Raw genomic sequence first — 57671 nt, 5'->3', positions numbered from 1 at the left:
GCCCGCGGTGGGACGCCTCGGCGACCTGGTAGGCGCGGCCCAGCAGGGCGACGTCCACCCCGCCATGCGGCTGCTGCAGCCGCATGGCACGCACCACCGGCTCCAGGGCGTCGGCGAGTTGCGAGCGTCCGCCCGCAAGCAGCGCCGCTATCCCCGCCCGCCCCAGCCCCGTCCTGCGGAACCCGGGCAGCGCACGCCCGAACGGGCGATCCGCGGGCCGGTCCGGGGACCGATCCCCGGGGCGGACGGCGACAGGGTCGGGCACGCCATCGCCCGGAAGGCCGTCCGAAAGCCCGTCCGGACTCTCGCCCGGGCGATCGGCGGGATGACCAGGAGCCCGATCTGCAGAGACGGTTCTGCGCCCCTCCAACGGGACGCCAGGTACGGCGTGGAGATCACCGGCATTCATGCGCACCTCCGGCAGCGATCACCGGAGCAGGCCGCAGCTCCGATGGTCCATGCTAGCGAGTGCAACACACACCGCGACGCCTCGTGTTCCCAACGTCACCTTGATCACCCGTTCGGGGGATTTGAACCGATTCCCACGGGGCATGCATAAAAGTTTCGATTTTTCGGCACGTGAAGCAACCGACAGCCGCCGGACCAGACCGCCCTACGCGTCGAGCCAGGAGGCGTCGAGCTCGCCCTCCGCGAGGACGACGGCTGGGCCGGTCATCTCGACCTCGCCGTCGGGCCGCTCGGTGATCACCAGGCGTCCGCCCGGCACGTCCACGGTGTACGTGACCGGCTCACCGGTCACCGCCGGGTCGACGCCGTCGCGCCGCGCGGTGGCGACCATGACGGCGCACGCGCCCGTCCCGCAGGAGCGGGTCTCCCTCGACCCGCGCTCGTGCACCCGCAGCGCGACGTGGCGCGGCGCGCGGTCCACGACGAACTCGACGTTCACGCCCTCGGGATAGGCGGCGGCCGGGGTCACCTCGGGTGCGTCGTAGAGGCTGCCCGCGTCGGCGAGGTCCTCGACGAAGGCGACCGCGTGCGGGTTGCCCATGTTCACGTTCCGCGCGGGCCAGCGGTGCGTGCCGACGGCCACCTCGATCCCCGTCTCCGGCCCGGGCAGTGCGGCCTTGCCCATCCGCACGGTGACGTCCCCGCTCTCGGCGACGTGCACCCGCTTGATCCCGCCACGGGTCGCCACGGCGAGGTCCCCCTGCGCGCAGAGCCCGGCCAGCACGAGGTAGCGCGCGAAGACGCGGACGCCGTTCCCGCACATCTCGGCGATGCTGCCGTCGGAGTTCCGGTAGTCCATGAACCACTCGGCGTCAGCGGCGTAGCGCTCCGCCTCGGGGTGCGCGGCGGACCGCACGACGCGCAGCACGCCGTCCGCGCCGATCCCCGCCCGCCGATCGCACAACCGCGCCACCTGCGGGGCAGTGAGCGCAAGCAGGCCGTCGGGGTCGGGGAGGATGACGAAGTCGTTCTCGGTCCCGTGGCCCTTGAGAAAGCGGATGCCCTTCACCGTGTCGTTCACGGCATCCATGGTACGGGCCTGAAGATCCAGCACCGCAGGCGAGACGTTGCACTACCCGCCGGCCTTGGTGCCTACCCGTGCAGGTGCGCCACGCGCCAGAGGCCCAGTGCCAGGAGGACGAGCGCGGTGGCCGTGTAGGCGAGCAACGGGCGCCAGCCCGCCTTGCGGCCGGAGCCCTGGCGCGGGAGGCCCGGCCAGCTGTAGCCCGCGCGACGCGCGGCCATCGCGCCCCACCCCGCGGACGCCGCGGTCAGCAGCAGACCGAGCATGCCGACCAGGCTGCCGCCGGAGTCGCCCGTACCACCGCCGCCCTCGAAGGCGAGCGGGAAGGCGAACATCAGTGAGCCCAGTATCGCCAGCGCCACGATCGGGAAGATCTGCCAGACCCGGAGCCGGCCCGCCGGGCGCAGCTCGCGACGGTGCAGCGCCTCCTCGTCCTGCTCGGGCAGGAACGGAAGAGGCGTCAGTTCCCGTGCGGAAAACTCACCTGCGGACACCGCGTCGTGATCCTCGGGCTCGAAGGGATCGTCGGGGAGTCGGTGCGTGTCGGGGCCGGTATCCATGGACACGCGGCCTCCCCTGCGCTTGTCGCCGGGGAGTTGCGCTCCACCGGACCACCGATGCTCTCGATGCTCGATGATGGCACGACGACCGCCTGCGGCGACGCCCGGCAAGGGCCTTCGCGGTGATCCGTGGCCATGACGTGATCAGGTCGTGACCGGGTGTCTCGGACATGGCTACAGACGTGCGAAAACCGCCTGAAAAGCGCCGCTCCGGTCACTCGACAACGCCCGCGCACCACCCGGCGCACGCGCCGCACACACCCGGCGCACGGCTCCCACCGAGGTCCGACGCCACCTTCCGGCGTCGTCGTTCGGCAACCGTTCAACACCCGTTCGGGGGCCATTCGGCAACCACCCTCAGAGCAGCGCGAGTGCCTGTTCCAGGAGGTCGTCCAGCGGCGCGGCGGTGTCGCGGTCGAGCCAGTTCACGCGTGGATCCCGTCGGAACCACGACTCCTGACGCCGTGCGAAGCGCCGGGTCGCCCGGACCGTCTCCGCACGGGCCGCGGCCTCCCCGTACTCGCCGTCGATCTGGGCCAACGCCTGCTGGTAGCCGAGCGCGCGCGAGGCAGTGCGGCCGTCCCGGAGGCCCTGCCGGGCCAGCGTCCCGACCTCGTCCAACAGCCCGTCCTGCCACATCCGGTCGACCCGGAGCGCGATCCGCTCGTCCAACTCGGGGCGCGGCAGCCGGACGCCGATCTGCACGGCGTCGTAGACGGACTCGTGGCCGGGCAGATTGGCAGTGAAGGGCAGACCGGTGATCTCGACGACCTCCAGGGCCCGGACGATCCGGCGGCCGTTGCTCGGCAGGATCACCCGCGCGGCCTCCGGGTCGACGGCGGCGAGGCGGGCGTGCAACACGCCCGGACCCTCCGTCGTAAGCTCCGCCTCCAGGCGGGCGCGGACCTCCGGGTCGGTGCCCGGGAAGTCGAGTTCGTCGATGGCGGCGCGCACGTACAGGCCGGAGCCGCCGACCAGGACGGGCGTGCGGCCCTGGGCGAGCAGCTCGTCGATGGAGGCGCGGGCGAGCCGCTGGTACTCGGCGACGCTCGCGGCCTCGGTGACGTCCCAGATGTCCAGCAGGTGGTGCGGCACGCCCTCGCGCTCGGCCATGGTGAGCTTCGCGGTGCCGATGTCCATGCCCCGGTAGAGCTGCATGGAGTCGGTGTTCACCACCTCGCCGCCCAGCTTGTGGGCGAGGGCGACGCCGAGGTCGGACTTTCCGACGGCCGTCGCACCGACGACCGCGATGACGCGCGGAGCCGCGACAGGAGAAGGGGACGAAGGACTGGTCACCCCCCTAGTCTGGCAAATCCCCGCACCGGAAATACCATATGGACATGGATGGGCTGTATGCCCGATTTGGCGACCCGGGTCAGGCGGCCCGGCACACGAAACGGAGCGGTCATGGGCCTCACGGATTCCCTGAAGGGCGCGCTGGACCAGGCCTCCAAGAAGGCCACTGAGTACGCGGGCAGCCACAAGTCGCAGATCGGTGCAGGCCTCGACAAGGTCGGCGACATGGCCGACAAGGCAACCAAGGGCAAGTACCACTCCCAGATCCACCAGGGCAGGGACAAGGCCAAGGACGCCGTCAACAAGTTCGGCGGCGCGAAGGACACCATCCCGGGGGAGGCCACGGAGAAGCCCGCCGAACCCGGACAGACGGGCCGGCCCGGCGACACCGGCTCAGCCGGCCAGACCAGCGAGACTGGCGAGACCGGGGGGACCAACCCCTGATCACCGGAGAGAAGCCCTGATCAACTGAGACGCGGGAGGCGACCTCAGACCCAGGAAGCGACGAAGTAGCCGACGCCGTACGGCGCGTCGTCGAAGAGCAGTCGGGCGGCGGAGATGGCAGAGCCCTCCGCCGCACCGCTCAGCACCTGCCAGGGCGCACGCCCGGACACCATCAGCTCGAAGGCCAGCTCGGAGTCGAGCGACGGCAGTTCGCCCTCGGCCAGCCCCGCGGCGACGGCCTTGTCGAAGGGCTCGGCCCGCTCGTCCAGGTAGCCGGGGGCCTTGAGGGTCCGGCGGGCACTGCCTTCGCCCAGGACCAGCACACCCACCCGTTCGGCGGAACGGGCCAGCTCCAGGCCGTTCTCGCGGCAGAGCGTCTGCTCCAGATAGTCGGGGACGGCGAGCCCGAAGGCGGGACCGTCCCAACCGGCCCGTTCCAGCAGCCAGGCACCCACGGCGAGCGACGCCGGGAGCGTCTCGGACGCCTCGCCCTCGCCCAGGCCCATCGTGACGTCCACACCGAAGCTCCGGAAGCCGCCGACTCCACCGTGATCGAACATTCGGTGCTCGGCGCCCGGCCCCACCACCCAGATCCGCGACGGCGCTGCCGCGAGCAGCGCGGTCAGTGCCTCGTCGCAGGCGGCCCGCAGGCCGTCCAGCTCCGGCGCGGCCCCCACAGCGACCTCAGGCACGAGCAACGGCGGGCAGGGGCAGACGGCAGCGGCAACCAACATGCCTCAAGACCCTACCCGCAGAAGTTGCACAGGCCGGGGGCGGGGATCTGCGGGTATCTGCAGGCGAGGAACCAGGCAGCTGCTCAGGGGCACGGGGCTCAGGTGGTGCCCCGCCCCTCTCAGCGGGCGGTCAGCAGGCGCAGCCCTTGGCCTCCGCCACCGGGAGCGGCGCGGGAGCGCCGATCGTCGGGAGGCCCAGCATCACGCCGACGGGCTTCGCCGCCTCCGCGGGAGCCGCCTGGCGGCGCTCCCACGCGTCACCGGCGCGGGTGCGGCGGACGGCGAGGGCCGGACCCTCGGCCAACAGGTGGTGGGGCGCGGCGTAGGTGATCTCGACGGTGACGACGTCGCCGGGTCGCACAGCGAGCCCGGCGTCGGACAGCACAGTGCCGGGACGGACCGGCTCCTCGGGACGCGTGCTGTGCTGGTCGTTGGTCCCTCGCAAGCTCGGGACGAAGTGCACCAGCCGGTTGTCGGGCGCACGCCCGGACAGGCGCGCGGTGGCCCCGTCCTTGCGGCCCTCGCCCTCGGCGACCAGGACCTCCAGCGTCCGGCCGACCTGCTTCTTGTTCTCCTCCCAGGAGATCTGCTCCTGCAGCTCGACCAGCCGCTCGTAGCGGGCCTGGACGACGGCCTTGGGAACCTGGTTCTCCATCTCCGCCGCCGGAGTCCCCGGGCGCTTGGAGTACTGGAAGGTGAAGGCCTGCGCGAAGCGGGCCTGGCGGACGACCTCCAGCGTCTGCTCGAAGTCCTCCTCGGTCTCGCCGGGGAAGCCGACGATGATGTCGGTGGTGATCGCCGCGTCCGGCATGGCGGCCCGCACCCGCTCGATGATGCCGAGGTAGCGCTCCTGCCGGTACGAGCGGCGCATCGCGCGCAGCACGTCGTCGGACCCGGACTGCAGCGGCATGTGCAGCTGGTGCATCACGTTCGGCGTCTCGGCCATGGCGGCGATGACGTCGTCGGTGAAGTCCTTCGGGTGCGGGGAGGTGAAACGGACCCGCTCCAGGCCCTCGATCTCGCCGCAGGCGCGCAGCAGCTTGCCGAAGGCCTGGCGGTCGCCGATATCGGAGCCGTAGGCGTTCACGTTCTGGCCGAGCAGGGTGACCTCGACGACGCCCTCGTTCACCAGCGCCTCGACCTCGCCCAGGATCTCGCCGCTGCGGCGGTCCTTCTCCTTGCCGCGCAGGGCCGGGACGATGCAGAAGGTGCAGGTGTTGTTGCAGCCGACCGAGATCGAGACCCACGCGGCGTAGGCGGACTCGCGTCGGGTGGGCAGCGTGGAGGGGAAGACCTCCAGCGACTCCAGGATCTCGACCTGGGCCTCCTCCTGGACCCGCGCGCGCTCCAGCAGCGCGGGGAGGTGGCCGATGTTGTGGGTACCGAAGACGACGTCGACCCAGGGCGCCTTCTTGACGATGGTCTCCCGGTCCTTCTGCGCCAGGCAACCGCCGACGGCGATCTGCATGCCCGGACGCCCGGACTTCACCGAGGCGAGCCGGCCCAGGTTGCCGTAGAGGCGGTTGTCCGCGTTCTCGCGCACGGCACAGGTGTTGAACACGACCACGTCCGCGTCGCCGCCCTCGGCGGCCCGGACGTAACCGGCGTCCTCCAGCAGACCGGAGAGGCGCTCGGAGTCGTGGACGTTCATCTGGCATCCGTAGGTGCGGATGTCGTACGTCTTGGAAGTGTCAGCGGAAGCTTCTGCGGTACCCACGCACCCAAGGGTACGGGCAGTGGAAACCCGCCAGATCCGGGCGGGATCCGCGCTCGGTCGGCGTTCGGCGCGCGTCCGGTCCGCACTCGGCACGCGTCCGAAGCGCGAACAGGCCCTTGGCCCGGGGGCTCGTGGCTGGCAGGATCCCGGCATGTCCCTGACCCTGCTGCGCCGACTGCGCCTCCCGCTGGCCGTGGTGGTCGTCTGCGCGGTCGGCCTCGGGCTGTGGCTGGGGGCCAGTGGAGGGCCCGGGTATCCGACCGGCACCTACCGGATGGCGACGGGTACGCAGTCCGGCGTCTACGCCCTCTACGGCACGCTGCTCGACTCCGCCGTCCACAAGGAACTGCCCGGTGTCGACCTGAAGCTGGACCCGACCGCGGGCGGGCCGGAGAACCTCTCCCGGATCATCTCCGGCCAGGACGACTTCGGCATCGCCACGGCCGACGCGGTGTCGAACTACTCGGGCCCCGGCAAGTCGCAGCTGCGCGCGCTGGGCGAACTCTACGACGACTACGTGCAGTTGGTCGTCCCGACAGACTCGCCGATCCACCGGGTGGCCGACCTGCGCGGTCACCGGGTCGGGACCGGTCAGGCGGACAGCGGCGTCGAGTTGATCGCCCGCCGGATCCTCGCGGTATCCGGACTCACGCCGGGACGCGACCTGACCTCCGTGCCGCTCGGTATCGAGGACGCGCCCGCCGCGCTGGAGCAGCACCGGATCGACGCGTTCTTCTGGTCCGGCGGTCTGCCGACCGGCGGCGTCACCGACCTGATGCGGCGGGACCACGTCCGCCTGGTGCCGCTGGGCGGCCTGGCCGCCCAGATGGACGCGCTCGCGCAGAAGCAGGACGGGGGCACGGACGACATCCAGATCTACCGCACCTCGACCATCCCGACCTCGGCCTATCCGGGCAGCCTGCCGGACACCCCGGTCTCCACCCTGGCGGTGGCCAACCTGATGGTCACCCGGGCCGACGTGCCCGACGCGCTGGTGGAACGAATCACCGAAGTGATCATGAACAGCCGCGACAGCATCGGCCAACAGGTCCACGCCGCCCAGCTGGTGGACATCCGCTCGGCCATCTACACCGACCCGCTGCCGCTGGCCGACGGCGCCCGCCGGTACTACGTCTCGGTCAAGCCCTGAGCGTCTGGGTCAGGCCCTGAGTGTCTCGGTCAGGCCCTGAGCGCTGAGCGGAATGCCGTCACAGTTCCTTGGCGAGGGCCTCGCCAAGGCCGGAGGGCAGGAAGTTGACGGAGGCCTCCAGCAGGACGGTCGCCTCGGTGCGCATCGCGCGCGCCAGTTCGGCGTCGACCGCGGCCTGGGCGAGCGGGCGCAGGCGGCGGACGGCCTCGGCGGCACGGGCCGCGTCCGCGTCGGTGAGCGGGGTCGCCCCGACGTAGCGGGAGAAGACCTCGACCGCGCTGAACTGGACGAAGCGGCGGGCGAGATGGCCGATGTCGCGGCGCAGCTCCTCCAGGTGCGCGACGCTCGCGGCGAGCGGCACGCCGAGGTCGTACAGCTGGGCCGCGACCTCCAGCTCGGCCGGGCTGGGCACGCGGTAGGCCTCGGCCGGACACCCCTCCACAGCATCGTCGTGACCGACTTCAGCGGCCGGATCCGCGCCCTGCTGCGCCCCCTGCTCCGCGTCCTGCTCCGGAACCAGCACGCCCAGGCGGAGGGCGGCGGCTATCGCCTCCGGGTCCTCGACGCCGCCGAAGCGGGCGCGCAGCTCGGCGCGGGTGATCCGGCCGGGCTTCTCGTCGGTCCAGGGCGCGGTCACCTCCGCCACCAGGCCGAGCACGCCCCCGAGGCCACTGCCGTCCTCCCAGGCATCGAGGAGTTCCTTGATCCCGGCCAGGGTGTGGCCGCGGTCGAGCAGCCCGGCGATCAGCTGCAGCCGCTCCAGGTGAGAGGCGTCGTAGACGTTCGCCCGGCCGCGTCGGTCGGCGCGGGGCAGCAGGCCGCGGTCCTGGTAGGCCCGGACGTTGCGCACCGTGGTGCCGGCCGCCTGGGCCAGGTCGTCGATCAGGTACTCGTCGCGCGACCGGGGCGCCTTGCCCATGGCGTCCATGGTGTCGATGGCGTCTTCCTCCACAGTGCCCGCAGCCTCTCTCCGGTGGTGAGCCGAGCTCAGCTCGCGCGCGCTTCCTTCACGTGATCTACGCGCTTGACCGACGGGATGCTACCCACCCGGACCTGGTCGACGAATTCGGCGACCCATCCGGCGACCTGTCCGGGCCGGGTGAGCGGCAGCCGGTCGCCCGGCCCGACCGCGTCGACCGTGCGGCGGTGCAGCACCGGGGTCCACCGATCGATGTCCTGGTAGAGCCGCGAGGAGAGGTACGGGTCGTGTTCGGGCAGGACCACCTGCACCGGGACGTGCGCGACGCGGTCCTCCAGGGGCTCCGGCGCCCGGGAGTACAGGTTCGCGCGGTAGAGCCAGGCGCCCTGCTCGGCGAGGGCCCACAGGTTGGCGGGCGTGGGGTGCCGCAGCCGGTCGCGGGCCCAGAGCGCGGCGTGGTCCAGGCAGGGGCCGGAGATGCTGGTGAAGGAGGCCAGTCCGCCCTGGAGCCGGGGCGAGGTGGCGAACTCCCAGCCCTGCGCCGAACCCCAGCCGTGGCCGATCAGGTGGACCGGTCCGTAGGGGGCGAGTTCGTCGAGGACGGTCAGGAAGTCCTCCTCCAGCCGCGCGAGCGCGTAGTGACGGCGTCTCGGCGGCGGCGCGGAGGAGCGACCGGCGCCCCGGGCGTCGTAGGCGACGACGTGGTAGTCGGCGGCGAGCCGCGCCATGACCGGTTCCCAGACCTCACGGCAGTCGGGGAACCCGTGCAGGAACCAGAGAGTCGGTCGGACCGGATCACCCGCCTCGACGACGGCCAGCTCCACGCCGTCGTCGGTGACGACGCGATGCTCCCGGGCGCCTTGGATCATGACCCTCCTCGTACGGGGCGGCGAGGCACGTTCCCAGCGATCTTTCTCAGCGGTCAATGTGTCAGTGCTTGATGGCGCGGTCAATGCTCCTGACGTGATCGGCGACCGGTGATCGGCGGTCAGTGGCCGGGACCGGGGCCGGGACCAGGACCGGCCTCCGCGCCCGGGAGGGTCAACATGACCGTCAGGCCGCGCGGGTGGTGCGGCTCGAAGCCCAATGCACCGCCGTTGGCGGCCAGCAGGGCGCGGGCGATCGAGAGGCCGAGGCCGGAGCCGTCGACGTTCTGGTGCCGTGGGCTGCGCCAGAACCGGTCGCCGATCCGGGCGAGCTCCTCCTCGTCCAGGCCCGGCCCGGAGTCGCTGACGCGCACCACCACGCCGTCCGGTCTGCCGGCAGCGGCCGTCCCGGCCCCGTCGAGCGCCGTGACCCGGACCCGGACCGCCTCGCCCCGCGGCGTGAACTTGAGCGCGTTGTCCAGCACCGCGTCCAGCGCGCTGCCCAGACCGACCGGATCGGCCAGCGCGGCAAGCGGCGCGAGCGGGGGCGTCCACTCCAGGCGCACGCCGCGCTCGTGCGCCAGCGCGTGCCAGCCTCCCACGCGCTCGGCCACCAGGGCGCAGACGTCCGTCGGTGCGACGACCGGGCCCGCGTTCTCGGCGCGGGCCAGGCCCAGCAGGTCGTCCAGCACCTGGGCCAGTCGGCGGCCCTCGACGCGGACCCCGGTCAGCTCGGCCTCGTGGCCCTCGGGCAGTTCCATGCCGAGCGCCTCGACCCGGAGCATCAGCGCGGCCAGCGGATTGCGCAGTTGGTGCGAGGCGTCCGCGACGAAGGCCCGCTGTTGGTCGAGCACCTCCTCGACGTGGTCCGCCATCTCGTTGAACGCCCGCGCCAGCCGCCGCAGTTCGGGCGGCCCTCCGGCGGGCGCGACGCGGGAGGCGAGACGCCCCGTGGCGATGTCGTGGGTGACCGTGTCCAGGTCGTGGACCGGTCGCAGCACCCAACGGGTCAGCGCGACGGCCGCGCCGACCGCGAAGAGGATGGCCAGCGCCTCGCCGCCGATCAGCCAGAGCCAGCCGGTGAGGATCCGCGCCCGCAGCGCGTCCGTCGGCGACTCGGTGACGATCACCGCCACCACGTCGCCGTCCCAGACCACCGGTGAGGCGATGACCAGTTGGGCGCCGGCGCCCTCCCAGGGCCACGCCTGGGCCGGGTCGTGGCTGCGGCGGCCGTCCAGCGCCTCGCGGAACGGGTCGGCGGAGAGGCCGGTCGCGGCGTTCTGCCAGGTGGTCGGATAGGCGTGCACGGCACGCCCGTTGAGGTCGAAGACCCCGGCCGCGACGCCGTAGACGTCGTGGTAGCGGCGCAGCTCGGAGTCGAGTTCGCGCTGCTGCTCCTCGGCGGTCGGGGTTCCGGCCTGGCCGAAGGGGTTCTGGGCCAGCGCGGCGAAGCGGGCGGCGTCGTCGATCCGGTCGACCACCACCAGTTGCTGCTCGCCCTGCGCCTCGCTCACCGCGAGCGGCACGCCGAGGGCGGCCAGCACCGCGACGAGCAGGGCGAGCAGGATGCCGAGCAGACGGGTACGCATGGAGCGGCTGCCGCCTCAGTCGCGGACGAGGTGCGTGGGCACGGCCAGCTTGTAGCCGATGCCGCGCACCGTCTCGATCAGCCCGGGCAGGCCGAGCTTGCGCCGCAGCGACGCGACATGGACCTCCAGCGACCTGGCGGTCCCGTCCCAACTGCTGTGCCACACCTCGCTGATGATCTGCTCACGCCGGAAGACGACACCGGGGCTCTGCGCGAGCAGCGTCAGCAGCTCGTACTCCTTGCGCGTGAGCGCGACGTCCTCGCCGCGCACCACCGCGCGCCGTGCGGCCTGGTCCAGCTCCAGGCCGAAGGCCCGGCGAAGCATCGCGATCGGGTCCTCGGCCGGGGACTGCGGCGTTGCGGACGCCGGACGGGCGGCGCTGTCGCGCCGCGCCACGGCGTGGATCCGGGCGAGCAACTCCCCCATGTCGTAGGGCTTGACGATGTAGTCGTCGGCACCGATGTTGAGGCCGTGGATCCGGTCCCTGACCTCGGACCGGGCGGTGACCATGATCACCGGGATGCCGCAGCGCCGCCGGATCTGGTCGCAGACCTCGAAGCCGTCGCGGTCGGGCAGCCCGAGGTCCAGCAGCACCACCCGGAACGGCGGACGACCGTCCGGCACCAGCGCGTCCAGCGCCTCGTTGCCCGAACGGGCATGGCGCACTTCAAAACCGTGCTTGCCGAGCACCGTGACCAGTGCGGCGGCCACGTGCTCGTCGTCCTCGACGAGGAGCAGGCGCATCGGGTCAATCCTCCGGATTCCGATTGTGGTCCATTTCTCGTTCACGTCTCGTGTGACGCATCCACTCCCAGATGACGGCCTCGGGTCAAGGGGCAGAGGCGGACGCGCGGAGACCGTTACCGAGCTGCGATGATCACGCCGGACCGGCGGCCGGAGCCGCACCGAGGCGAGGACCGGGGCCGGACCGGGGTCGGCATGGGGCCGGACCGGACCGGGTCGGCGCGGGGTCGGGACCGGGTCGGCGCGGGGGTCGAGCCGGGGCGGGACCAGGTCAGGGTGGGTCCAAGATCCTCAAATCCCCCTCAGATGTGCACTGGCGGTCCTCCGCCCACCGTAGAGTCGACCTGTCGGTCCGTACCCGGACGAGCCGGACACCCGCCGACGCCACCCTCGCAGCACGGCTCACCGCTCGACTGCGCCACCTGGACCAGCGAAGAAGGAGTCGGTCGACGATGGCCCCCGCCGCGGCGCAGCAGTCCGGGCTGCTGAGCGTGCGAGGCGTCAGCAAGCGCCACGGCATCGTCCAGGCGCTGGACGCGGTCGACCTGGATCTCCAGCCGGGCGAGGTGGTCGCGCTGGTCGGCCCGCCGGGCGCCGGGAAGACCACGCTGTGCCGGGCCATCCACGGGACCGAGCCCATCGACTCCGGGGTGATCCTGCTGGACGGCACGCCGCTGCCCGCACGTGGGAGTGCGCTCCGCGCGGTCCAGGCGGACATCGGACTGGTTCCCTTCCCCGACCCGTGGGTGCGCGGCCCGCGCCTCCTGCCGCGCTGCCCTCCGGCGCTTCGTCGCACCGTGCTGGGCGAGCTGACCCGGGCCCAGGTCCGCGCCCGCGGCGTCACCCCGCAGGAGGCGGAGCGCCGCGCCCTCGCCGAGTTGGACCGGGTGGGGGCCGCCGGCGCCGCCCCGCTGGTCCGGGCCGGGCTGAGCGAGAGCTGCCGCACCCGCGTCGCGCTGGCCCGGGCTCTGGCCCTCGACCCCAAGGTGTTGCTGGTCGACGAGCCGACCCCGGCCCTGCACGACCTGACCAGGGAGCTCACCCGCGAACTGGCGGACGACGGGCTGGCCCTGCTGATCGTCACCGAGGAGCCGGACCTCGCCCACGACACCGCCGACCGGGTCCTCTTCATGAACGCCGGACGCATCGTCGAGTCCGCTCCCCCGGCCGAGTTCTTCTCAGCCCCGCGCACCTCCCGCGCCCGCGACTTCGTCTCCCGCCTGCTGCGTCGCTGAGCCGTGCCGCCGAGCCGGCCGCCGAGGGGGCCGCTGAGCGGTGCCGCCGAGTGCTGGTGAGGGCCGCCGCGGCGGGTCGGCGGACGGGCCCAGGAATCGAACATCATCGCGCATGCGTGTGAAGTGAACCGGCGTACGCCCGACGCTGCTTGACGGGGTAGCAGCTGATCTGGTGCATTTCCTTCTATGACTGGCCCCGCCCATTCCGGATCCGACCCTGTGATCATCGCCGGTGCCGGTCCTGTCGGCCTCGCGATGGCGCTCGCCCTCGCCCGGCACCAGGTGCCGAGCATCGTCGTCGACGAGGGCAGCGGGGTCTGTCCGGAGGGGTCCAGGTCGACGGTGCTGCGGGCCGACACGGTCGGCTTCCTGCAACGGATCGGGTACACGCGGGTGGTCGCGGACGGGCGGGGCTGGACCGCCTGGCGGACGCTGCGCCGCAACCGCGAACTGCTGACCGTCCCGTTGCAGCAGGACGACGTGCTGCACCTGGCGCACCACCGGCTGCTGCGCGGCCTGCGCGACGCCGTCTCGGCCACCCCACTGGTGCAACTGATCACCGAGTCCGCCGTGTTGGAGCTGGAACACGACGCGGACTCGGTCAGCGTCCACACCGAGCAGACCTGGCTGCGCGGCAGCCACCTGGTCGGCTGCGACGGCCCCCGCTCGACGGTCCGCAAGCGGCTCGGACTGCGCTTCCCCGGCAGGGCCGCCGCCGACCACTACGCGCTGGCCACCGTCCGCGCCGACCTTCCGTTCCCGGGCGAGGCGCAGCTGCACCGCGATCCCCCGCGCGGCCCGGGTGGGCCGGGAGCACGCGAGGTGACCGCGCGCCCCCTCCCCGACGGGGTGTGGCGGCTCGACTGGCGGCTGCCGACCCGCGCCCCCGCGCTCACCCCCGACCAGCTGATCGAGCAGCTGCGCGCCAGCCTCTCGGCCTGGAACGGCGGCGCCGTGCCGTCCTACGAACTGATCTCCACCGCCGACTACGTGGTCCAGCAGCGCCTGTCGACCCGCTTCCAGGTCGGCCGGGTCTTCCTGGCCGGAGACGCCGCCCATGTGCTGGGCGCGCTGGGCATGCAGAATCTCGACGAGGGGCTGCGCGACGCCGACAACCTCGCGTGGAAGCTGGGCCTGGTCTGGCACGGCTGCGCGCCCGAGGAGTTGCTCACCAGCTACCAGCAGGAGCGGCGCGGGGCGGTGATCGCCCGGCTCCGCGCGGTCGACCAGGCCATGCCGCTGCTCCAGCCGAGCACGCCGCTGCTCGAAGCGCGACGCAGCCTCCTGTCCGGCTCGCTGCGCCGCAACGCGCCGCTGCTCTCCGACGGCACCCTCGGCACCGGTCGGCTCGGCGGCGCGCCCGCCTACCCGCAGCGCTCCCGTCCCGCGCTGACGCCCGCGCTCGCCCCGACCAGCCCTGGCGTGCTGGTCCCCGACTTCACGGTGGTCACCGCCGACGGCGCCAAGGACCGGCTGCGGGCGCGGCTCGGACGCGGCTTCCTGGTGGTGCTGGTGGCCCCCGGTACGGGGGTGTGGGCCAGCGAGCACTGGCTCGGCGCAGGTCTGATGCCGCAGCTGACCGAGGCGACCGAAGCCCTGCCGCTGCCGGCCGAACTGCTGGTCACCGAGGCCTATCCGGGCGCCGCTCCGCACACCGTGCTGCTGATCCGTCCGGACGGCCACCTGGTTGCCGCCCTGCACGGCTGCCGTCCCGAGGAGCTCTACGACCTGGCCGACCGCGCCCGCAGCGGCCCGGCCGACCTCCCCGCCCCGCACGGGGGCACGGCGGACGCCGACGACGCGGGTGAGTCCGGTGACCAGGGCGGCTCCGGTGGCGCGGGTGGAGCCGCGCGCGCTCCTGCGCGTGAGCGACTGAGCGCGGGTCGTCCTTGACCGTCGCTCAGCCCCGTGCTCTACTCGCGACATGAGGATCATGAGCGGGTGGGCTGTCCGCAGCGCACGACCGGACGACGTCCGGTGCCCCCGCCTGTCCTGTATCCCGGGCTGACCTGACGCCCGGCCGGAGAAGCACGCTCCCCCTCTCCCACCGTCGTCATGGACGGCCCTTCACAGAGCCCCGCGCACCCCGCGTGCCGCGACATGGCCTGATGTTTCGCTGAACGCACGGACGACGTGCTGTCGTCACTTCGCGTTGCTGTGCGTTCCCTCACGTCCGTCCGCACGTCCGGCAGGTCCGGCACGTCCAGCATGTCCGGCATATCCGGCAGGTCCGGCAGCGCAACGGCTCTGCTTCGCTGTGCCCACTGGCCCGTTGACCGGTTCGTTCACCACTGACGCCTTCGAGGACGCCACATGCACGACTCCCTCGCGCCCGTATCACCGCCCGTATCACCACCCGTGTCACCGCCTGCATCCCCGCCCGCGACGCTCCCGACCCTCACCGACCTGCTCGCCTTCGCGCGGACGGCCGCCGCCGATCCGGCCGTCACCGCCCGCCTGACGCTCCATCCGACCGAGCGGACCTGGGTCCGCCTGGACGGACCGGGCGGCAGCGAGGCGTGGGTCATCGGCTGGCCACCGGGGTCCGAGACCGGTTGGCACGACCACGGCGGCTCGAGCGGGGCCTTCGTCACCGCCAGCGGCCGACTCAGTGAACTCTCCCTGGTGATGCCGCTGCCGACCGTCGGCTGGCGCAGCCTGGAGCTGGAGGACGGCGTCGACCGACAGCGCACCCTGGGCCCCGGGGCCGGGCGCTCCTTCGGCCCCCACCACGTCCACCAGGTGATCAACCCCGCCACCGACCGGCACGCCGTCTCGGTGCACTGCTACTACCCGCCGCTGCCTGAGCTGCGCCGCTACGCTCGGGCAGGCGACGTCCTGCGACTGGCGCGGGTCGAGGGGAGGACGGACTGGTGAGCACGCCGGACGCACCCCTGGGCATCGACGCCCTCCTGGAGCAGGAACGGGACCATCTCCACCGTCTGACCCCGCATCAGGCCGCCGATGCCGCAGCGCAGCAGGACGCGCTGCTCGTCGACATCCGCTACGCCGCCCTGCGGGACCGGGACGGCCTGATCCCGGGCGCGCTCGTCGTCGAACGCAACGAGCTCGAATGGCGACTCGACCCCCTCTGCGCCTACCGCGCACCGGAGGTGCGGCATGATCACGACCGTCTGGTCGTCGTGGTCTGCAACGAGGGCTACGCCTCGTCCCTCGCCGCCCGCTCCCTGCACGCGCTCGGTCTGCACCGCGCCACCGACCTGGTCGGCGGCTTCCAGGCCTGGGCCGCCGCCGGACTCCCGGTGATCGCCCCGAGCCCGCAACCGGCGGGCGCCGGACCGGCGGACGCTGAACTGGCGGACGCCGGACCGGCGGACGCCGGACCGGCGGACGCGTAACAGGCGGATGCGTGAGCGCGGGACGTGCCGCATGCCGACGTGTAGCGTGCCGGGGGTGACCAGCACTCCCACCGCCCTGATCGGACCCGCCGACATCGACGCGGCAGCGGAGCGCATCGCCGGGCAGGTGCGCCCGCTCGCGCTGGCCGAGGCGGCGCCCGGCGCCTTCTGCCCACCCGGCTCCGACGCGACGGTGTTGCTGGCGCTGGAGTTCCTGCAGTACACCGGCACCTTCAAGGCCCGTGGCGCGGCCAACCTCGCCGCCTTCCACCGTGACGCGGGCACCATGCCGGAGGCGGGCATCACCATCGCCTCCGGCGGCAACGCGGGCCTGGCCTGCGCCTGGGCGGCGCGGGCCACCGGGACCCGGGCGACCGTCTTCGTGCCGGTCACCGCGCCTGCGGTCAAGGTCGCCAAGCTGCACGAGTACGGCGCGGAGGTGCGTCAGGTCGGCACCGAGTACGCCGAGGCGCTGGCCGCGTCGGTCGAGCACGCCGAGAAGACGGGCGCACTGCTCTCCCACGCCTACGACAACCCGCTGATCGCGGCGGGCGCGGGCACGCTGACCCGGGAACTTCTCGCGGCCGTCCCCGATGTCGACACCGTCGTCGTCTCCGTCGGCGGAGGCGGCCTCTTCGCCGGAACCGCCGCTGCTGCTGCCGCGGCGGCCGACCGCGGGATGCGCGTCCTCGCGGTCGAGCCGGAGAACTGCCGGGCCCTCAACGCGTCGGTCGAGGCCGGCGGCCCGGTCGACGTCACCGTCGACTCCGTCGCCGCAGACGCGCTCGGCGCACGCCGGGTCTCCCGGACGGCCTTCGAGCTCGCCACCCGGCCCTATGTGTCGAGCGTCCTGGTCAGCGACGCCGACATCGTCGCCGCGCGACGATCGCTCTGGTCCGCCCACCGGCTTGCGGTTGAGCACGCCGCCGCGGCTGCGCTGGCGGCACTCACCAGTGGCGTGCACACCCCCGCCTGCGGCGAGAAGATCGCCGTTGTCCTCTGCGGCGCCAACACCGACCCGAGCGACCTGGCCTGACGCACCACCACCCGGCGCGCGGACGGGGCGGGGCTCAGCTGCGGGCGGTCATACCGGTCACCGCGCGGAGATCACGCCGGTCACCGCGCGAAGCTGGTGGCCCTGCTCTCACGGATCACCGTGATCCGGATCTGGCCCGGGTAGGTCAGCTCCGCCTCGATCTCGCGGGCCACATCCTTGGCGATGACCTGCGCCTGAATGTCGTCCACCGTCTCCGGGAGGACCATCACCCGCACCTCGCGCCCGGCCTGCATCGCGTAGACCTTGGTCACACCCTCGTGGCGGCGGGCGATCTGCTCCAGTTTCTCCATCCGGCGTGCGTGCAGCTCCACCGACTCGCGCCGCGCGCCCGGACGGCCCCCGGAGCAGGCGTCCGCGGCCTGGGTCAGCACCGCCTCGATCGTCTGCGGGTCGACCTCGTTGTGGTGCGCCGCGACGGCGTGCACCACCTCTTCCGACTCCCCGTAACGACGCACGAGTTCGGCGCCGATCATGGCGTGGCTGCCCTCGGTCACAGCTGCCCCGCCGACGCCGCCCACGCTGCCGACAGTGCCGCCCGGCGGCTGTGCGACGGTGACTGCCTTCCCTATGTCGTGCAGCAGCGTGCAGCGCTTGACCAGGGCCGGGTCGACCTGCAGCTCCGCCGCCATCATCCCGGCGATGTGCGCGGACTCGACCAGGTGGCCCAGCACGTTCTGACCGTAGGAGGTCCGGTAGCGCAACCGCCCCAGCAGGCGCAGCAGTTCGGGGTGGAGCTCGTCCACGCCCACCTCGGTGACGGCGTCCTGTGCGGCGACCGCGCAGAGCCGCTCCACCTGCAGCTGGTTGCGCTCGTGCGCGTCCTCGATCCGCTGCGGGTGGATCCGGCCGTCGGCGATCAGCTCCTCCATCGTCAGCCGGGCCACCTCGCGTCGCACCGGGTCGAAGCAGGAGAGCAGCACCGACTCCGGGGTGTCGTCGATCACCAGATTGACGCCGGTCACCGCCTCGAAGGAGCGGATGTTGCGGCCTTCACGGCCGATGATCCGGCCCTTCATCTCCTCGTTCGGCAACTGGAGAGTGGTCGCCACCGAATCCGCCGTCTGGCGCGCCGCGACACGCTGCACCGCCGAGGCGACGATCTCCCTAGCCCGGGCCTCCCCCTCGGCGCGCGCCTGACGCTCGATCTCACGGACCGTCAGCACGGCCTCGCGCTTGGCCTGCTGCTCGATCGTGTGGATCAGCTCGGCACGAGCCTCCGCCACGCTGAGCCCGGCGGTGCGCTCCAACGTCCGGCGTCGCTCCGCGCCCAGCTCCTCGGCACGGACCGCCAGTTCGACCGCGGCCTGGGCCGCCTCCCGCTCACGCTCGTGCAGGCGGCGCTGCTCGGCGTCGAGCCGGACCTCCCGCTCGGCGCTGCGCTGCTCCCTGCGCTCCAGCTCAGCGGCCCGTTCCCGTGCACCGCACAGCAGTTGACGTACTGCCAGACCGGCGACCAGCACCAGGATCAACCCGAGCGACAGCGAGAGCAGCGGAACCGCGTCCGTGGTGCCCAGTGCCAGATCCATCGGCCCTCCCGTCCGGGCGCGGGAGCACGCCGCGATCACGGTGCGATCTCGGTGCGAGGTGAGCAGAGGCCCCTCATCGCTCATGGCGAGGCTAGGTGGGTGTTACGAAACGGTCAAGATGGCGACCATTCCGGACCTCGTCGGGCAAATGCTTCGCAGAGCCACGACCGTTGGGGTATCAGGAAGTTGGGCGGATCAATCCGTCGAATCCAGGTCGAACGACTCCTCGTCGAGCAGCTCCGCGTCGTACGATTCCTCCTCGTCGAGCGCCGAGCGGACCACGCGCAGGGCAAGTCCTTCCGGGTAGCCGCGTCGGGCCAACATTCCTGCCAGGCGGCGCAACCGGACCTGACGGTCCAACCCGGCGGTCGAGCGAAGCTTGCGCTCCACCAGGCGTCGGGCCGCCGCCTCCTCGTCCTCCGGTTCGACCTGGGCGACGGCGCGCTGCACCACGTCGCCCGCCACACCCTTGGCCCGCAGCTCGTTGGCCAACGCCCGTCGGGCCAGGCCTCGATGGCGCTGCCGTTGTTCCACCCATGCCTCGGCATAGGCTGCGTCGTCGATCAGTCCGACCTGTTCCAGGCGGTCGAGGACCTCCTCGGCCACCTCGTCCGGGATCTCCTTACGCCGCAGCGCATCCGCCAGCTGCCGCCGGGTGCGCGCGGAACCGGTGAGCAGCCGGAGACAGATGTCCCGTGCCCGCGCGGCGGGATCAGCGACCTCCGCGCGCGACTCGTTCCCCTCATCGTCCTCGCGGCGTTCGCGCCGCTTGCGCCCACCACGCTCGCCACGCCCGCTGCGTCCCCCGCGTCCGTCGGTACGCGCGCGCGTCACCGAGGCGGACGCCGGTGGCGGCTCGGTGGCAAAGGGCGCAGGCTCCGGGGCCGGAACTGAATCCGGACCCGCAAGGTTCTCCTGCTGCTCCTCGCCACCGATGCCGTTGGCACACCAGTCGCGCGGCCCCCAGTCGCTGTCGCTGATCACCGGGCTCAGGCCTTGGCCTCCACCGGGACCGCCTCAGCGGCGGTGGCAGCCTTCGCCGGGACCGCCTCAGCGGCGGTGGCAGCCTTCGCCGGGACCGCCTCGGCAGCGGCCTTCGCCTTGGAGCCTCGGGCAGCCGGTGTCTTGGCGGCGGCCGGAGCAGCAGCCTCGGCAACGACGGGCGCGGCGGCCTCGGCATTGTCGAGCTTCGGGCCGACGCCCAGCTTCTCCTTGATCTTCTTCTCGATCTCGTCGGCGAGGTCCGGGTTGTCCCGCAGGAAGTTGCGGGCGTTCTCCTTGCCCTGGCCGAGCTGGTCGCCCTCGTAGGTGTACCAGGCGCCGGACTTGCGGACGAAGCCGTGCTCGACGCCCATGTCGACCAGGCTGCCCTCGCGGCTGATGCCCTGGCCGTAGATGATGTCGAACTCGGCCTGCTTGAACGGCGAGGCGACCTTGTTCTTGACGACCTTGACGCGGGTGCGGTTGCCGACCGCCTCCGTGCCGTCCTTGAGGGTCTCGATCCGGCGGATGTCGAGACGGACCGAGGCGTAGAACTTCAGCGCGCGGCCACCGGTCGTGGTCTCCGGCGAGCCGAACATCACGCCGACCTTCTCGCGGAGCTGGTTGATGAAGATCGCGGTGCACTTGGTCTGGTTGAGCGCACCGGTGATCTTGCGCAGCGCCTGGCTCATCAGTCGGGCCTGGAGACCGACGTGCGAGTCACCCATCTCACCCTCGATCTCGGCGCGCGGCACCAGGGCGGCCACCGAGTCGATGACGATGAGGTCGACCGCGCCGGAGCGGATCAGCATGTCCGTGATCTCCAGCGCCTGCTCACCCGTGTCGGGCTGGGAGACCAGCAGGGCATCGGTGTCGACGCCGAGCTTCTTGGCGTACTCCGGGTCGAGCGCGTGCTCGGCGTCGACGAAGGCGACGATGCCGCCGGCCTTCTGCGCGTTGGCCACGGCGTGCAGGGTGAGCGTGGTCTTACCGCTGGACTCCGGGCCGTAGACCTCGACCACACGACCGCGCGGCAGACCGCCGACCCCGAGGGCCACGTCGAGCGCGATCGAACCCGTGGGGATCACCTCGATCGGAGCCCTCGCCTCGTCGCCGAGACGCATCACGGAGCCCTTGCCGAACTGTCGCTCGATCTGGGCGAGGGCTGTCTCGAGAGCCCGCTCGCGGTCGTTCGCTGCCATGGGTGCCACCTTGGGGGTCTGTGCTGAACGCTTCATCACCGAAGACGCTAGCGCGCACCACTGACAAACAGCCCTCCGCGAGCAGCAGCCTGTGGATAACGTGCCGAATTTCAGTATAGGGAACTATAGGGAACGTGCGTTCGATTCTCGCACTCCACCTCGCCGCCCGCCCCTGACCTGCCACCGTCCCCGCCTGCGTCCTCGGCGTCGTCCTCTCTCCTACTAGAACGACTGGTCGACGGTTCGGTCACGCGACCTGCTCGTCGGTCTCGTAGGGGAAGCGCGCCGACGGCGCCTCCTGCGCGAAGAAGGTCTTGGCGCGGACCATCGCCCGCTCGTCGTTCAGCACCTGCCCCGGGCGGCTGCCGTTGCCGAGCAGGACGCCGCCGAAGCGCATCCCCATGTAGGCCGCACTGTGGTTGAGGGTCAGCACCAGCGGCTGGGCGACGTCCTCCTCACGATGGGCCAGCGCGGTCACGCCCCACAGCGTGCGACCGGCCATCCGGTCCTTGAAGTCGGGCTCCGGCGTGCTCAACCACCGGGACCAGTAGTCGAGGTAGCGCTTGGCATAGGCGGAGAGCGAGTACCAGTACAGCGGCGAGACGATCACCACGTCCGTCGCGGAGAGCGTGGCCTGCCGCAACAACTCCTCGTGCTGCTGCTCCGGCCAGCCCTCGTCGGCGTGCCGGGTGTCCAGGAAGTCCGGCAGGCGCAGTTCGGCCAGGTCCAGCCAGCGCTGCTCGGTCCCGGACGGCAGTTGCTCCGCCGCGCGGCGGGCGAGCAGTTCGGTGTTACCACCGGGCCGGGCGCTGGCGAGAAGGAAGAGGAACGAACGGGACACGGACGACTCCGTCGGTCGGGGCGCGCCCTGAGCGCGGAGCGATCGGGACGGCCGTGCGGATCGGCGACGGCTGCGGTGCCCGATCGCCTGTACGGTCCGCAACCGCCGCCCCACGACTCGTTATTCCGTGGTGCTGCGCCCCGCGCCCTACTGCCGGGACGCCGGCACCCCCATCGACGCGCAGACGACCCGCCACACGTCCTTGGCTTCCCAGCCCGCGTCCAGCGCCTCGCGGACCGTGCGGCCACCGAGTCCGCTCATCACGTGATCGGTGGCGAAGCTCTCCGCATAGGCCTCACCGAAGTGGGCGTACATCCTCTTCCAGAACTCGGTCAGACGCATGCGCCCAGTATCCGTCACAGCCCCCGGCCCGAGCGGGGCCGACCGAGAGGGCCGACCGAAGGGGCAGCCGGGCTCAGCCGGGCTCGGGCTGGCGCAGGTCGTGCAGCGTGAACGCCGTCAGCATCACCGCGTAACCGCGCGGGGAGGTGACGTCGACCCCGGTCAACTCACCCGCGCGGGCCAGCCGGTTGTCGACCGTGTTCGGATGCAGTCCGAGCTCGCGCGCCGTGCCCCGCCGATCCTGCTGCAGGGCGAGGTAGACGCGGAGCGTCTCCAGCAGGTCCGGGCGGTCGGCCAACGGGTCGAGCAGGCCGGCCAGCGCGGCACTGCTCTCGTCGCCCCGGGACAGGTGGTACTCCAACAGCACGTCGTCCAGCCGGTAGTGGCCGGGCCTCCGGCCGAGCGCGCGGACCAGGCGGAGCACCTCGGCGGCGGTCCGCCCGGCGGCGGCGATCTGTGCGGGGTCCTCGGCGACGGTCGTGGCCACCCACACGTCGGCCCCCCAGGCCTCGCCGATCCGCTCGCCCAACCCCACGGGCAGCCCGCCCGCCGCCTGCTCACGCGGGACGAGCACGTGGCCGCCCTCGGCCTCGACGACAGCCAGCACCTCGGGCCCGAAGGTCCGTTCCAGCACACCGTGGACGCGCCGCATCCGCCGCCCGAGCGCGATCGACCGCGACGCCTCGGTCCACTCGGACGACTCTGCCGCCTGGGCAGACCGGGCAGACCGGGCCGCCTGGGACGCCTCGGACGAAGACCCGCCGGTCGCGCGTGAGCCGAAGGCCACGACGAGCGCGCCGCGTGCCAGTCCGTTCTCCTCGATCCGGCCGGGCAGCACCGGGAATCCGGCCAGCAGAGCGCGAGCCAGCGTGCGCCGCGACTCCCGCCGCTCCGCCGACAGCGCCGACTGCTCGTCGAGGTAGGTCTCCGCGACCGCGCCGATCAACCGGGACTGGGTGCGGAGCAGCAGGTCGGCCAGCTCCACCAGGGCGGTCTCCTCCTCCGGCCCGGCCTCCTCGCGCAGCGCGGCGAAGAGCGCGTGCAGGCTCACCAGGTGGATACGGAGCAGCAGTTGGAGCGGCATCCCCTCCTCCGCGCGCTGGGCGGCGCGTTCGCGGAAGAGCCGGAACTCCTCGGGCAGCCCGGCACGCCCCTCCCTGACGACGGTGAAGAAGAGCCGGAGGCCGTGCCGGACGGTGGCGGCCATCTCGGTGTGCTTCATGTCCTCCGGCAGGTCCCGGTACGCGGAGAAGACGGCGAAGTCCGCTCCGGTGATCCGGCGCGCGAGCTCGTTGACCCGCGACTCGCAGCGCGTGGCAAGGGCGCGGGCCTGCTCCGACAGGGCAGCGGCCACGACGACGTCCCGGTCGCGCCGGTCGTCCCGGTCGTCCAGGTCGCGCTCCATCCGCACCTCCTGTCGCCATGGCGCTGTGGTTGTGACGGATCACAGTATCCGTCGACTGCCTTTGTGACGCGCTCCGTTGTCCGAGGCAGGGCGCGCACCGCAGACTCCTGGATCACCACCCCGAGTCCGCTGACGCAGCACATTCGCCGTGCGGTCTCCCCACCGTCCCGGAGGTTCGCCTGTGACCACTGTCTCCTCGGGTGGGGCGGGCACGCCGACGGCCGCTCCGGGCACCGGCTGGGCAGGCGGCCCGGCGACCGCCGGGGCATGGCGGGCGACCTGGCTGCTGCTGGCCTTCATGCTGATCAACTTCGCGGACAAGACGGTGCTCGGCCTGGCCGCGACGCCGATGATGCAGGACCTGCACATCACCCACGCCCAGTACGGACGGGCCGCGGCGGCGTTCTTCGCGCTGTTCAGCCTGGCGGCGCTGGGCGTCTCGGCGCTGACGCGGCGGGTCAGCACGACCAGGCTGCTGCTGGTGATGGCGGTGCTGTGGTCGGCGGCGCAACTTCCCATGCTGGTCGGCGGGGCGGGCTTCGGTGTCCTGGTCGGCACCCGGGTGCTGCTCGGAGCCGCCGAGGGGCCCGCCTTCCCGGTCGCGACGCACAGCCTCTACACCTGGTTCTCGGACCGGGACCGCACCCTGCCGACATCGGTGCTGGCGCTCGGTTCGGGGGCGGGGGTGGCGATCGCCGCGCCCGTGCTGACGACCGTGATCACCCACGCCGGCTGGCGCTGGGGCTTCGGCGTGGTGGCCATCGCGGGTCTGGCCTGGGCGGCGCTCTGGTACCGGTTCGGGCTGGAGGGTCCGGAACAGATCCGCGACGCAGCGGTCACGACGGCCGCCGCCCCCGATGCGGCCTCCGCCGACACCCCGCACGTCCCCCTCCGCCGGATCCTGCTGACCGGGACCTGGACCGCCTCCGCCCTGGCGGCCTTCGCCGCCTACTGGCAGACCACGTCGAGCCTGACCTGGGGCGCGGACTACCTGCGCACAGTGCTCGGCATGACGACCGACCAGGCGGGCCTGGTCACCATGGGCGCCGGACTCACCTCGACGCTGGTCCTGCTCGCCTTCGGCGTCGCCGCCCAGCGTGCGCGGCGGGCGGGCGGCAGCATCGCCCGGCTCGCCCCGTGGGCGGGCGGGGCCGCGGTGGTCGCGGGCCTCTCGCTGGCCGCCTTCGCTGTCGTCGGCTCCCATGCCGCGAAGGTGGCGCTGACGGTGGGGCCCTGCGTGCTGTCGGTGGTGATCCTGGTGATCGCCCAGGCCGCCTGCGCCCGGATCGCCCCGCCCCGGCAACGCGGCGTCGTGCTCGGGGCGCTGGCCTTCGTCTACTCGCTGGCAGGCGTGCTCGCGCCGCTGGTGGTGGGCCAGTTGACGACGGGCGTACAGGTGGCCTCCGGCTACCGCACCGGCTATCTGCTCACCGCGGCGATGGTCGCCGTGACGGGTGTGCTGGTCGCCCTGCTGGTCCGACCGGAGCGCGACGCCGCGCGGCTGGGCATCGGACCGCGGTAGCACGCCGTCTTGGGTGCAGGGGCGCTTCAGCCCAGCGCCCGTACCCCGGCCGTGACCAGGACCGCCGTGACCACCACGACCAGGAACGGCGCACGTCGCCACGCGGCGAAGCCGGCGGCGGCCAGACCGGCTGCCCGGGCGTCCACGGTCAGTCCGTGGCTGCCCTGACTGAACGTCTGCAACGCGGTGAGGGCGGCGAGCAGTGCGATCGGCGCGAGCGCGGCGAAGCGCCGGACGGTCGGCCGGTCCAACAGGCCTGTGGGAACGGACAGTCCGAGCAGCTTGAGGCCGTAGCAGCCTGCGGCCGTCCCGAGCACCGCCCACCAGGTCGCGTTCATCGTCCGTCCTCCTTCTCCGCCGGTGCACCCGGCACGCTCTCAGCGACCTCAGCACTCTCAGCACTGACCGTCTCCGCCCCGAGCCGCTCTCGCCCAGCCCGCTCTCGCCCAGCCCGCGCACTCCGTGCCCAGGCCACCGCCGGGACCGCGACCAGCGCCACCAGCACCGGAACGCCCGCAGGCAGCAGCGGAACCGCCGCCAGCGCCAACACCGCACCGAGCAGGCCGACCGCGCACTCCTCACCGCCTTCGCGCAGCCGAGGTGCCAGCAGGGCCAGGAAAACCGCAGGCCCGGCCACGTCCAGCCCGTAGCGCGAGGTGTCGCCGAGCGCGTTCGCCCCCACCGCGCCCGCCAGGGTCGTGGCGTTCCAGACCAGGTAGAGGGTGACCCCGGTGACGGTGAAGCCGATCCGCGCCGAGCGGCGGTCGGGCTGGACGAGTGCTACGGCAGCGGTCTCGTCGATGACCGTCTGTGCGGCGAACGGGCGTGTCCAGCGCGGCAGTTCAAGTCGTGCACCGAGCCGCAGCCCGTAGAAGGAGTTGCGCACGCCGAGGAAGAGCGCTCCCACCACCGCCGCGATCGGCGCCGCCCCGGCCATCAGCGCGCCGACCAGGGCGAACTGCGAGGCGCCGGTGAAGACCAGCAGGCTCAGCGCGCAGGTCTGCCACACCGTCAGGTGCGCGGCGGTCCCGGTCACGCCGAAGGCCACGCCGGAGACACCCACGGTCAGCCCGACCGCGAGCGAGTCCCGCACCACCGCCCGATCGGGGCGGCCGGCGGGAGATCGATCGGAACGATCACTGGATCGTTCCGCGGCACGGTCACCGGATCGTTCATACGTCGGGCTTGAAGCGGTCATACGGTCATGCTGACCGGATCAATCGATCATTTCTTGTACGTTCTTGCGCGCCCGGGCGTAGGCACCGGGCGGAACCCCGACGATCCGGCGGAAGTGCCGGGTCAGGTGCGCCTGGTCGACGAAGCCGACCGTCACGGCCACCTCCGCAGGCGGCGTCCCCGCACCCAGCAGGACCTGGGCGGTGCGAACACGCTGCTGCGTCAACCAGGCGTGCGGCGGCAGCCCGTACGCCTCGCGGAAGGCACGCAGCAGCGGGAACGGGCGGGCGTCGACGGCCGCGGCCAGTTCCTCCAGCGTCGGCGGCGCGTCCATCCGGGCCATCAGCAGGTCCCTGGCCGCGCCGGCCGTCCCCCTGCCCTCCACCGGCCGCCCCGGACCCAGCCGTTGGGACGAGTGCCGTCGTACCGCGACGGCCAGGGCGAGCCGGAGGAAGGTGCTGGCCGCCAGCACCTGGTTCTGCTCGGCCGCCCGGTGGGTCTGCTGTACCAGGCGCGAGAGTTCGTCGTCGTGGACCACGGCGGTCGCGAACCCGGGCGCGCCGGGCAGCACCCCGACCTCCTCGGCGACCTCGACGACCTGGTCGATCCCGGGATAGAGCACGGAGTAGCTCCACCCGTCCGGCACCCCGGCGTGCCCGGTGTGCACCCGGTCCGGCTCGACCAGGGCGACGCTCCCGGCCGGGACGACCTCGACCGCGCCCCGGTAGTGGAAGGCCTCCACACCGGCGGTGACCGAGGCCAGTACGTACCCGTCGTGGGTGTGCTTGCCGAAGCTGTGGCGGACGTAGTGGGCGCGCAGCAGGTCGACACCCGGCAGCGCGGGGTGCTGCCAGTAGTGTGCAATCTCCTTGGCCATGACACCCCGATTGCCTGTCCTGTCCTGTCCTGCCTCGCCGTGCTCTCCCGCCAGTCTGGCACGGGAGAAGCCCGAGGTCAGCGCCACGATCGCCCCATGAGACGCCCGCGCCTGACCGGGCCGCCACCGAGCCACCAAGCCACCCATCCGCCGAGCCACCGGAGCCACCGAGGAGCGGATCAGCGCACGTCGGCCAGGCCGTAGCCGTAGTAGGGCCCACCGGGGCAGCCCTTGCCGCCCGGTTGCCGGGACGAACAGCCCAGCGGCATGGCCTGCTGCTCCAGCAGGCGGCCGAGCGCCGCACCGCGCAGGCCCGGATGGCGCGCCGCCTCCACCGCCGCGACGCCGCTGACGCTCGCCGCCGCCATCGAGGTCCCGGCCAGCGCCGCGTACCGGCCGCCGGGCCAGTCGGAGACCACCGCCTGGGGGATACCGCCGTCCGGGTCGCCGCCAGGAGCGGCCAACGCGACCTGCCCGGCACCCCAGTTGGAGTACCCGGCCAGGCTCCCGTCCTGCACCAGCGCGGTGACGTCGAGGACACCGGGCAGTCCCCCGGGCAGCCGGATGCACTCGGCACCGAGATGCCGTACCGGAGGCGTCTCGCTGTCGGCGTGGTCGTTCGGGCTGCGGTCGTCGATCCGGGGCCCGGCCAGGTCCTGCGCGTCGTTGCCCGCGGAGGCGACGACCAGCGCGCCCTTGTCCTGGGCGTAGCGGACGGCCCGGCCGACCGCCGCGGCGATGGCCGCCTGGTCCGGGTTCTCAGGGCAGTTGTACTTCCACGGGTCGGCGAAGTAGCTGTCGTTGATCACAGTCGCGCCGTGGTCGGCCGCCCAGAGGAAGCCGCAGACCAGGTTCTCGCCGTAGTACTGCCCGGCGTCACCGAGCAGGCGCACGGCCGCTATCCGCGCGCCGGGGGCGATGCCGACCACCCCGTCGCCCGGCCGGTCGGCGGCGATGATCCCGCTGACATGGGTGCCGTGGCCGCTCTCGCCCAGCTCCGGGTCCGGCCGCCAGGCGCCGGGACTGGTGTCCGGCGTGCCGGTCGCGCAGGAGACCGACCGGCTGGGGTCGACGGCACTCCGCAGGTCCGGATGTGTGTCGTCGACGCCCGAGTCGAGGACGGCGACGACGACATGGCGCAGCGCGGTGGCGTCCGAGGCGGGCAGCGGGCCGCTCTCGCCGACCATGTTCTGGAACCACTGCAGCTGCCCGTGCGGGTCCGGAGCCATCGGGATGTCGTCCGAGGGCGCGAGCGTCGCCGACTCCCCGGACTCCTCCGGCTTCGGCGAAATCCGCGCTGGGACCGCCTCGGCGGAGGTTCCCGCTCCGGACGCCCCTACCGACCCTGACGACCCCGACGCCGCAGCGAACGCCTTCACCGCCGCCGCTCCGGTCGAGGAGCCGGTCACGATCGGGCTGGTCACCGGAGCGGTCCGGCTGGCCCCGGCGGCGGCGATCCCGGGCTGCGCCCGCACCTCGGCCCCGAAGTCCGCGTCGGAGCCGTAGGCGAGGACGACCCCGATCTGCGGGTACTCCTGCCCGACCACCCCCTGCTCGGCCCGGATCGCGTGGTCCGCGTCAGCCACGCCGGCGGCGTCCGCCCGATCCGCGACGACAAGGTAGGCGAGGTACAGACGACCGGCCCCGCCGACGTAGGGAACGGCGCCGCCGAGCAGGCAGGTGACCAGGGCGAGCACCACGGTGCAGCGCGTCGTCGCAGATCGCAGGCCTTTCGCGACACGCGCCACCGGGCCTCCACGGTTCGGGTCCGGCGCGCAAAGAAGCGCCCCGGGCGGGGATATTCATACGATATGGATCACTTTTGAACGATGCCTCCGGATGTGCTCCATGCGAGGAAGCGCGCGAGGACGAGAGCAAGGAAGCGAGCGAGGCAGAGAGCACAGAGCGGGTTTGTCAGTCCGGCACGGCACGATGGGCGCATGGCACGCGCGCACCGCACCGAATCCGCCCTGGCGAACTTCGCCGCGCCCACCCGGGCGTGGTTCGAGGGCGCGTTCCCCTCGCCCACCTCCGCGCAGGAGGGCGCCTGGCAGGCGATCGGCGCCGAGAGCGACGTGCTGGTGGTGGCCCCGACGGGCTCGGGCAAGACGCTCGCCGCCTTCCTCTCCGCGCTGGACGGGCTGGCCGCCACGCCCCCGCCCGCGGATGCCAAGCGCCGCTGCCGGGTGCTCTACGTCTCACCGCTCAAGGCCCTGGCCGTCGACGTCGAGCGGAACCTGCGCGCGCCGCTGACCGGGCTGCGCCAGGCGGCCACCCGGCTCGGGCTGCCGGAGCCGGAGATCGAGGTCGCCATCCGCTCCGGCGACACTCCTGCGGCCGACCGGCGGCGCTTCGCCACGCATCCGCCGGACATCCTGATCACCACGCCCGAGTCGCTCTTCCTGCTGCTCACCTCCGCCTCCCGGGAGGCGCTGCGCGGCGTGGAGACGGTGATCCTGGACGAGGTCCACGCAGTCGCCGGGACGAAGCGCGGCGCGCACCTGGCCCTCACCCTGGAGCGGCTCGACCAGTTGCTGCCCGCGCCCGCCCGGCGGATCGGGCTCTCCGCCACGGTCCGGCCGCCCGAGGAGGTGGCCCGGTTCCTCAGTCCCGGCCGCCGGGTGACGATCGTTCAGCCGCCGTCCGAGAAGGCCTTCGACCTCTCCGTCGTCGTGCCCGTCGAGGATCTGGGCGAGCTCGGCGGCGGTCGCGGGCCGGCCGCCGCTCCGGGCGTCGCCGAGGGGGGTCCCGAGCGCGCCGCCTCGATCTGGCCGCATGTCGAGGAGCGGATCACCGACCTGGTCCAGGACCACCGCTCCACCATCGTCTTCGCCAACTCCCGCCGACTGGCCGAGCGGCTCTGCAACCGGCTGAACGAGATCGCGGTCGAGCGCGCCACCGGCCAGGCGCTGCCCGCCGACCACGCCCCCGCCGTGACCATGGCTCAGGCGGGCGCGAACAAGGCCGCGCCCCCGGTGCTCGCCCGTGCGCACCACGGATCGGTCTCCAAGGAGCAGCGCGCCGAGGTCGAGGAGCAGCTCAAGTCCGGCCGCCTCCCGGCCGTGGTCGCCACCTCCAGCCTGGAGCTGGGCATCGACATGGGTGCGGTCGACCTGGTCGTCCAGGTCGAATCGCCGCCCTCGGTCGCCTCCGGGCTCCAACGCGTCGGCCGCGCGGGCCACCAGGTCGGGGCGGTCTCGACGGGCGTGGTCTTCCCCAAGTACCGGGGCGATCTGGTCCAGTCCGCCGTCGTCACCGAACGGATGCGGGCCGGAAGGATCGAGGCACTGCGGATCCCGCGCAACCCCCTCGACGTCCTCGCCCAGCAGTTGGTGGCGATCACGGCCATGGACGAGTGGGACGTCGACGAGCTGTTCACCCTGGTCCAGCGCGCCGCGCCGTTCTCCTCGCTGCCACGCTCGGCATACGAGGGCGTGCTCGACATGCTCGCCGGGCGCTACCCCTCCGACGCCTTCGCCGAGCTGCGTCCCCGCATCGTCTGGGACCGGGTCACCGGCACGGTCACCGGACGCCCCGGCGCGCAGCGCCTCGCCGTCACCTCCGGCGGCACGATCCCGGACCGCGGCCTCTTCGGCGTCTTCCTGGCCGGCGCTGACCCGAAGAAGGGCGGGGGGAGGGTCGGGGAGCTGGACGAGGAGATGGTCTACGAGTCGCGGGTCGGCGACGTCTTCACGCTGGGCACCAGCTCCTGGCGGATCGAGGACGTCACCCACGACAAGGTGCTGGTCTCCCCCGCGCCCGGGGTGCCGGGCAAGCTGCCGTTCTGGCACGGCGACGCGCTCGGCCGCCCGCTGGAGCTCGGCCGCGCGGTCGGCGCGTTCCTCCGCGAGATCGGCGCGCTGTCGCCGGAGCAGGCCACGGCCCGGCTGGCCGAGGCAGGTCTGGACGCCTGGGCGGCGGGAAACCTGCTCTCCTACCTCGCCGAACAGCGCCAGGCCACCGGTCACCTCCCCGACGACCGGACCATCGTCGTCGAACGCTTCCGCGACGAGTTGGGCGACTGGCGGATCGCCGTCCACTCCCCCTTCGGCGCACAGGTCCACGCCCCCTGGGCGCTGGCGCTGGGCCAGCGGCTGGCGGAGCGTCACGGCCTGGACGCGCAGGTGATGCACGCCGACGACGGCATCGTGCTCCGGCTGCCCGACGCCGACCTGCTCGACTTCCCCGACCCCGACGCCCCCGCCAAGGCCGCCGGGCCGGGCGCGGACGAGGCCCCGATCGGCGCGGACGCCGTCGTCTTCGATCCGACCACGGTCGAACAGACCGTCACCGACCAGGTCGGCGGCTCCGCCCTGTTCGCCTCCCGCTTCCGCGAGTGCGCGGCGCGCGCGCTGCTGCTGCCGCGCCGCAACCCCGGCCGCCGCACGCCGCTCTGGCAACAGCGCCAGCGTGCCGCACAACTGCTCTCGGTGGCCTCCGAGTTCGGCTCGTTCCCGATCGTGCTTGAGGCCGTCCGCGAGTGCCTGCAGGACGTCTTCGACGTGCCCGGCCTGGTCGAGTTGATGCGCGACGTGGAGAACCGGGCAGTCCGCATCCTCGAGGTGACGACCCCCGAGCCGTCGCCCTTCGCCCGCTCACTGCTCTTCGGCTACGTCGCCCAGTTCCTCTACGAGGGCGACTCCCCACTTGCCGAACGCCGCGCCTCCGCGTTGGCGTTGGATTCGCGCCTGCTGGCCGAGCTGCTGGGCCAGGCCGAGCTGCGCGAGCTGCTGGACGAGTCGGTCCTCGCCGAGCTGGAGGCCGAACTCCAGCGGCTGACGCCCGAGCGCCGGATCAAGGACATCGAGGGCGTCGCCGATGCCCTCCGTCTGCTCGGCCCGCTCTCCGACGCGGAGTTGGAGCTGCGCGGCGCGGAGCGCCCCTGGGCGCGCGGGCTGCAGGCCGCCCGACGGGTGATCGAGGTCCGGATCGCGGGCGAGCAGCGCTGGGCCGCGATCGAGGACGCGGGCCGCCTGCGCGACGCGCTCGGCACACCGCTCCCGGTCGGCGTCCCCGAGGCGTTCACCGAGCCGGTCAAGGACCCGCTCGCCGACCTGCTGGCCCGCCACGCCCGTACCCACGGCCCGTTCACCGCGGCCGACGCGGCGGTTCGGCTCGGCCTCGGCCCAGCCGTCGTGGTCGGCACGCTGCAACGGCTGGCGGCGACGGGCCGCGTCGTCCAGGGCGAGTTCCGCCCTGGCGGCTCCGGGACGGAGTGGTGCGACGCCGAGGTGCTGCGCCGCCTGCGCCGCCGCTCGCTCGCCGCACTGCGGCACGAGGTCGAACCGGTCCCGCCACGCGCCCTGGCCACCTTCCTGCCCCAGTGGCAGCACATCGGCGGCGGCAACCGGCTGCGCGGCGTGGACGGCCTGCTGCGCGCCGTCGAACAGCTCCAGGGCGCGCCGGTCCCGGCGTCCGCGCTGGAGCGGCTGGTGCTGCCGTCCCGGGTGGCCGACTACAGCCCGGCCATGCTGGACGAGCTGACATCCCAGGGCGAGGTCTTCTGGGCCGGCGCGGGCGCGCTGCCCGGCAAGGACGGCTGGGTCGCCCTCCATCCGGCGGACGCGGCCCCGCTGCTGCTGCCCGAGCCGCTGCCGCTGGAGCTGACCCCGCTGCACTACGCGGTGCTGGCCGCGTTGGCGCCGGGGTACGGGATGTTCTTCAAACAGCTCGCGGAGGAGGTCGACCGACAGCTCCCGGGCACGGAGACACCACCGGGCGAGCTGGCCACGGCACTGTGGGAGCTCTCCTGGACGGGCAGGGTCACCAACGACACACTCGCCCCGCTGCGCGCCCTGCTCGGCTCCGGCCGCACGCCGGGCGCGACCGCCCACCGCGCGCCGCGCGCCACACCGCGCGCCCGCTACGGCGGCTCGCGGGCGATCCCCCGCGTCCCGTCGCTGCCGACGGCGGGCCGCTGGTCGGTGCTGCCGGCACCGCTGCCCGATCCGACGCAGCGGGCCCACGCGCTGGCGCAGACCCTGCTGGACCGGCACGGCGTCGTGACGCGTGGGGCGGTCCAGTCGGAGCGGGTCCAGGGCGGCTTCGCCGGGATCTACCGGGTCCTGTCGGCTTTCGAGGACACCGGCCGCACCCGCCGCGGCTACGTCGTCGACGGCCTGGGCGCGGCCCAGTTCGCCGGCGACGGCGCGATCGACCGCCTGCGCGCGGTCAACACCGCGCTGGAACGCCGGGCGGAGGCCGCGTCGGAAGATCAGCCCGAGACGGTCGTCCTCGCCGCCGCCGACCCCGCCAACGCGTACGGCGCTGCCCTGCCCTGGCCGGACCCACCGGGAGGCGCGGCCTCCTCCCACAAGCCCGGCCGCAAGGCGGGCGCGCTGGTCACCCTCGTCGACGGCGAGCTCGTCGCCTACGTCGAACGCGGCGGAAAGTCGCTCCTCTCCTGGGCCACGGACCCCACCCGCCTGCACCACGCCGCGGCAGCACTGGCCCGAGCGGTGCGGGAGGGCGCGCTGCGCGACCTGACCGTGGAACGGATCAACGGCGAGCCCGCACTGACGTCCGCGCTGAGCGCGACCCTGGAGGACGCGGGCTTCGTCCCGACGCCCAGGGGGCTTCGCCTGAGAGGGTGAACCTCACACAGACGAGGGACTCTGCCGGTGAGGGACCACGCACTATCCGGGGGCGCGGGGAACCGCCTGCGGGGTGGAGCGTCGCCCGATCCCGCAGAACCTGCGGGCCTGCACCGGCAGAAGGCTCAGGTTCCATCCCCCCGCGAACATCAAGCTCACCCCGGCAGACGTGTGCCCGCTCAGCAGGAACCCCCACGCCGCCGCGCTGAACAGCACGCACAGCCCCCACGTCAGCGGACTCCGCCGGGGTATCGACACCATCGACAAACCCTCCCCAACGGGACAGGCAGGACAGGCCAGGACAGAAACCTCATCGTATCCGCGCGGAGCGCAAACGGCCCCTCCCCGAGTCGACATCGAACACCGATCGACTCGGGGAGGGGCCGTCAAAAACCCAGCGGCGGCGTTACGCCGCGACCACGTCCATAGCGCTCGCCTTCGGCACCAGCGACGGAACGCGTTCCGCCGAAGGCACCTGCACGGGCTCCAGCCGGGCGGGACGGCCCGCCTCGCCGGAGGCCAGCTCGGCGAGCGACAGCTCGTCACTCACCTCGCGCATGACCTCGGACATTCGCACGTCGAGGGCATCGCAGATCGCAGAGAGCAGCTCGGACGAGGCCTCCTTCTGCCCCCGCTCGACCTCAGAGAGGTAACCGAGCGAGACCCGCGCGGCAGCGGACACCTCGCGCAGGGTTCGGCCCTGGCGCTGGCGCTGCCGACGCAGCACGTCACCCAACAGACGACGGAGCAGGATCATCGGTTGCTCCCTCCTAGGACCGCGACTAGAGACCTCACAGCCCCACCGTACCGCCTGCCCCGCATCGCGTGCGGGGAGCCTGGTCGTGTTCACTCTGGGCTGCATCCATGGCCCCTCCCCTGTTGTTCGCGGTATTGTCCGCGAATCTTTCCGGCCCACTGCTTGTGTTCTTCCCGGTAGGAGGCCCGTTCCTAACCCACCGGATTGCCCTGGAGCGCCCGCGTCAGCAAGTCCACCGCGGCCGCCACTGCTTTGCGTCGGATTGTGACACGATCCCCTGACAGCCGGAGCGAAGAGACGGATTCTCCACCCACGCGCGAAATCGCCACGTACACCGTGCCGACCGGGTGCCCGTCCTGGGGCTCGGGACCGGCCACTCCGGTGGTCGCCAGACCGAAGTCCGCTCCCATCAGCACCCGCACGCCTGCGGCCATCTGGGCCGCGACGTCCGGGTCCACCGCGCCGCGAGCGGCCAGCAGGTCCGCGTCTACGCCCAGCACCGAGCCCTTGAGCTCGGTCGCGTAGGCGGTGACCGAGCCGCGGAACGCCTTGGACGCCCCAGGAACCGCCACGAACTCCGCCGCCAGCAGGCCGCCGGTCAGCGACTCGGCGACGGCGACCGTGGCGCCCGCGCGCACCAGCGCCGCGAGGGCTGCCTGCGCGTCGGCGGTCACGACCCCGTGCCCTGTCCCGCACGCTCGGCCAGCCCCGCCCGGCGCAGCACGACAGCCTGGCGGATGTAGTCGAGCCCGCTGCCCACCGTGAGCAGCACGGCCACACCCATCAGCCACCAGCGTGCCGACGCCAACGGCCCCGTGAGTACCAACACGTACATGCCGACCGCGATTCCCTGGATCAGCGTCTTGAGTTTGCCGCCGCGACTGGCCGGGATCACGCCGAAGCGGATCACCCAGAAGCGCATCAGGGTGATCCCGACCTCGCGGACCAGGATCACGATCGTCACCCACCAGGCCAGATCGCCCAGCACCGAGAGGCCGATCAGCGCGGTGCCCATGATCGCCTTGTCGGCGATCGGGTCGGCGATCTTGCCGAAGTCGGTCACCAGGCCCTTGCGCCGGGCGATCTCACCGTCGAAAAGGTCCGTGATCATCGCGACGGCGAACGCCGCCCAGGCCAGGGCGCGCCACTTGGGGTCGTGCCCACCGCCTGCGAACAGCAGCGCGGCGAAGATCGGAACGATCACCAACCGGAGCATCGTCAGCAGGTTGGCCAGGTTCCACAGCCCGGGGCCGGCAGGCACGTCGTCGACCGGAGCCGCCATCGGGGCGCCCGTTCTCGCCGCCCCGCCCCCCGGACCCGGTGTCACGCCGACACCTCGGCGTAGAGGTCGACGCCCTCGCTCGCGGTGACCTCGGCCTCGACCAGGTCGCCCACCGCGAGGCCCTCGACGGCGCCGAGCAGGATGGTGATGCCGTCCGTCTCGGGCGCCTGGTGCAGGGCCCGGCCGATCACGCCGTCCTCCTCGTCGACGGCCTCGACCAGCACGGAGACCGTGCTGCCGATCCGTTCCTCGGCGCGCTGCGCGGTCAGCTCCTCCGCCAGTCGGCTGACGCGGGCCAGCCGCTCGGCGACGACGTCCTCGGGCAGCTTGCCGTCGTACTCGGCTGCCTCGGTGCCGTCCTCGTCCGAGTATCCGAAGACGCCGATCGCGTCCAGCCGGGCGTGGGTGAGGAAGCGTTCCAACTCGGCCAGGTCGTCCTCGGTCTCGCCGGGGAAGCCGACGATGAAGTTGGAGCGCGCTCCGGCCTCCGGGGCCTTGGCGCGGATCTGGTCCAGCAGCTCCAGGAACCGGTCGGTGTCACCGAAGCGGCGCATCCGGCGCAGCACGTTCGGCGCGGAGTGCTGGAACGACAGGTCGAAGTAGGGCGCGACCTTGGGCGTCGAGGTCAGCACGTCCACCAGCCCCGGCCGCATCTCGGCGGGCTGCAGGTAGCTCACCCGCACCCGCTCGACGCCCGGAACGGCGGCCAGCTCGGGCAGGAGCGTCTCCAGCAGGCGGATGTCGCCGAGGTCCTTGCCGTAGGAGGTGTTGTTCTCGCTGACCAGCATGACCTCGCGGACGCCCTGCTCGGCCAGCCAGCGGGTCTCGTTGAGCACGTCCGACGGCCGCCGGGAGAGGAAGCTGCCGCGGAAGGCCGGGATCGCGCAGAAGCTGCAGCGCCGGTCGCAGCCGGACGCGAGCTTGACGGAAGCGACCGGGTTGTCGTCCAACCGCTTGCGCAGCGTGCGCGGGCCGGACGCGGGCGCGAGGCCCTCCGGGAGGTCCTCGATCGGGGTCGCGTCCTCGGTAACACCGTCGGCCTGCTCGGCGTGCTCGGCGCCGTGGCCGGGCACCGCGACGCTCTCGGCCGCGGCCTGCCGCTCGACCGGGCTCAGCGGGAGCAGTTTGCGGCGGTCCCGCGGTACGTGCGAGACGTGCGTCCCGCCCGAGAGGATGGTCTGCAGCCGCTCGGTGATGTCTGCGTAGTCGTCGAAGCCGAGCACGGCGTCGGCCTCCGGCAGGGCGTCGGCGAGCTCCTTGCCGTAGCGCTCGGCCATGCAGCCGACGGCGACGACGGCCTGGGTGCGGCCGTGCCCCTTGAGGTCGTTGGCCTCCAGCAGGGCGTCGACGGAGTCCTTCTTGGCGGCGTCGACGAAGCCGCAGGTGTTGACGACGGCGACGTCCGCGTCGGCGGCGTCGACGACGAGCTCCCAGCCGTCGGCTTCCAGCCTCCCGGCGAGTTCCTCGGAATCGACCTCGTTGCGGGCGCATCCAAGGGTGACGAGAGCGACTGTGCGGCGTTCGGGCATGTCGCCAAGGTTACCGAGGTTTTCCGGCGTCCTGAGCATTGGCCCGGAGAGCGGCCTTCTGAACACCGGGGAGGTTGCACTGCCTCAGGGGCACGGGGACTCCTGCGCAAGGAGCCAGTTGCAACACGCAGGGGCGCGGGGAACCGCGCGACATGCCACCCACGCAGGTACAGCCCCGAACGAGCAGGCCCATCCGCACAGGGTGGATATTCGCGCAGTTCCCCGCGCCCCTGAACAGTGCAACGACAGGTCTCAGCCCGCGACCGGGTCGCCCGGGGTGTAGGTGACGTTGACCACCTGGCCGGTCTGGCCGGCCATGCCGAGGTCCTTGCCGTTGGCCCAGACATGGACGGCACCCGCGTTACCCAGCACCAGCTTCAGCTGCTTCGCGTCCGTGAAGGTCTGGGTCTGGCCCTGGGTCAGGTCAGCCTGGAAGAGAGTCTTGCCGGAGGCGTCCTTCACCAGCAGCCAGCTGTCCGCGTTCTGCGCGACGAGCTTGACGGTGACCTTGCCCGCCGGGGCCGCCGCGATCGCGCTCGGCTTGACCTGGGTCACGGGCGGCAGGCTCGGGTGGAGGACGGGGCCGATCGACGGCGAAGCCGTTGTGGCCGGGGTGACGGCCTGGGCCACCGGTGCCTTCGGGCCGCTGCTCGCCAGGTTGAAGCCGATCACCGCGATGACGACGACGATCGCGGCGACCATCGCCGCCGTCCAGTTCGGGCGGCGTCGCTCGGTCGAGATCCGGCGGTCGCCCGCCGTCTCGAAGAGCGGGACCTTGGCGTCCGCGGGGTTGCCGCCGTGCGCGGCGTCGTAGCGGCGGACCAGCTCGTCGCCGTCGACGCCGACCGCCTGGGCGATGGCGCGAATGTGACCACGGGCGTAGAAGTCGCCGCCGCACCGGACGAAGTCGTCGTCCTCGATCGCGTGCACGATCGGGACCCGGACCCGGGTCCGCGCGCTGACCTCGTCGACGGTCAGGTCGGCGGCGGTACGCGCCGTGCCGAGCACCTGTCCGATGGTGGGCTGGTAGCCGCCCGGCAGCACCGGGGCCTGCGGCGCGTCGGCCGGGTCGAACACGGAGGGTGCCTTCGGGAAGCTGGGCGCCTTCGGCATGCCGGGCACGCTCGACACCGCGGGGGCTGCGGGCGCAGCCGCCGTGGTCTCCGCAGAGTCCGTGGAGTCCGCGGCAGGCACAGTGGGCTCGTTCGGCTCGTTCGATCCGGAGGAGGTCGTGCCGGTCGTCACAAGGGGCGCCTTTCCAACGTGGGCGGCCAGGCTTCGCCCGGGGATCGCCACCCCCGGGAACGCCGTCGAAACACCAGTCTAGGGGGCGGGTCTGAGCCTTGCTCAACCGGGATTCGGCCGAAAGAGAAGGTCCGCATCCGGATCGTTACCCAGTCCGTCCGCGGCACGAACCGTCCCCCGACCCGCAGCGGGACCCGCTGGTCCGACGGGGGATGTGACGGTGCGTCGGAAGCAGTCACGCATCCCCGCGCCTGTCGGTTCCCCCACGCCGACAACGTCTGCGAAGCGGTTCCGGATACGCGTTCGCCCAGTCATTCCCCCCGGAGGGTGAGGAGTACGCCATCCAGCTCGTCCGGCTGGACGAGAACGTCCCTGGCTTTCGAACCCTCGCTCGGTCCGACGATGCCGCGCGACTCCATCAGGTCCATCAGCCGACCCGCCTTCGCGAAGCCGACGCGGAGCTTGCGCTGCAGCATCGAGGTCGAACCGAACTGGGTGGAGACGACCAACTCGGCGGCCTGGACCAGCAGATCCATGTCGTCGCCGATCTCCTCGTCGATCTCCTTCTTCGGGCCCGAGCCGACCGAGACGTCGTTGCGGTACTCCGGCTGGAGCTGCGCCTTGCAGTGCTCGACAACGGCGGCGATCTCCTCCTCGGTGACGAACGCGCCCTGCATGCGCATCGGCTTGCCCGCGCCCATCGGCAGGAAGAGCGCGTCGCCCTTGCCGATCAGCTTCTCCGCGCCGGGCTGGTCCAGGATGACCCGGCTGTCGGCGAGCGAGGAGGTGGCGAAGGCGAGCCGGGACGGTACGTTGGCCTTGATCAGACCGGTGACCACGTCCACCGACGGGCGCTGCGTCGCCAGCACCAGGTGGATGCCCGCCGCACGCGCGAGCTGGGTGATGCGGACGATCGAGTCCTCGACGTCGCGCGGCGCGACCATCATCAGGTCGGCCAGCTCGTCGACGATCACCAGCAGGTACGGGTAGGGCGTCAGCACGCGCTCGCTTCCGAGCGGCGGCTGGAGTTTGCCGGACCGCACCGCGCGGTTGAAGTCGTCGACGTGGCGGAAACCGAACGCGGCGAGGTCGTCGTAGCGGAGGTCCATCTCGCGGACCACCCACTGCAGCGCCTCGGCGGCCTTCTTCGGGTTGGTGATGATCGGCGTGATCAGGTGGGGGACGCCCTCGTAGGCGGTCAGCTCGACCCGCTTGGGGTCGACCAGGACCAGCCGCACGTCGTCCGGGGTGGCCCGCATCAGCACCGAGGTGATCAGGCAGTTGATGCAGGACGACTTACCTGCGCCGGTGGCGCCGGCGACCAGGATGTGCGGCATCTTGGTGAGGTTGGTCATCACCGTCTGGCCCTCGACGTCCTTGCCCATGCCCACCTGCATCGGGTGCGGGTCGGCGGCGGCCGTCTGCGAGCGCAGCAGGTCGCCGAGGTTGACCATCTCCCGGTCGGTGTTCGGGATCTCGATGCCGACCGCCGACTTGCCGGGGATCGGGCTGATGATCCGGACGTCGGGGCTGGCCACGGCGTAGGCGATGTTCTTCGCCAGCGCGGTGATCCGCTCGACCTTGACGGCCGGACCGAGCTCGACCTCGTAGCGGGTGACCGTCGGGCCCCGGGTGAAGCCGGTGACGGCGGCGTCGACCTTGAACTCCGCGAAGACGCCCATCAGCGAGGCGACCACGTCGTCGTTGGCCTTGCTGCGCGACTTGCCGGGACCGCCGCGGGTGAGCAGGTCCAAGGAGGGCAGGCGGTAGCTGTCGCCCGGCAGCTTCAGCTGCTCGGAGCGGAGCAGGGCGCTGCCGTCGGACTCCGCTGCGGCGGCGGCCGAGTCCTCCTTGCGCGCGCCCGGGAGCGGGACCTCGGGGGCATCGGTCGGCATCGGCGGGATCCCTGGGATCCCCGCGTCCGCGAGGTGCTTGTCCATGTCGACCGGCCCGCCGCGGTCCTGCACGCCGTGCGGCGAGCCGTGCTCCGCGTCGTTGTCGAGCGACGGCACGTCGCTGGGCGGCGTGCGGTCCTTGACCCGGCCCAGGACGTCCGCGAGCGCGGGCGAGGGCTGCACGCCGTTCATCACCGCACCGTCGAGTTCGGCGGCGGCAGCGGCGGCCACGCCGATGGTGTCGAACGGGTCCGGCTGCTCCTGGTCCGCGCCAGCCCCGACGCGGCGGCGCGGACGCCTGCGACGCGGGGTGACCGCACCCTCGCGCTCCAACTGGTTGCGCTTGGCGAGCAGCACGGCCCGCTCCTCGGGCGTCCCGGGGCCCCCCTCGAAGTCGTCGATCGACGCGTCGGCGCCGGTCTCCTCGTCGTCCTCGCCGAAGCCGAGGCCGTCCAGACCGGCGAACTCGTCGAAATCACCGCCGTCGTCATGCAGGTCCGAGGGCTCGACCAGCGCGAGTCGCTCGCCCAGGACCCGCAGGCGCTGCGGGATCTGGTTGACCGGCGTGGCGGTGACCACCAGCAGGCCGAAGAAGGAGACCAGCACCAGGAACGGCACCGCCAGCGCCGGTCCGGCCGCGGACATCAGCCAGCGGGAGGCGGCCAGACCGATCAGCCCGCCCGCGTTGCGGATCTGGCCGGCCCCGGCCTGGAGCCCGGGCGCGCCGCAGCTGATGTGGATCAGTCCGAGCACGCCGATGGTCAGCGCGGTCAGGCCGATGACGATCCGTCCGTTGGCCTCGGGCCGCTCGGGGTGACGCATCAACCGCACCGCGATGCCGAAGAGCAGCACCGGCAGCACCACCGTGAGCTGCCCGAACGCGCCCTTGACCACGTCGGTCACGCTGACGCCCAGCCAGCCCTGCGGGTCCGACCAGGACCCGGCCGCGATCAGCAGCGCCAGCGCGATCAGCAGCAGCGCCAGGCCGTCCTTGCGATGGGCGGGATGGAGGTTCTTCGCGCCGTTGCCGAAACCGCGCGCGACGGAGCCGACGCCGTTGGCGACGCCGAGCCAACTGCCGCGCACGGCACGGTAGGCGAGCGGCTTGGGGGGTGCGGGCTTGGGTGCGGGCGCGGCGACGGCCTTCTTGGCCGGAGCCTTCTTCGCGGGCACCGACTTCTTGGCCGGTGCCTTCTTCGCAACGGGCTTCTTGGCCACCGGCTTCTTGGCAGCCGTGGCCTTCTTCGCCGTCCCCGCGCCTCGGGTCTGCGAACCGCTTCCGGACGTGCGTGTGGCCATGGCGTTCAGATTACTAGCGGAGACAGGGGTGCAACACGCGCCGGAGGGGGTTGCCGGGGGTGTGTCGCACAAGAAGTGCACCCGGGGTACGCGTCAAGCGCGACACGCCGTCAGACGGCGTGCGGTCAACCCTCGTTCGGGACGGGCGCGGTGCCGGACTCCGGGTCGAGGGCGTCGAGGGCGCGGCGCAGGCCGGCCAGACGGCGCTCCAGGTGGGTCGCGGTGGCCAGGGCGGCGGGCTCGGCGGCGTCCGCGTCGGCGAGCTGCTTGGTGAGCGCCTCGGCCTGCTCCTCGACCGCCGCCAAACGCGCGGAGAGCTCGGCCAGCAGCGGCGCGCCCGGGCCCTGCCCGGACTCCAGCTGCAGCCGCAGCAGCGCGGCCTGCTCCTTGAGCTGGCAGTTCTTCATGTAGAGCTCGACGAAGACGGAGACCTTGGCGCGCAGCACCCACGGGTCGAACGGCTTGGAGATGTAGTCCACCGCACCGGCCGCGTAACCACGGAAGGTGTGGTGCGGACCGTGGTTGATCGCCGTCAGGAAGATGATCGGGATGTCCCGGGTGCGCTCGCGGCGCTTGATGTGGGCGGCGGTCTCGAAGCCGTCCATGCCCGGCATCTGCACGTCGAGGAGGATGACCGCGAAGTCGTCGTTGAGCAGCGCCTTGAGCGCCTCCTCGCCGGAGCTGGCGCGCACCAGCGTCTGGTCCAGCGCGGAGAGGATCGCCTCGAGGGCGAGCAGGTTCTCCGGCCGGTCGTCGACAAGGAGGATCTTGGCCTTCTGCACCATGGCCTGCCCTCCTCGCCCGGCCCCCGCCGCGGGCGCGACGACTGTCGCCGTCCCCCGGAACGCGTCGGACCCGTTCACCGTTCGTGTGTCCACTGCTGCCCTGCCGACGGTCATGGTATCCGCACCTCACTGCCCGCATCCGGTGACCCAGCCAGTACCGGTAGCAACGCCGAGTGACCTTATCCGGTTCCTGCGGTGCGAAGCCACCACCCTTACGAGTGGGGACAGCCGATTCCAGCGAGATTACCTGTGGGACGCGAGCCGGACCTGACCGGCCGGGTTCCGGTCATGTGCCCGGCGACCAGCCCGGATCAACCCTCTCATGCCCGGACCGGGACGCATATGCCCCCCGGTCCGCGCACGACTGGACGAACGGTCCGGTGTGACGTGCTTCTCAGAACCGGATCTCAGCGTTCCCGGGCCCGCAGCCAGTGCTCCATCACGCCGAGCAGGTGGTCGGTGTCGACGGGCTTGGTCACGTGGTCGGACGCCCCGGCCGCCAGGCTCTTCTCCCGGTCGCCCTTCATCGCCTTGGCGGTCAGCGCGATGATCGGCAGCCCGGCGAACTGCGGCATCCGCCGGATCGCCTCGGTCGTCGCGTAGCCGTCCATCTCCGGCATCATGATGTCCATCAGCACCAGCTCGACGTCCTCGTGCTGCTCCAGCACCTCGATGCCCTCGCGGCCGTTCTCGGCGTAGAGCACGCCGAGGCCGTAGGTCTCCAGGACGCTGGTGAGCGCGAAGACGTTGCGGATGTCGTCGTCGACGATGAGCACCTTCTCGCCGCTGAACCGTCCGGAGAACGGTGCGAACGAATCGTCGTGCGCCCCCGCCGGATCGGATTCCACCGGCGTGACCGGCTCGTCCCCGGTCCCCTCCCTGGCACCGGCCCCGGCTCCGGTACCGGTACCGGCTCCTGCCCCGGGCAACTCGGCGAGGTCGTCGCGACCGGCCTGCCGCGGCTGGCGGGACTGCTCGCCCGGCTCCAGCGCGGCGGGGGTCGGCGCCGGCTCCACCGGACGTGCCGGGCGCGGCGACGCGGGCCGCACCGTCGGCTCCGGCCTGTTCTCCTCGCGCGGAGCCGCTCCCGGACGCGGCAGCGTCGTCGCGGCGGCGGCACGGCGGCGCTCGTGCGCGGCGCCGATCACCTCCTGGGCCCAGAGCTCGGCCGGGTTGACCTGGCCACCGCCGGGCAGTGCACCCGCGATGATCGGGTGCGGCTCGGACTCCTCACGCAGCGGCAGGTAGAGCGTGAAGGTGCTGCCGCGGTCCATCTCGCTCTCGGCGTTGATCTCGCCGCCGAGCAGGCGGGCGATCTGACGGCTGATCGACAGGCCGAGGCCGGTGCCGCCGTACTTGCGGCTGGTGGTGCCGTCCGCCTGCTTGAACGCCTCGAAGATCTCCCGCAGTTTGTTCTGCGGGATGCCGATGCCGGTGTCGGTGACCGAGAAGGCGATCAGCGGCTCCTCCGGGTCGTTGATCGCGCCGGACTCCAGCATCTGCTCCCGGATCAGCTGCGGCACCCGGTGCTGGCCGCCGTTGCCGCCCGCGGGCTGGATCAGCAGCTCGACCGCGCCGGAGTCGGTGAACTTGACCGCGTTGGACAGCAGGTTGCGCAGCACCTGCTGCAGCCGCTGTTCGTCGGTGTGCAGGGTGACCGGCAGCTCCGGCGAGACCCGGACCGCGAAGTCCAGTCCCTTGTCCGCGGTGAGCGGCCGGAAGGTGGCCTCGACGTAGTCGACCAGCTGGACCAGGGCGATCCGGGCCGGCCGGATGTCCATCTTGCCCGCCTCGACCTTGGACAGGTCCAGGATGTCGTTGATCAGCTGGAGCAGGTCGGAGCCCGCGCCGTGGATGGTCTCGGCGAACTCGACCTGCTTGGGACTGAGGTTGCCCTCGTTGTTGTCGGAGAGCAGCTTGGCCAGGATCAGCAGCGAGTTGAGCGGCGTGCGCAGCTCGTGCGACATGTTGGCGAGGAACTCGGACTTGTAGCGGGTGGAGAGTTCGAGCTGCTCGGCGCGCTCCTCCAGGACCTGGCGCGCCTCCTCGATCTCGGAGTTCTTGATCTCGATGTCGCGGTTCTGCGCGGCCAGCAGCTCGGCCTTGTCCTCCAACTCGGCGTTGGAGCGCTGGAGCTCCTCCTGACGGGCCTCCAACTCGGCGGAACGCATGGAGAGTTCGGCGGTGAGTCGCTGCGACTCCAGCAGCAGGCCCTCGGTCTTGGTGTTCACCGCGATCGTGTTGACGGTGACACCGATCATTTCTGCGATCTGATCGAGGAAGTCCATGCTGATCTTCGTGAACGCGTTGAACGACGCAAGTTCGATCACGCCGAGCAGCCGTCCTTCGAACATGACGGGCATCACGATCACGTTGACCGGAGCGGCCTCGCCCAACCCCGAGGCGATCTTCAGGTATCCGGGCGGGGCGTCCCGCAGCAGGATCGGCTTCTTCTCGGTCGCCGCCTGCCCGACCAGCCCCTCCCCGGGGTGGAACGCGGTCGGCATGGCTCGGCGCTGGTACCCGTAGGAGCCGATCAGGCGGAGCACCGTCTCGTGCTCGATCACGCCGTCGCCCGGGTCGGTCACCAGGTCGCCCCGGGTGGACGGCATGGCCAGGAAGAACGCGCCGTGCTGTGCCGAGACCACCGGTGTCAGCTCGCTCATGATCAGTGCGGCGACCGCCTCCAGATCCCGGCGGCCCTGCATCAGACCGGAGATCCGGGCCAGGTTGGTCTTGAGCCAGTCCTGCTCCTGGTTGGTACGCGTGGTCTCGCGCAGGTTGGCGATCATCTGGTTGATGTTGTCCTTGAGCTCGTCGAGCTCACCGGACGCGTCCACGTCGATGCGCAGGCTCAGATCACCGCGGGTCACCGCGGTGGCGACCTGGGCGATGGCGCGCACCTGGCGGGTCAGGTTGCCCGCCAGCTCGTTGACGGACTCGGTCAGGTCCTGCCAAGTCCCGGCCACGCCGGGCACCCGGGCCTGGCCGCCCAGGCGTCCGTCGGTGCCGACTTCTCGGGCCACGCGGGTGACCTCGTCGGCGAAGGCGGAGAGCTGGTCGACCATCGTGTTGATGGTGGTCTTGAGCTCCAGGATCTCGCCGCGCGCGTCGACGTCGATCTTGCGGGTCAGGTCGCCCTTGGCGACCGCCGTGGTCACCTGGGCGATGTTGCGCACCTGGCCGGACAGGTTGTCGGCCATCAGGTTCACGTTGTCGGTCAGGTCCTTCCAGATCCCGGCGACGCCCGGGACCCGGGCCTGGCCGCCCAGGATGCCCTCGGTGCCCACCTCGCGGGCCACGCGGGTGACCTCGTCGGCGAAGCCGGACAGCTGGTCGACCATGGTGTTGAGGGTGTCGGCCAGTGCGGCGACCTCGCCCTGCGCCTCGATGGTGATCTTCTTCGACAGGTCGCCGCCGGCGACCGCGGTGGCCACCTGGGCGATGTTGCGCACCTGGAAGGTGAGGTTCGACGCCATGCCGTTCACGTTCTCGGCCAGGTCGCGCCAGATGCCCTCGACGCCCTTGACCCGGGCCTGGCCGCCCAGGATGCCCTCGGTGCCCACCTGACGGGCCACCCGGGTCACCTCGTCGGCGAAGACCGACAGCAGGTCGACCATGGTGTTGACGGTGGTGACCAGTTCCAGGATCTCGCCGCGGGCGTCGACGGTGATCTTCTTCGACAGGTCACCGCGGGCCACCGCCGTGGTGACCTCGGCGATGTTGCGCACCTGGTTGGTCAGGTTGTTGGCCATCAGGTTCACCGAGCTGGTCAGGTCCTTCCAGGTGCCGGAGACCCCGGGCACCTGTGCCTGACCGCCGAGCCGTCCCTCGGTGCCGACGTCCGTGGCGACCCGGGTCACCTCGTCCGCGAACGAGGAGAGCTGGTCGACCATGGTGTTGAGCGTCGTCTTCAGCGCGAGGATCTCGCCGCGCGCGTCCACGGTGATCCGCTGGGTCAGGTCGCCCTTGGCGACCGAGGAGGCCACCTGTGAGATGTTCCTCACCTGGAAGGTGAGGTTGGAGGCCATGAAGTTGACGTTGTCGGTCAGCCCGCGCCACACCCCGGCCGCGCCGGGGACCATCGCCTGACCGCCGAGGATGCCCTCGGTGCCGACCTCGCGGGCCACCCGGGTCACCTGGTCGGCGAAGCCGGAGAGCTGCGCCACCATCGTGTTGATGGTGTTCTTCAGCTCCAGGATCTCGCCGCGCGCGTCCACCTCGATGGTCTGCGACAGGTCGCCGCGGGCCACCGCGGTGGTGACCTGGGCGATGTTGCGCACCTGGTCGGTCAGGTTGGACGCCATGAAGTTGACGTTGTCGGTCAGGTCCTTCCAGGTGCCGGCCACGCCCGGCACCTCGGCCTGACCGCCCAGCCGGCCCTCGGTGCCCACCTCGCGGGCCACCCGCGTCACTTCGGCGGCGAACGAGGAGAGCTGGTCCACCATCGTGTTGACGGTTTCCTTCAACTCCAGCATCTCGCCCGCCACCTGGGCGGTGACCTTGCGGGACAGGTCGCCCTTGGCGACCGCCGTGGTGACGAGCGCGATGTCGCGCACCTGCGCGGTCAGCCGACTGGCCATCATGTTGACCGAGTCGGTGAGGTCCCGCCAGGTGCCCGACATGCCGCGGACCCGGGCCTGGCCGCCCAACTTGCCCTCGGTGCCGACCTCGACGGCCAGCCGGGTCACCTCGTCGGTGAACTCGGAGAGCAGTTCGACCAGGCCGTTGACGGTCCGACCGATCCGCAGGAACTCGCCGCGCAGCGGATGCGTCCCACCGTCCGGGCCCACCGCGCGCAGCTCCATCCGCTGCTCCAGGTCGCCCTCGGCGATCGAGCCCAGCACCCGGCCGACCTCGGCCATCGGGCGGGCCAGGTCGTCGATCAGCGCGTTGCAGTTGTCGATCGCCGCGCCCCAGGCCCCCTCGCCCGCGCCGATCTCCAGCCGCTCGCCCAGCCGTCCCTCGCGACCCACCGCGCGCCGGACCCGGGCCAACTCGCCGGTCAGGTGCTGGTTCCGCTCGGCGACCTCGTTGAAGACCGCGGCGATCTCGGCCAGCACCGAGTCACCTGGTACGGTCAGCCGCCGTCGGAAGTTGCCGTCCCGCATCGCGGTCAACGCGGACAGCAGCTTGCGTAGTTCGGCCGCGTCCGCGCCCCGGCCCCGGCGTCCCCGCCCCTGCGGGGTACCGCCCCGGGACGCCATGACAGCCGTCGCCCTGCTCGAATCCACCGGCCTGCCTCCAGAGTTGCGTTGGGTGCCGCGGTTGTCCGGCGCGGTCCCGCACGGGACGCACCCCCACAATCTAACGACCGTAGAGGGTTGCGTGAGGGGTACGGCGGGGTATCCGGTCGGGCAACGGGACAGTGATCACGTCCTGTTCGAACCTGATCAAGTCACCGAACGTACCTGCTTCGCTCCCTTAGCGGTACCGCTGTCAGTAACCTGGCGGCGACAAGGGACGTTGGGCAAGTGCCCGGACAGCGGCGCGCTGGACCGCGTGCGCGCCGATCCGAGGGCGCACTCGCTTCCTCAGGTACGCGCCGCCAGGGCCGCCACGGTGGCCGGGACGGCAGAACGACGCCGGTAGCAACGGCGGAAGCCGCAGCGACGGCAGAGAGGAGAGGCGCCTCGTGGGTGACGCCACCGCGCGGGCAGCCGCCACGTTCGAGCCGGTCGGCCGCTCCGTGGCAGCGGCTCGTGCGTTCGTCAGGGACACCCTCCAGGGGTGGGGCTTCGGCGAGGTCGTCGACGACGCCGTGGTGCTGGTGAGCGAGCTGGTCACGAACGCGGTCGTGCACGCCGGCACCTCTGCCGAGGTGCACTGTGTCCGCCGCACCGACTCGGTGCGGGTCGAGGTCGCCGACCGCTATCCGCGCCGCTCGCTGCCGATCTATCCGGGGGCTGAGGACGGTCCGGACCCGGCGGCAGCCGCCGCGCTCGGCCTTGCGGACCTGGCCGCGCCCGGGCTGTCGCTACGCCAGGCGATCCCGGCAACGGTCAGCACCGCCGAACTGGAGCGCGAGGGCGGTCGGGGCCTGCTGCTCTGCGCGGCGCTCGCCGCCCGCTGGGGCGTCGACTACACCGCGACCGAGAAGCGCGTCTGGTTCTCCCTGGAGCTCCCGGCCCGCGCGGCGGGTACCCGTTTCGCCGGACCGGTCACCCCCGACAGCCTGCTGCCGGAGACCGACGCCTCCGTCCACGTCGCGGTGCTCCAGGTGGACGGCGAGGGAGTGGTCTCCGCCTGGAACCAGGACGCCGAGCTGCTGTTCCAGCACGCGGCGGTCAAGGCGGTCGGCCGTCCCTTCGCCGAGTTCGCCGCCTGGCCGCAGACACCGGGAACCGGCCTCGGCATCGACGAGGCGCTGCGGCTCTCCCGCTGGGAGGGCAGCTACGCGATCCGCCGCGCCGACGGGCGGCTGCTCACCGTCTACGGCGCGCATCTGCGGGTCCGCGACGCGCACGGCAGCCCGTCCACCGTCTGTCTGCTCGTGCGCGAGGAGGAGCGCGCGGTGCTGCAGGCGCCGCTGCGGGCCCAGTCCACCGAGAGCGGCACCGGAACCCGCCACGAGGGCGCCGACGCCTTCCTCGGCTCGCTCATGGGCGGCCAGGCCCCGGACGACCTCGACGGCCTGCTCCAGCGCACCGTCGAACGCGCCCGCGACATGCTCGACGGGGACGCCGCCTACCTGCTGCTGGCCACCGACGACGAGACCGAGCTGGAGGTCCGCGCCAGCACCGGCCTGCCATCGAACCGGCAGCGGTTCGCCCGGGTCCCGGTCGAGTCCAGCGCGGGCCGCTACGGCTCGGCCCGGCTGCCCGCCGTCCACGAGGACCTGGCCGACTCCCCCGGCGCGGTGCCGCTGCTGACCGGGACCGGCCTGCGCTCGGTGCTCACTGTCCCGCTCAAGGTCGAGGGCCGGCTCACCGGCTCCCTCGGCGTCGCCGCGCAGACCCCGGGCCAGTACGGCAACGCGGACGCGCTGCGGCTGCAGTTCGCGGCCGACCGGATCGCACTGGCCGTCGAGAGCGCCCGACTCACCGAGCTGGAACGACTGCGCCGCGGCTCGCTCTCCTTCCTGGTCGAGGCCTCCGACCTGCTGGCCGGAACCCTGGAGCGCGACCAGACGCTCGCGCTGATGGCGCAGATGACCGTGCCGACGCTGGCGTCCTGGTGCGCCGTCTACACCACCTCCACCGGCATCGACCCGTCCGTGCCCGAGCTGGCCTTCGTGCTGCACGAGGACGAGGAGCGAATCGACGCCCTGCGCGCCCTCCTCGGCAGCATCGCGCCCCCGGAACCCCTCAACACCCCCGGCGCACGCGACTGGCCCGCGCCCGGCGACGCCGCGATGCGCGCCGCCATGGCCTCCCGGACCCTCGCGGGCGCCGCGACCGCCAGCCCGCAGTCGACGGAGGCCGCCGCGCTCGCCGCGACCACTGTGGGCGGTGAGACGGTGGTGCTGCCGCTGGTCGCGCGCAACCGCGTCATCGGCATGCTGACGCTGGGCAAGCCCACCGACGAGAAGTTCCGCCGCGAGATCCTCGAACTCGCCGAGGACCTCTCCCGCCGGGCCGCGCTGGCGCTCGACAACGCGCGTCTCTACTCCGAACGCACCGCCATCAGCCGTGCCCTGCAACGCAGTCTGCTGCCGCCCGCGATGCCGCGGGTGCCGGGCGTCGAGGTCGAGGTCATCTACCGCGCCGCGGGCGAGGGCAACGAGGTCGGCGGCGACTTCTACGACGTCTTCCCGATCCGTCCGGGCACGTACGGCTTCGCCATCGGCGACGTCTGCGGTACCGGCCCCGAGGCCGCCGCCGTCACCGGCCTGGCCCGTCACTCGCTCCGCCTGCTCGCCCGCGAGGGCCTCTCCGCGCCGGAGGTGCTGCAGCGTCTGAACGCGGCGATCCTCGACGAGGGCGACCGCGGCCGGTTCCTGACGCTCCTCTACGGCGAGATGACGCCGCACGACGACGGCACCGTCGAACTCAGCACGGTCTGTGCGGGCCACCCCCTCCCGCTCCGGCTCCGCCCCGACGGCACGGTCTCCGCCGCAGCGTCCCCGCAGCCGCTGCTGGGTGTCATGGACGACCTGGAGCTGGAGGCCGAGAGCCTGGTCCTGGATCCGGGCGACGTCCTGCTCTGCGTCACGGACGGCGTGACGGAACGCCGCGAGGGCTCCCGCATGCTGGGCGACGACGGCCTCGCCGACGTCCTCTCCGGCTGCACCGGCCTCACCGCGGGCGCGGTCGCCACCCGCGTCCTGCGCGCGGTGGAACGCTTCGCCGCGGACCCGGCGTCGGACGACATGGCCATCCTGGCTCTCCGCATCCCGACGCACTGAGCAACCGTTCCCGCAGGCGAGGCAGTTGCACTGCCTAGGGGCGCGGGGCTTTGCTTGATCAACTGCGCGCGAGAGAAACCACTGATGAGCGGATGACCCTGCGCGTTCGGTGCTCTACCTGTGTGGGTGGCTCGTCGCGCAGTTCCCCGCGCCCCTGGGTAGTGCAACTGGCCCACTGCAAATGAGCTCAGGAAGCGCACAGCTTTCACGCGCGTTCAAACCTCAAGCCCATGACGCACGCTAAACCTTCACATCAGCTCCACCCCATTTTGTCCCCCTCCGTACCGCTAAGTGCCGCCGTGGCAGGCAAGTGACCCCTGTTGCGCGACATATCGCGCTCCTAGCATCGCCGGGGTGTCCCGCACCGTCAGTACCCCCGGCTCGCGATCCGTCGGCGTCACAGACGCCGACCTCCCGCCGACGGCGCGCGGCGGCGCCCTCGGGGCGGTGATCACCGTCGTCACGCTGCTGCTGGTCTGCCTCGCCGCCGCCTACGCCGACCCGACCGGGCTGCTCGCGCCGCTGCCGTGGTCGGCGCTGCAGGTGACCCCCGTGCGCGGGCTGTGGTCCGTCGCCGGGGCGGCCGTCTTCCTGCCCGTGCTCGTCGCCGTCACCGCGTGGGCAACCGTCGTCGCCTTCCGCAGCGCCGCGCCGGAGACCCGTCGCGGGCGGATCGTGCTGCGGCTCTGGGGCGGGACGGTGCTCGCCACCGCCATCGCGCGCCTCGCGCAGCTCCTCGCCGAGACGGCCGGAGTGGGGATCCACGGCGGAGCGCGGACACTGGCCGCGACCGCCCTGTGGGACTGCGGCCTCACCGCCGAGCGGACGGCGCTGATTTCCTGGCTGCCCGCGCTGCTCGGCGCGCTCGCCTACCGCCCGCGATTCGCCGCCGGGGACCCCGACTTCACGCCCGTACGGCGCAGCCGCACGCTCCCGCCGCGCTACGGCTGGCGGTGGTCGCTGACCGGGACGGCCCTCCCGCTGGCCCTGCTCGGGCCACTCCTCGGGCCGCTGCTCTGGGAGGGCTCACCCGCCGCCGCGTTCTACGGCGAGCCGCTGAGCCTGCGTCGGATGCCGTTCGGGTTCGACCTCGGCCCGGCGCGCTTCGCAGTCGAGCTCGGCACCGCCGCGATCGTGACGGCGGTGCTGCTGACGCGTTCGTGCCGCCGGTTCGACTACACCCGGCCTCGTCACCTGCTGCTGGGCGGCTGGCTGGCCGCCCTCGGCGGCGGTCTCGCCGCCGGCGCGGTGCAGGCGCTGCTCGCACTGCCGCGCGACCTCGGCTGGAGCTCGGCGGGCGGCGGGACCGGCGGCGACCTGTTCTTCGTGCCGGACGTCGCGCTCCGTCTGGGCACCGGGCTCTCCCTCGGCGCCGCGTTCGGCTGGGCCGTGGTTCCGACCCTGTTGCTGCTCAGCCGCCTGCTGGAGATGATCTCCGGGCAACGCCGCCGGATGGCCACCGTGCTCGCCTCCGCGACCGTACTGGCCGTCGGCTCCTGGCTGTTGGCGCAGGCGACGCCGGTGACCACCGCGGCAGCCCCGACCGTCAACGCCGCCGCCCTCGCCACCGCGGCGCAGCCGTTGCCCGCCCTCACCGTCCGCCCGGCGTCAGGCAGCGCGCCGGCGGAGATCACCGACGTCAACGGCCGTCAGCTGCTGCTGCGTGGCGTCAACGTCAACCAACTGGTCGACTACGCCCCGCCCACGCCGGGGGCGCCGACCGTCCGGCCGCTCACCGACGGCGACTTCGCCCAGATGGCCTCGCTCGGCTTCGACGTGGTCCGGCTCGACATCTCCTGGTCCGCGCTGGAGCCCACCCGCGGGCAGTATGAGCAGGCGTACCTGGCCCGGATCCGGGCCACCGTCGCCATGGCGGCGAAGCACGGCCTCTACACCGAGCTCGACATGCACGAGGACGCCTGGGGACCGGCCGTCGCCGCGCCGCCCGGGACCAGCTGCCCGTCCGGCAGCACGCCCGCGCTCGGCTACGACGGCGCCCCCGCCTGGGCGACGGTCACCGACGGCGCGTCCAGCTGCCAGACACTGAGCCGCGATCTCACCCCCGCCAACGCCCGTGCCTTCACCGCCTTCTACCACGACGTGAACGGCATCCAGAGCGAACTCGTCTCCACCTGGGGCATGTTGGCGCAGACCTTCGCGGGCGATCCTGCCGTCGCGGGATACGGACTGCTCAACGAGCCCGGCATCGGCGACGACCCGCCCGCGACCTCCTCCATGCTGCTGGGCGCCTACTACGACCACGCCGTTCAGGCGATCCGGTCCGCCGAGCGGCAGACGCCCGGCGGCTTCCCCCATCTGGTCCTCATCGAGCCGAGCGTGCTCTGGTCCGGCCTCGGCTTCGACGCCGCCCCGCCGCGCGGCTTCAGCACCGACCCGTACCTGGTCTTCGCGCCGCACCTCTACAACCAGTCGATCACCATGGACCAGCAGTTCGGCCTGACCCTGGTCTCGGTCGAACGCGGCTTCACGCTCGCCGAGCAGCAGGCCAAGTCGTACGGCATGCCGCTGTGGGTGGGCGAGTGGGGCTGGTTCGGCTCCAACACCCCTGAGAACGGCGCGATGATGCGCCGCTTCGCCGCCGCCGAGGACGAGGCCGGGATCGGCGACGCCTTCTGGGTCTGGAAGCAGGCCTGCGGGAGCCCGGAGAGCGACCCGCATGCGGCGACTGCCGGCAACCTGATCGGCGAGGACTGCGTCACCGGCAAGGACCTCCCGCCGGCCGGCGACGTCGTCTCCGTGCTGTCCCGGCCCTACCCGCAGGCCGCGCCGGGCACGTTGACCGGTCTCAGCTCCGACCCCGACACCGGCGCGCTCACCCTGACCGGCACCGCACCCGCCTCAACGTCTGCCGCGTCCTCGGCCTCGGCGTCCAGCCCGGCCTGCACGCTGACCGTCTGGTATCCGGGGCGCACCCGGCCCAGCACGCCGCAGACACAGGGCATCAGCCAACTGACGCTGCGCCAGGTGCCGGGAGGCTGGTTCATCACCGGCTGTGCGACGGGGAGTTACCGGCTCTCGGTGGGGTGACGGCGAGTCACGGCGGAGGAACCCGCGCCTCCGCTGCCCCATACACCTCTTAGCTGCACCATTACGGCAGATCTTCGGAAATGTTCGATATCAAGGTGATTACGGAAGGTTGATACTCCGTCACCGTCGGGAACGGAACAACCATCAGACAAAGGCGGCCACGACCTGATCGCCGCCGGGCAGCATTACCAGTGAAAGGAGCCCCCGTGAGCAACGAAGCCGCGGTGGCCAGCAACCGCTCCCTCACTCTCGGTGCCGCAGCAGGACCGCTCGGCTACCTCGCCCTCGGTCTCACCCTGCTCGCCTACGGCCTGGGCAGCACCGGTGTCATCCACAACGTCGCTGCCTCCGACGCCAAGAACCTGAGCTTCTGGGTGGGCGGCGTCACCCTCTTCATCGCCGGCCTGATCGAGTACCGCTCCGACAACGCCGCCACCGGCACCGCCTTCGCCGGACTCGGGGCGCTCTGGGTCACGGCCTCGCAGGTCACGCCGATGTCCGCCAATGCAAGCGGACTCTTCTTCGTCCTCTGGGCCCTGCTCGCGCTCTCGCTGACCGGCGCCGCCTGGCGCAGCGGCGGCACGCTGGTCCGCGGGACGTACGGCCTGCTGACCGTAGCCCTGATCCTCTGGGCCATCGGCGCCTTCGGCGGCAGCTCCGGCCTCGACAAGGTCGGCGGCTGGGTCGCCGCGGTGGCGGGCCTCTGCTCCTGGTACGCCGCCACGCTCTCGCTGACCGGCGGCTCGTTCGGGCCGGTCAGTCTCCCGTCGGTGTGACCCAGGCCCTAGCGACTCCGGTCCCGTCAACCTCGGTCCCGGCGACCTCGGTCCCGATGACCGACTGACGTTCCACCGCACCGGGCGTGCCTGACACGCCCACCCGGGCCGGCCGGGGACCGAGGGGGGTCCCCGGCCGGCTTTCCGGCTGCCTGGCCAGGAACGACCGATGGATCCTGCTCGCCTGCCACTGCACCAGGTAGGCCAGGAGCAGCAGGGCGACGGCCGCGACGCCGTCCAGCCAGTAGTGGTTGGCCGTGACCACCACGACCGCGACCGTCAGCGCCGGATGCGCGATCACCAGCCAGCGCCACCGGCTCCGACTCACCTTGATCACCGCCACGGCCACCAGCACACACCACGCCACGTGCACCGACGGCATGGCGGAGTACGAGTCGGCCTGCAGGCCCCCGAGGGTGGTGCCGTAGACGGACTGGTTGTAGTAGACGGCGAGGTCGAGCATCCCGTCACCCGGCAGCAGCCGGGGCGGAGCCACGGGTATCAGCTGGATCAGCAGCGAACCGGCCGTGACCAGCACCAACGTCATCCGCACCCACGGGTAGGCCTCCCGGTGACGCAGGAAGAGCCAGACCAGCAGCGCGATCATCACGCCGAAGTGCATGGACGCGTAGTAGTAGTTGGCCGCCTGGGCCAGCAGGGGATGCGGCAGCACCCAGCCCTGGAGCGTCTCCTCACTCGGGAGATGCAGCCACCGTTCGGCGCTCCAGATCGCCTGCCCGCGCGCCACCGCCCCGTCGGTGCTCATCACGGACAACTGCCCGGCGAACTGCCACGCGGCGAAGAGCGCGAGCACCGTGCCCAGCTCGCGGACCACCAACCCCACGTTGACCCGGCGCTCCGACAGTGAACCGACGCGCCGCAGCGCAGCGGAGGCCCCGTAGGCGACGACCGCGACAGCGCCCGCCGACTGCCAGCTCAGCGTCAGGTTCTGCACCGTGATTCCCCCTTCCAGCGCTCACCGTAGTGCCACCCGCTGACAACGCGCGCGTCAAAGCGACGACACCTGCGGGCTGCTTTCCGGTCGGGGTCGGCTCAGTGCTCCGGCTGGTGCCGGTCTTGTCCGGAAGGCCCCAGAGGATGCCGGATCAGCAGCGACGCGAGCACCGGCTCATCCCCCAACGCGGCGTAGGTGTGGGGAGTGTCGGCGACGAAGGAACCGTGGTCACCCGCGTGGATCACCAACGGACGACCGACCGGACCGACCTGGGCCGTCCCCGAGAAGACGGTCAGGTACTCGGTCACTCCGTTCGGGTGGGCGGGCGACGTCTGCAGGAGTCCGGGGCGGATCTCCAACCGGTACAGCTCCGTGCTCATCTCCTCGTCCCGGAAGACCTCGAGCAACTGCGCCACCACGGCCGTGCCGTGCACCTCCGGCACGCTGCGCCCGACGCCCTGCGCCGAGAGCAACTCGGCCAGCGGGACGCCCAGCTGCCCGGCGATGGCATACAGCGTCTCGGCCGTGGGATTGCGCGAGCCGGTCTCCAGCCCGGAGAGGGTGGCCTTGCCGATACCGGCACGCCGCGCCAGCTCGGAGAGGCTGATCCCGCGCTGGGCCCGGAGCGCCCGGATCCGCGCACCCGTCGCCGAGGCGGCAGCCGGGGTCCAACTGCCCGTCACCACGCCCTTTCCCGCACGGCCGGTCTCGGAGCGGGCGATGCCAGAGCCGCTGACGTGCGAGCCTCTGATGTCAGAGCCTGAGATACCCATGGCGCCGAGTATCGCCGCTCCGCTAGCGTTCCGATCACTCCAGTCGTTCCATAAACGGAACACTCGCACACTCAAGGAGGGAACCCGTCCATGCCCGCACGTCTGCGTCTCCCGACCCAACCGCTCACCGCCGGACTCGTCACCGCCGTGGTCGGGTTCAGCAGCTCCTTCGCCCTGGTCCTGACCGGCCTGCGAGCTGTCGGAGCGGACCGGTCGGAGGCAATCTCGGGACTGCTGCTGCTCTGCCTCAGCATGGGCGTGCTCGCCATCGTGCTGGGACTGCACTTCCGCCAACCGCTCAGCTTCGCCTGGTCCACGCCCGGCGCTGCACTGCTGGTCTCCGCCGGCCGTCAGCCCGGGGGCTACCGATACGCAGTCGGCGCCTTCGCCCTCTGCGGGCTGCTGCTTGCGGCGACCGGCCTCTGGTCACGCCTCAGCCGCCTGGTGGAGGCGATCCCGGGCAATCTCGCCACCGGCCTGTTGGCCGGCGTCCTGCTTTCGCTCTGCCTCGCCCCCGTCCAGGCCGCCTTCCAACTCCCGGCGCTGACACTGCCGGTGATCGGCATCTGGGCCGTACTGACCCGCCTGGCCCGGCGCTGGGCGACGCCCGGCGCGCTGCTCACCACGTTGGTCGTGATCCTCGTCCACACACACGGCCGTCTCGGCGCGGCACACGACCTGCTGCCACGCCTCACCGTCACGGCCCCGGCACTGAACTGGCAGAGCGTCATCGGGATCGCACTCCCGCTCTACATCATCACGATGGCCTCGCAGAACATCCCCGGCCTGGCCCTGCTCCGGCACTTCGGCTACCGCCCGCCGGTGCGATCCGTGCTCACGACGACAGGTCTCACGACGGCTGTCACAGCGGCGGGAGGCGGCTACGCGGTCAACCTGGTCGCGATCACGGCCGCCCTGGTCGCCGGACCGGACGCCGGCCCGGAGCGCGAACGCCGGTGGATCGCCTCCGTGACGGCGGGGGCCTGCTACATCGTGCTCGGCCTCACTGCCGGAGCCTCCGCGGTCCTGCTCACCGCGGCACCACCGCTCTTGGTGGAGGCCGTCGCGGGACTGGCACTGCTCCCGACGCTCGGCTCCTCCCTCTCCACCGCGCTCGCGCAGGAGAAGGGACGCGAAGCGGCCGTCGTCACCTTCGTGGTGGCGGCCTCCGGCGTCTCAGCGTTCGGCATCGGAGCGCCGGTCTGGGCACTTGTGGCGGGGGCGGTGATGCGCTTCCTCGTCTGACCGGCCTGCCCATAACGCAGTGAAGCCCCCTGACACATGGTCAGGGGGCTTCACTGGAAAGATTGTTCGGCGGCGTCCTACTCTCCCACAGGGTCCCCCCTGCAGTAC

The 57671-nt window shown here is 72.2% G+C and carries 42 protein-coding genes and 1 pseudogene (1 of these 43 running past the window's edge); 13 read left to right on the top strand and 30 right to left on the bottom strand.

The features are described from left to right. From ABH940_RS28270 to miaA, 4 genes are all read right to left on the bottom strand, one after another. Positions 1-265, bottom strand: partial view of a bifunctional (p)ppGpp synthetase/guanosine-3',5'-bis(diphosphate) 3'-pyrophosphohydrolase gene (locus tag ABH940_RS28270; RefSeq protein ID WP_370106557.1) — the 5' portion only. 2294 nt of this gene lie to the left of the window's left edge; only the first 265 of its 2559 coding nucleotides appear in the window; it begins with the start codon at positions 263-265; the stop codon falls past the left edge of the window. 348 nt (positions 266-613) lie between these two features. Next, a complete protein-coding gene (dapF, locus tag ABH940_RS28265) occupies positions 614-1489 on the bottom strand; it encodes a diaminopimelate epimerase (RefSeq protein WP_370071457.1) in 876 nt (291 codons plus the stop codon). A 71-nt stretch (positions 1490-1560) separates the two neighbouring features. Then, positions 1561-2052: a hypothetical protein gene (locus ABH940_RS28260; RefSeq protein ID WP_370071491.1), complete on the bottom strand. Its 492-nt coding sequence runs from the start codon at positions 2050-2052 to the stop codon at positions 1561-1563. 357 nt (positions 2053-2409) lie between these two features. Then, positions 2410-3348, bottom strand: coding sequence for a tRNA (adenosine(37)-N6)-dimethylallyltransferase MiaA (gene miaA / locus ABH940_RS28255; RefSeq protein WP_370106556.1), 939 nt, complete (start codon positions 3346-3348; stop codon positions 2410-2412). 111 nt (positions 3349-3459) lie between these two features. Between miaA and ABH940_RS28250 the strand changes: the two genes are divergently transcribed. Then, complete coding sequence (locus ABH940_RS28250) at positions 3460-3792, top strand: antitoxin (protein ID WP_370071455.1); 333 nt, start codon at positions 3460-3462, stop codon at positions 3790-3792. Between the two features lie 44 nt (positions 3793-3836). Here the strand turns inward: ABH940_RS28250 and ABH940_RS28245 are convergent, their stop codons facing one another. Together ABH940_RS28245 and miaB are read right to left on the bottom strand one after the other, a co-directional pair. Next, positions 3837-4526 (bottom strand): class III extradiol dioxygenase subunit B-like domain-containing protein, encoded by a 690-nt coding sequence (locus ABH940_RS28245; protein WP_370106555.1) that lies wholly within the window; start codon positions 4524-4526, stop codon positions 3837-3839. Positions 4527-4656: 130 nt separating this feature from the next. Then, positions 4657-6243, bottom strand: coding sequence for a tRNA (N6-isopentenyl adenosine(37)-C2)-methylthiotransferase MiaB (gene miaB, locus ABH940_RS28240; RefSeq protein ID WP_370106554.1), 1587 nt, complete (start codon positions 6241-6243; stop codon positions 4657-4659). 151 nt (positions 6244-6394) lie between these two features. Here miaB and ABH940_RS28235 point away from each other — a divergent pair, with 151 nt between their 5' ends. Beyond that, the gene (locus ABH940_RS28235; protein WP_370071452.1) at positions 6395-7393 is read left to right on the top strand and encodes a TAXI family TRAP transporter solute-binding subunit; all 999 of its coding nucleotides are present in this window, start codon (positions 6395-6397) and stop codon (positions 7391-7393) included. Positions 7394-7451: 58 nt separating this feature from the next. On the opposite strand, the gene ABH940_RS28230 is transcribed toward ABH940_RS28235, so the two are convergent. From ABH940_RS28230 to ABH940_RS28215, 4 genes are all read right to left on the bottom strand, one after another. Beyond that, positions 7452-8312, bottom strand: coding sequence for a MerR family transcriptional regulator (locus tag ABH940_RS28230; RefSeq protein WP_370106563.1), 861 nt, complete (start codon positions 8310-8312; stop codon positions 7452-7454). Between the two features lie 68 nt (positions 8313-8380). Then, on the bottom strand, positions 8381-9181 hold the full coding sequence (locus ABH940_RS28225) for an alpha/beta fold hydrolase (RefSeq protein WP_370106553.1): 801 nt from the start codon (positions 9179-9181) through the stop codon (positions 8381-8383). A gap of 119 nt (positions 9182-9300) precedes the next feature. Next, positions 9301-10767: a sensor histidine kinase gene (locus tag ABH940_RS28220; RefSeq protein WP_370106552.1), complete on the bottom strand. Its 1467-nt coding sequence runs from the start codon at positions 10765-10767 to the stop codon at positions 9301-9303. A 15-nt stretch (positions 10768-10782) separates the two neighbouring features. Further along, positions 10783-11511: a response regulator transcription factor gene (locus tag ABH940_RS28215; RefSeq protein ID WP_370071449.1), complete on the bottom strand. Its 729-nt coding sequence runs from the start codon at positions 11509-11511 to the stop codon at positions 10783-10785. 452 nt (positions 11512-11963) lie between these two features. On the opposite strand from ABH940_RS28215, the gene ABH940_RS28210 reads away from it, so the two are divergent. The 5 genes and pseudogenes from ABH940_RS28210 to ABH940_RS28190 all read left to right on the top strand — a co-directional run bounded on the left by ABH940_RS28210 (position 11964) and on the right by ABH940_RS28190 (position 17141). Then, complete coding sequence (locus tag ABH940_RS28210; RefSeq protein ID WP_370106551.1) at positions 11964-12746, top strand: ATP-binding cassette domain-containing protein; 783 nt, start codon at positions 11964-11966, stop codon at positions 12744-12746. A 186-nt stretch (positions 12747-12932) separates the two neighbouring features. Beyond that, positions 12933-14639, top strand: a complete 1707-nt coding sequence (locus ABH940_RS28205; RefSeq protein ID WP_370071447.1) for an FAD-dependent monooxygenase — start codon at positions 12933-12935, stop codon at positions 14637-14639. A gap of 420 nt (positions 14640-15059) precedes the next feature. Beyond that, positions 15060-15623, top strand: a complete 564-nt coding sequence (locus tag ABH940_RS28200; protein WP_370071446.1) for a cysteine dioxygenase — start codon at positions 15060-15062, stop codon at positions 15621-15623. Next, a pseudogene (locus ABH940_RS28195) lies at positions 15617-16018 on the top strand (rhodanese-like domain-containing protein); the annotation flags it as partial. The gene ABH940_RS28200 and the pseudogene ABH940_RS28195, both read left to right, overlap by 7 nt. 118 nt (positions 16019-16136) lie before the next feature. Continuing rightward, complete coding sequence (locus ABH940_RS28190; RefSeq protein WP_370106550.1) at positions 16137-17141, top strand: serine/threonine dehydratase; 1005 nt, start codon at positions 16137-16139, stop codon at positions 17139-17141. 80 nt (positions 17142-17221) lie between these two features. Here the strand turns inward: ABH940_RS28190 and rny are convergent, their stop codons facing one another. The 6 genes from rny to ABH940_RS28160 form a co-directional block, all read right to left on the bottom strand. Beyond that, entirely contained in the window at positions 17222-18688 is a 1467-nt protein-coding gene (gene rny / locus ABH940_RS28185; protein WP_370071444.1) for a ribonuclease Y, read from the bottom strand. A gap of 195 nt (positions 18689-18883) precedes the next feature. Next, a complete protein-coding gene (locus tag ABH940_RS28180) occupies positions 18884-19672 on the bottom strand; it encodes a regulatory protein RecX (RefSeq protein WP_370106549.1) in 789 nt (262 codons plus the stop codon). Positions 19673-19677: 5 nt separating this feature from the next. Next, complete coding sequence (recA, locus tag ABH940_RS28175) at positions 19678-20871, bottom strand: recombinase RecA (protein WP_370071442.1); 1194 nt, start codon at positions 20869-20871, stop codon at positions 19678-19680. 247 nt (positions 20872-21118) lie between these two features. Next, positions 21119-21712, bottom strand: coding sequence for a flavodoxin family protein (locus ABH940_RS28170; RefSeq protein WP_370071441.1), 594 nt, complete (start codon positions 21710-21712; stop codon positions 21119-21121). Between the two features lie 147 nt (positions 21713-21859). Then, a complete protein-coding gene (locus tag ABH940_RS28165; protein ID WP_196198640.1) occupies positions 21860-22054 on the bottom strand; it encodes a DUF3046 domain-containing protein in 195 nt (64 codons plus the stop codon). Positions 22055-22127: 73 nt separating this feature from the next. Continuing rightward, entirely contained in the window at positions 22128-23459 is a 1332-nt protein-coding gene (locus tag ABH940_RS28160) for a PucR family transcriptional regulator (protein WP_370106548.1), read from the bottom strand. A gap of 181 nt (positions 23460-23640) precedes the next feature. Here ABH940_RS28160 and ABH940_RS28155 point away from each other — a divergent pair, with 181 nt between their 5' ends. Further along, on the top strand, positions 23641-24981 hold the full coding sequence (locus tag ABH940_RS28155; protein WP_370071439.1) for an MFS transporter: 1341 nt from the start codon (positions 23641-23643) through the stop codon (positions 24979-24981). A gap of 26 nt (positions 24982-25007) precedes the next feature. On the opposite strand, the gene ABH940_RS28150 is transcribed toward ABH940_RS28155, so the two are convergent. The 4 genes from ABH940_RS28150 to ABH940_RS28135 all read right to left on the bottom strand — a co-directional run bounded on the left by ABH940_RS28150 (position 25008) and on the right by ABH940_RS28135 (position 28782). After that, entirely contained in the window at positions 25008-25319 is a 312-nt protein-coding gene (locus ABH940_RS28150) for an AzlD domain-containing protein (protein WP_370071438.1), read from the bottom strand. Next, positions 25316-26179, bottom strand: a complete 864-nt coding sequence (locus tag ABH940_RS28145; RefSeq protein WP_370071437.1) for an AzlC family ABC transporter permease — start codon at positions 26177-26179, stop codon at positions 25316-25318. The genes ABH940_RS28150 and ABH940_RS28145 overlap by 4 nt, the downstream gene beginning before the upstream one ends. Before the next feature lie 18 nt (positions 26180-26197). After that, the gene (locus tag ABH940_RS28140) at positions 26198-27034 is read right to left on the bottom strand and encodes an AraC family ligand binding domain-containing protein (protein ID WP_370071436.1); all 837 of its coding nucleotides are present in this window, start codon (positions 27032-27034) and stop codon (positions 26198-26200) included. A gap of 179 nt (positions 27035-27213) precedes the next feature. Next, positions 27214-28782, bottom strand: a complete 1569-nt coding sequence (locus ABH940_RS28135; RefSeq protein WP_370106546.1) for a S8 family serine peptidase — start codon at positions 28780-28782, stop codon at positions 27214-27216. 192 nt (positions 28783-28974) lie between these two features. Between ABH940_RS28135 and ABH940_RS28130 the strand changes: the two genes are divergently transcribed. After that, entirely contained in the window at positions 28975-33627 is a 4653-nt protein-coding gene (locus tag ABH940_RS28130; RefSeq protein WP_370106545.1) for an ATP-dependent helicase, read from the top strand. 406 nt (positions 33628-34033) lie between these two features. On the opposite strand, the gene ABH940_RS28125 is transcribed toward ABH940_RS28130, so the two are convergent. The 8 genes from ABH940_RS28125 to ABH940_RS28090 form a co-directional block, all read right to left on the bottom strand. Then, a complete protein-coding gene (locus ABH940_RS28125) occupies positions 34034-34384 on the bottom strand; it encodes a helix-turn-helix domain-containing protein (protein ID WP_370071433.1) in 351 nt (116 codons plus the stop codon). 191 nt (positions 34385-34575) lie between these two features. Further along, complete coding sequence (locus tag ABH940_RS28120) at positions 34576-35058, bottom strand: CinA family protein (RefSeq protein WP_370071432.1); 483 nt, start codon at positions 35056-35058, stop codon at positions 34576-34578. Beyond that, the gene (gene pgsA / locus ABH940_RS28115) at positions 35055-35666 is read right to left on the bottom strand and encodes a CDP-diacylglycerol--glycerol-3-phosphate 3-phosphatidyltransferase (RefSeq protein ID WP_370071431.1); all 612 of its coding nucleotides are present in this window, start codon (positions 35664-35666) and stop codon (positions 35055-35057) included. The genes ABH940_RS28120 and pgsA overlap by 4 nt, the downstream gene beginning before the upstream one ends. 41 nt (positions 35667-35707) lie before the next feature. Then, positions 35708-37195, bottom strand: coding sequence for a 30S ribosomal protein S12 methylthiotransferase RimO (rimO, locus tag ABH940_RS28110; RefSeq protein WP_370071430.1), 1488 nt, complete (start codon positions 37193-37195; stop codon positions 35708-35710). 252 nt (positions 37196-37447) lie between these two features. Beyond that, positions 37448-38440 (bottom strand): helix-turn-helix domain-containing protein, encoded by a 993-nt coding sequence (locus tag ABH940_RS28105; protein ID WP_370071417.1) that lies wholly within the window; start codon positions 38438-38440, stop codon positions 37448-37450. Between the two features lie 311 nt (positions 38441-38751). Then, positions 38752-41634, bottom strand: coding sequence for a DNA translocase FtsK 4TM domain-containing protein (locus tag ABH940_RS28100; protein WP_370071416.1), 2883 nt, complete (start codon positions 41632-41634; stop codon positions 38752-38754). 125 nt (positions 41635-41759) lie between these two features. After that, positions 41760-42419 (bottom strand): two-component system response regulator, encoded by a 660-nt coding sequence (locus tag ABH940_RS28095; protein ID WP_370071415.1) that lies wholly within the window; start codon positions 42417-42419, stop codon positions 41760-41762. 407 nt (positions 42420-42826) lie between these two features. Next, entirely contained in the window at positions 42827-47626 is a 4800-nt protein-coding gene (locus ABH940_RS28090) for a HAMP domain-containing protein (RefSeq protein ID WP_370071488.1), read from the bottom strand. Between the two features lie 428 nt (positions 47627-48054). On the opposite strand from ABH940_RS28090, the gene ABH940_RS28085 reads away from it, so the two are divergent. From ABH940_RS28085 to ABH940_RS28075, 3 genes are all read left to right on the top strand, one after another. Further along, positions 48055-50766: a SpoIIE family protein phosphatase gene (locus ABH940_RS28085; protein WP_370106544.1), complete on the top strand. Its 2712-nt coding sequence runs from the start codon at positions 48055-48057 to the stop codon at positions 50764-50766. Positions 50767-51120: 354 nt separating this feature from the next. After that, on the top strand, positions 51121-53814 hold the full coding sequence (locus ABH940_RS28080; protein ID WP_370106543.1) for a cellulase family glycosylhydrolase: 2694 nt from the start codon (positions 51121-51123) through the stop codon (positions 53812-53814). Between the two features lie 206 nt (positions 53815-54020). Continuing rightward, complete coding sequence (locus tag ABH940_RS28075) at positions 54021-54590, top strand: GPR1/FUN34/YaaH family transporter (RefSeq protein ID WP_370071412.1); 570 nt, start codon at positions 54021-54023, stop codon at positions 54588-54590. Here ABH940_RS28075 and ABH940_RS28070 read toward each other — a convergent pair. Beyond that, positions 54571-55545, bottom strand: a complete 975-nt coding sequence (locus tag ABH940_RS28070) for a phosphatase PAP2 family protein (protein ID WP_370071411.1) — start codon at positions 55543-55545, stop codon at positions 54571-54573. The two genes, ABH940_RS28075 and ABH940_RS28070, sit on opposite strands and share 20 nt — an antisense overlap. A 98-nt stretch (positions 55546-55643) precedes the next feature. Beyond that, positions 55644-56318, bottom strand: a complete 675-nt coding sequence (locus ABH940_RS28065) for a helix-turn-helix domain-containing protein (protein WP_370071410.1) — start codon at positions 56316-56318, stop codon at positions 55644-55646. Positions 56319-56408: 90 nt separating this feature from the next. Here ABH940_RS28065 and ABH940_RS28060 point away from each other — a divergent pair, with 90 nt between their 5' ends. Further along, positions 56409-57563, top strand: a complete 1155-nt coding sequence (locus tag ABH940_RS28060) for a benzoate/H(+) symporter BenE family transporter (protein ID WP_370106542.1) — start codon at positions 56409-56411, stop codon at positions 57561-57563. Positions 57564-57671: the final 108 nt, after the last annotated feature.

The sequence above is a fragment of the Streptacidiphilus sp. BW17 genome (assembly GCF_041262485.1).
Lineage (GTDB): Bacteria > Actinomycetota > Actinomycetes > Streptomycetales > Streptomycetaceae > Streptacidiphilus.
This window is presented reverse-complemented; position numbering and strand designations above follow the sequence as displayed.

What these genes read in the sequence shown, in the direction of transcription:
- ABH940_RS28145 (WP_370071437.1), bottom strand. Translation starts at nt 26,179, where the DNA reads ATGACCGCTTCAAGCCCGACGTATGAACGATCCGGTGACCGTGCCGCG.
- ABH940_RS28245 (WP_370106555.1), bottom strand. Translation starts at nt 4,526, where the DNA reads ATGTTGGTTGCCGCTGCCGTCTGCCCCTGCCCGCCGTTGCTCGTGCCT.
- rimO (WP_370071430.1), bottom strand. Translation starts at nt 37,195, where the DNA reads ATGCCCGAACGCCGCACAGTCGCTCTCGTCACCCTTGGATGCGCCCGC.
- ABH940_RS28260 (WP_370071491.1), bottom strand. Translation starts at nt 2,052, where the DNA reads ATGGATACCGGCCCCGACACGCACCGACTCCCCGACGATCCCTTCGAG.
- ABH940_RS28095 (WP_370071415.1), bottom strand. Translation starts at nt 42,419, where the DNA reads ATGGTGCAGAAGGCCAAGATCCTCCTTGTCGACGACCGGCCGGAGAAC.
- ABH940_RS28215 (WP_370071449.1), bottom strand. Translation starts at nt 11,511, where the DNA reads ATGCGCCTGCTCCTCGTCGAGGACGACGAGCACGTGGCCGCCGCACTG.
- pgsA (WP_370071431.1), bottom strand. Translation starts at nt 35,666, where the DNA reads ATGGCGGCTCCGGTCGACGACGTGCCTGCCGGCCCCGGGCTGTGGAAC.
- ABH940_RS28250 (WP_370071455.1), top strand. Translation starts at nt 3,460, where the DNA reads ATGGGCCTCACGGATTCCCTGAAGGGCGCGCTGGACCAGGCCTCCAAG.
- ABH940_RS28065 (WP_370071410.1), bottom strand. Translation starts at nt 56,318, where the DNA reads ATGGGTATCTCAGGCTCTGACATCAGAGGCTCGCACGTCAGCGGCTCT.
- ABH940_RS28060 (WP_370106542.1), top strand. Translation starts at nt 56,409, where the DNA reads ATGCCCGCACGTCTGCGTCTCCCGACCCAACCGCTCACCGCCGGACTC.
- ABH940_RS28125 (WP_370071433.1), bottom strand. Translation starts at nt 34,384, where the DNA reads ATGATCCTGCTCCGTCGTCTGTTGGGTGACGTGCTGCGTCGGCAGCGC.
- ABH940_RS28140 (WP_370071436.1), bottom strand. Translation starts at nt 27,034, where the DNA reads ATGGCCAAGGAGATTGCACACTACTGGCAGCACCCCGCGCTGCCGGGT.
- rny (WP_370071444.1), bottom strand. Translation starts at nt 18,688, where the DNA reads ATGGATCTGGCACTGGGCACCACGGACGCGGTTCCGCTGCTCTCGCTG.
- ABH940_RS28235 (WP_370071452.1), top strand. Translation starts at nt 6,395, where the DNA reads ATGTCCCTGACCCTGCTGCGCCGACTGCGCCTCCCGCTGGCCGTGGTG.
- recA (WP_370071442.1), bottom strand. Translation starts at nt 20,871, where the DNA reads ATGGCAGCGAACGACCGCGAGCGGGCTCTCGAGACAGCCCTCGCCCAG.
- ABH940_RS28205 (WP_370071447.1), top strand. Translation starts at nt 12,933, where the DNA reads ATGACTGGCCCCGCCCATTCCGGATCCGACCCTGTGATCATCGCCGGT.
- ABH940_RS28225 (WP_370106553.1), bottom strand. Translation starts at nt 9,181, where the DNA reads ATGATCCAAGGCGCCCGGGAGCATCGCGTCGTCACCGACGACGGCGTG.
- ABH940_RS28190 (WP_370106550.1), top strand. Translation starts at nt 16,137, where the DNA reads ATGCCGACGTGTAGCGTGCCGGGGGTGACCAGCACTCCCACCGCCCTG.
- ABH940_RS28200 (WP_370071446.1), top strand. Translation starts at nt 15,060, where the DNA reads ATGCACGACTCCCTCGCGCCCGTATCACCGCCCGTATCACCACCCGTG.
- ABH940_RS28165 (WP_196198640.1), bottom strand. Translation starts at nt 22,054, where the DNA reads ATGCGTCTGACCGAGTTCTGGAAGAGGATGTACGCCCACTTCGGTGAG.
- ABH940_RS28130 (WP_370106545.1), top strand. Translation starts at nt 28,975, where the DNA reads ATGGCACGCGCGCACCGCACCGAATCCGCCCTGGCGAACTTCGCCGCG.
- ABH940_RS28220 (WP_370106552.1), bottom strand. Translation starts at nt 10,767, where the DNA reads ATGCGTACCCGTCTGCTCGGCATCCTGCTCGCCCTGCTCGTCGCGGTG.
- ABH940_RS28100 (WP_370071416.1), bottom strand. Translation starts at nt 41,634, where the DNA reads ATGGCCACACGCACGTCCGGAAGCGGTTCGCAGACCCGAGGCGCGGGG.
- ABH940_RS28210 (WP_370106551.1), top strand. Translation starts at nt 11,964, where the DNA reads ATGGCCCCCGCCGCGGCGCAGCAGTCCGGGCTGCTGAGCGTGCGAGGC.
- ABH940_RS28150 (WP_370071438.1), bottom strand. Translation starts at nt 25,319, where the DNA reads ATGAACGCGACCTGGTGGGCGGTGCTCGGGACGGCCGCAGGCTGCTAC.
- ABH940_RS28230 (WP_370106563.1), bottom strand. Translation starts at nt 8,312, where the DNA reads ATGGGCAAGGCGCCCCGGTCGCGCGACGAGTACCTGATCGACGACCTG.
- ABH940_RS28160 (WP_370106548.1), bottom strand. Translation starts at nt 23,459, where the DNA reads ATGGAGCGCGACCTGGACGACCGGGACGACCGGCGCGACCGGGACGTC.
- ABH940_RS28090 (WP_370071488.1), bottom strand. Translation starts at nt 47,626, where the DNA reads ATGGCGTCCCGGGGCGGTACCCCGCAGGGGCGGGGACGCCGGGGCCGG.